Annotated in this window: 48 protein-coding genes and 1 tRNA gene; 17 read left to right on the top strand and 32 right to left on the bottom strand. The window is 38.5% G+C overall.

Going from position 1 to position 52,863, the window contains the following annotated elements; all coding sequences use genetic code 11:
• Nucleotides 1-265: 265 nt before the first annotated feature.
• Nucleotides 266-832 (bottom strand): D-glycero-beta-D-manno-heptose 1,7-bisphosphate 7-phosphatase, encoded by a 567-nt coding sequence (gene gmhB, locus ABN217_RS13400; protein WP_196554680.1) that lies wholly within the window; start codon nucleotides 830-832, stop codon nucleotides 266-268.
• Between the two features lie 194 nt (nucleotides 833-1,026).
• Here gmhB and metN point away from each other — a divergent pair, with 194 nt between their 5' ends.
• The 6 genes from metN to proS all read left to right on the top strand — a co-directional run bounded on the left by metN (nucleotide 1,027) and on the right by proS (nucleotide 7,028).
• Nucleotides 1,027-2,058, top strand: a complete 1,032-nt coding sequence (gene metN / locus ABN217_RS13395) for a methionine ABC transporter ATP-binding protein MetN (RefSeq protein WP_196554681.1) — start codon at nucleotides 1,027-1,029, stop codon at nucleotides 2,056-2,058.
• Nucleotides 2,051-2,704: a methionine ABC transporter permease MetI gene (locus tag ABN217_RS13390; RefSeq protein WP_036933988.1), complete on the top strand. Its 654-nt coding sequence runs from the start codon at nucleotides 2,051-2,053 to the stop codon at nucleotides 2,702-2,704. The genes metN and ABN217_RS13390 overlap by 8 nt, the downstream gene beginning before the upstream one ends.
• Nucleotides 2,705-2,771: 67 nt before the next feature.
• On the top strand, nucleotides 2,772-3,587 hold the full coding sequence (locus ABN217_RS13385; protein WP_036933990.1) for a MetQ/NlpA family lipoprotein: 816 nt from the start codon (nucleotides 2,772-2,774) through the stop codon (nucleotides 3,585-3,587).
• 130 nt (nucleotides 3,588-3,717) lie between these two features.
• Nucleotides 3,718-4,128 (top strand): envelope stress sensor lipoprotein RcsF, encoded by a 411-nt coding sequence (gene rcsF, locus ABN217_RS13380; RefSeq protein ID WP_082151821.1) that lies wholly within the window; start codon nucleotides 3,718-3,720, stop codon nucleotides 4,126-4,128.
• Complete coding sequence (gene tsaA, locus ABN217_RS13375; protein ID WP_072069994.1) at nucleotides 4,125-4,832, top strand: tRNA (N6-threonylcarbamoyladenosine(37)-N6)-methyltransferase TrmO; 708 nt, start codon at nucleotides 4,125-4,127, stop codon at nucleotides 4,830-4,832. Before rcsF ends, tsaA begins: the two co-directional genes overlap by 4 nt.
• Nucleotides 4,833-5,312: 480 nt before the next feature.
• A complete protein-coding gene (gene proS / locus ABN217_RS13370; protein ID WP_196554683.1) occupies nucleotides 5,313-7,028 on the top strand; it encodes a proline--tRNA ligase in 1,716 nt (571 codons plus the stop codon).
• Between the two features lie 92 nt (nucleotides 7,029-7,120).
• On the opposite strand, the gene nlpE is transcribed toward proS, so the two are convergent.
• Entirely contained in the window at nucleotides 7,121-7,801 is a 681-nt protein-coding gene (nlpE, locus tag ABN217_RS13365; RefSeq protein WP_196554684.1) for an envelope stress response activation lipoprotein NlpE, read from the bottom strand.
• Nucleotides 7,802-8,063: 262 nt separating this feature from the next.
• On the opposite strand from nlpE, the gene rof reads away from it, so the two are divergent.
• On the top strand, nucleotides 8,064-8,324 hold the full coding sequence (gene rof / locus ABN217_RS13360) for a Rho-binding antiterminator (protein WP_072069997.1): 261 nt from the start codon (nucleotides 8,064-8,066) through the stop codon (nucleotides 8,322-8,324).
• Nucleotides 8,325-8,360: 36 nt separating this feature from the next.
• On the opposite strand, the gene tilS is transcribed toward rof, so the two are convergent.
• The 19 genes from tilS to rpsB form a co-directional block, all read right to left on the bottom strand.
• Nucleotides 8,361-9,689: a tRNA lysidine(34) synthetase TilS gene (tilS, locus tag ABN217_RS13355; protein WP_072069998.1), complete on the bottom strand. Its 1,329-nt coding sequence runs from the start codon at nucleotides 9,687-9,689 to the stop codon at nucleotides 8,361-8,363.
• 212 nt (nucleotides 9,690-9,901) lie between these two features.
• Nucleotides 9,902-10,645, bottom strand: coding sequence for an SDR family NAD(P)-dependent oxidoreductase (locus ABN217_RS13350; protein WP_349459510.1), 744 nt, complete (start codon nucleotides 10,643-10,645; stop codon nucleotides 9,902-9,904).
• A 234-nt stretch (nucleotides 10,646-10,879) separates the two neighbouring features.
• Nucleotides 10,880-11,839, bottom strand: a complete 960-nt coding sequence (accA, locus tag ABN217_RS13345) for an acetyl-CoA carboxylase carboxyl transferase subunit alpha (protein ID WP_196554685.1) — start codon at nucleotides 11,837-11,839, stop codon at nucleotides 10,880-10,882.
• A 12-nt stretch (nucleotides 11,840-11,851) separates the two neighbouring features.
• Nucleotides 11,852-15,334 carry a DNA polymerase III subunit alpha gene (gene dnaE, locus ABN217_RS13340; RefSeq protein ID WP_197269922.1) on the bottom strand — a complete coding sequence of 1,161 codons (3,483 nt, stop codon included), beginning with the start codon at nucleotides 15,332-15,334 and terminating at the stop codon, nucleotides 11,852-11,854.
• 21 nt (nucleotides 15,335-15,355) lie between these two features.
• Entirely contained in the window at nucleotides 15,356-15,946 is a 591-nt protein-coding gene (gene rnhB / locus ABN217_RS13335) for a ribonuclease HII (RefSeq protein ID WP_006535883.1), read from the bottom strand.
• Nucleotides 15,946-17,118, bottom strand: a complete 1,173-nt coding sequence (lpxB, locus tag ABN217_RS13330; protein ID WP_196554687.1) for a lipid-A-disaccharide synthase — start codon at nucleotides 17,116-17,118, stop codon at nucleotides 15,946-15,948. Before lpxB ends, rnhB begins: the two co-directional genes overlap by 1 nt.
• Before the next feature lie 7 nt (nucleotides 17,119-17,125).
• The gene (gene lpxA, locus ABN217_RS13325; RefSeq protein WP_072070003.1) at nucleotides 17,126-17,929 is read right to left on the bottom strand and encodes an acyl-ACP--UDP-N-acetylglucosamine O-acyltransferase; all 804 of its coding nucleotides are present in this window, start codon (nucleotides 17,927-17,929) and stop codon (nucleotides 17,126-17,128) included.
• Between the two features lie 3 nt (nucleotides 17,930-17,932).
• Nucleotides 17,933-18,385 carry a 3-hydroxyacyl-ACP dehydratase FabZ gene (gene fabZ, locus ABN217_RS13320; protein WP_006535887.1) on the bottom strand — a complete coding sequence of 151 codons (453 nt, stop codon included), beginning with the start codon at nucleotides 18,383-18,385 and terminating at the stop codon, nucleotides 17,933-17,935.
• A 124-nt stretch (nucleotides 18,386-18,509) separates the two neighbouring features.
• The gene (lpxD, locus tag ABN217_RS13315) at nucleotides 18,510-19,538 is read right to left on the bottom strand and encodes a UDP-3-O-(3-hydroxymyristoyl)glucosamine N-acyltransferase (protein WP_196554688.1); all 1,029 of its coding nucleotides are present in this window, start codon (nucleotides 19,536-19,538) and stop codon (nucleotides 18,510-18,512) included.
• Nucleotides 19,539-19,541: 3 nt separating this feature from the next.
• On the bottom strand, nucleotides 19,542-20,039 hold the full coding sequence (locus ABN217_RS13310) for an OmpH family outer membrane protein (protein WP_036934019.1): 498 nt from the start codon (nucleotides 20,037-20,039) through the stop codon (nucleotides 19,542-19,544).
• A 90-nt stretch (nucleotides 20,040-20,129) separates the two neighbouring features.
• Entirely contained in the window at nucleotides 20,130-22,523 is a 2,394-nt protein-coding gene (bamA, locus tag ABN217_RS13305) for an outer membrane protein assembly factor BamA (RefSeq protein ID WP_072070005.1), read from the bottom strand.
• A gap of 39 nt (nucleotides 22,524-22,562) precedes the next feature.
• On the bottom strand, nucleotides 22,563-23,915 hold the full coding sequence (gene rseP / locus ABN217_RS13300) for a sigma E protease regulator RseP (protein ID WP_349459507.1): 1,353 nt from the start codon (nucleotides 23,913-23,915) through the stop codon (nucleotides 22,563-22,565).
• A gap of 9 nt (nucleotides 23,916-23,924) precedes the next feature.
• The gene (cdsA, locus tag ABN217_RS13295) at nucleotides 23,925-24,788 is read right to left on the bottom strand and encodes a phosphatidate cytidylyltransferase (protein ID WP_349439624.1); all 864 of its coding nucleotides are present in this window, start codon (nucleotides 24,786-24,788) and stop codon (nucleotides 23,925-23,927) included.
• Nucleotide 24,789: 1 nt separating this feature from the next.
• Entirely contained in the window at nucleotides 24,790-25,491 is a 702-nt protein-coding gene (gene uppS / locus ABN217_RS13290; RefSeq protein WP_208105101.1) for a polyprenyl diphosphate synthase, read from the bottom strand.
• Between the two features lie 281 nt (nucleotides 25,492-25,772).
• A complete protein-coding gene (gene ispC, locus ABN217_RS13285; protein ID WP_196554691.1) occupies nucleotides 25,773-26,966 on the bottom strand; it encodes a 1-deoxy-D-xylulose-5-phosphate reductoisomerase in 1,194 nt (397 codons plus the stop codon).
• Between the two features lie 191 nt (nucleotides 26,967-27,157).
• A complete protein-coding gene (gene frr, locus ABN217_RS13280) occupies nucleotides 27,158-27,715 on the bottom strand; it encodes a ribosome recycling factor (protein ID WP_072070010.1) in 558 nt (185 codons plus the stop codon).
• Between the two features lie 112 nt (nucleotides 27,716-27,827).
• The gene (pyrH, locus tag ABN217_RS13275; protein ID WP_023582710.1) at nucleotides 27,828-28,556 is read right to left on the bottom strand and encodes a UMP kinase; all 729 of its coding nucleotides are present in this window, start codon (nucleotides 28,554-28,556) and stop codon (nucleotides 27,828-27,830) included.
• A 134-nt stretch (nucleotides 28,557-28,690) separates the two neighbouring features.
• Nucleotides 28,691-29,542 (bottom strand): translation elongation factor Ts, encoded by an 852-nt coding sequence (gene tsf / locus ABN217_RS13270; RefSeq protein ID WP_023582711.1) that lies wholly within the window; start codon nucleotides 29,540-29,542, stop codon nucleotides 28,691-28,693.
• Nucleotides 29,543-29,677: 135 nt separating this feature from the next.
• A complete protein-coding gene (gene rpsB, locus ABN217_RS13265; protein WP_036934040.1) occupies nucleotides 29,678-30,403 on the bottom strand; it encodes a 30S ribosomal protein S2 in 726 nt (241 codons plus the stop codon).
• A gap of 597 nt (nucleotides 30,404-31,000) precedes the next feature.
• Between rpsB and map the strand changes: the two genes are divergently transcribed.
• From map to ABN217_RS13245, 4 genes are all read left to right on the top strand, one after another.
• Nucleotides 31,001-31,798 carry a type I methionyl aminopeptidase gene (gene map, locus ABN217_RS13260; RefSeq protein ID WP_196554692.1) on the top strand — a complete coding sequence of 266 codons (798 nt, stop codon included), beginning with the start codon at nucleotides 31,001-31,003 and terminating at the stop codon, nucleotides 31,796-31,798.
• A 154-nt stretch (nucleotides 31,799-31,952) separates the two neighbouring features.
• A complete protein-coding gene (glnD, locus tag ABN217_RS13255; protein WP_196554756.1) occupies nucleotides 31,953-34,598 on the top strand; it encodes a bifunctional uridylyltransferase/uridylyl-removing protein GlnD in 2,646 nt (881 codons plus the stop codon).
• Nucleotides 34,599-34,632: 34 nt separating this feature from the next.
• Nucleotides 34,633-35,457, top strand: coding sequence for a 2,3,4,5-tetrahydropyridine-2,6-dicarboxylate N-succinyltransferase (dapD, locus tag ABN217_RS13250; protein WP_072070013.1), 825 nt, complete (start codon nucleotides 34,633-34,635; stop codon nucleotides 35,455-35,457).
• A 70-nt stretch (nucleotides 35,458-35,527) separates the two neighbouring features.
• Complete coding sequence (locus ABN217_RS13245; RefSeq protein ID WP_006535910.1) at nucleotides 35,528-35,914, top strand: DUF3461 family protein; 387 nt, start codon at nucleotides 35,528-35,530, stop codon at nucleotides 35,912-35,914.
• A 161-nt stretch (nucleotides 35,915-36,075) separates the two neighbouring features.
• Here ABN217_RS13245 and ABN217_RS13240 read toward each other — a convergent pair whose 3' ends face one another.
• The 6 genes from ABN217_RS13240 to syd form a co-directional block, all read right to left on the bottom strand.
• Nucleotides 36,076-36,519 (bottom strand): flavodoxin, encoded by a 444-nt coding sequence (locus ABN217_RS13240; protein ID WP_196554694.1) that lies wholly within the window; start codon nucleotides 36,517-36,519, stop codon nucleotides 36,076-36,078.
• Nucleotides 36,520-36,593: 74 nt separating this feature from the next.
• Nucleotides 36,594-38,105 carry a hypothetical protein gene (locus ABN217_RS13235; RefSeq protein WP_349459506.1) on the bottom strand — a complete coding sequence of 504 codons (1,512 nt, stop codon included), beginning with the start codon at nucleotides 38,103-38,105 and terminating at the stop codon, nucleotides 36,594-36,596.
• 122 nt (nucleotides 38,106-38,227) lie between these two features.
• Complete coding sequence (ptsG, locus tag ABN217_RS13230) at nucleotides 38,228-39,679, bottom strand: PTS glucose transporter subunit IIBC (RefSeq protein WP_197269920.1); 1,452 nt, start codon at nucleotides 39,677-39,679, stop codon at nucleotides 38,228-38,230.
• Nucleotides 39,680-39,981: 302 nt separating this feature from the next.
• Nucleotides 39,982-40,746 carry a tRNA pseudouridine(65) synthase TruC gene (gene truC / locus ABN217_RS13225; protein WP_072070019.1) on the bottom strand — a complete coding sequence of 255 codons (765 nt, stop codon included), beginning with the start codon at nucleotides 40,744-40,746 and terminating at the stop codon, nucleotides 39,982-39,984.
• Between the two features lie 8 nt (nucleotides 40,747-40,754).
• Nucleotides 40,755-41,078, bottom strand: coding sequence for a YqcC family protein (locus ABN217_RS13220; protein ID WP_072070020.1), 324 nt, complete (start codon nucleotides 41,076-41,078; stop codon nucleotides 40,755-40,757).
• 466 nt (nucleotides 41,079-41,544) lie between these two features.
• The gene (gene syd, locus ABN217_RS13215) at nucleotides 41,545-42,096 is read right to left on the bottom strand and encodes a SecY-interacting protein (RefSeq protein WP_340893699.1); all 552 of its coding nucleotides are present in this window, start codon (nucleotides 42,094-42,096) and stop codon (nucleotides 41,545-41,547) included.
• Between the two features lie 156 nt (nucleotides 42,097-42,252).
• On the opposite strand from syd, the gene queF reads away from it, so the two are divergent.
• From queF to xni, 3 genes are all read left to right on the top strand, one after another.
• Nucleotides 42,253-43,098 (top strand): NADPH-dependent 7-cyano-7-deazaguanine reductase QueF, encoded by an 846-nt coding sequence (gene queF / locus ABN217_RS13210; protein ID WP_349439625.1) that lies wholly within the window; start codon nucleotides 42,253-42,255, stop codon nucleotides 43,096-43,098.
• 91 nt (nucleotides 43,099-43,189) lie between these two features.
• Entirely contained in the window at nucleotides 43,190-44,557 is a 1,368-nt protein-coding gene (gene ppnN / locus ABN217_RS13205) for a nucleotide 5'-monophosphate nucleosidase PpnN (protein WP_036913815.1), read from the top strand.
• 6 nt (nucleotides 44,558-44,563) lie between these two features.
• Nucleotides 44,564-45,316 carry a flap endonuclease Xni gene (xni, locus tag ABN217_RS13200; RefSeq protein ID WP_072070024.1) on the top strand — a complete coding sequence of 251 codons (753 nt, stop codon included), beginning with the start codon at nucleotides 44,564-44,566 and terminating at the stop codon, nucleotides 45,314-45,316.
• A gap of 131 nt (nucleotides 45,317-45,447) precedes the next feature.
• Here the strand turns inward: xni and rlmM are convergent, their stop codons facing one another.
• The 3 genes from rlmM to ABN217_RS13185 are packed head-to-tail and all read right to left on the bottom strand — an operon-like array spanning nucleotide 45,448 to nucleotide 47,899.
• Nucleotides 45,448-46,545, bottom strand: coding sequence for a 23S rRNA (cytidine(2498)-2'-O)-methyltransferase RlmM (gene rlmM / locus ABN217_RS13195; RefSeq protein ID WP_197269919.1), 1,098 nt, complete (start codon nucleotides 46,543-46,545; stop codon nucleotides 45,448-45,450).
• A complete protein-coding gene (locus tag ABN217_RS13190) occupies nucleotides 46,538-46,933 on the bottom strand; it encodes a DUF423 domain-containing protein (protein ID WP_087803510.1) in 396 nt (131 codons plus the stop codon). Before ABN217_RS13190 ends, rlmM begins: the two co-directional genes overlap by 8 nt.
• A 45-nt stretch (nucleotides 46,934-46,978) precedes the next feature.
• Nucleotides 46,979-47,899, bottom strand: coding sequence for a transcriptional regulator GcvA (locus tag ABN217_RS13185; RefSeq protein ID WP_072070027.1), 921 nt, complete (start codon nucleotides 47,897-47,899; stop codon nucleotides 46,979-46,981).
• Nucleotides 47,900-48,560: 661 nt separating this feature from the next.
• On the opposite strand from ABN217_RS13185, the gene csdA reads away from it, so the two are divergent.
• The gene (gene csdA, locus ABN217_RS13180; protein ID WP_349439630.1) at nucleotides 48,561-49,772 is read left to right on the top strand and encodes a cysteine desulfurase CsdA; all 1,212 of its coding nucleotides are present in this window, start codon (nucleotides 48,561-48,563) and stop codon (nucleotides 49,770-49,772) included.
• 5 nt (nucleotides 49,773-49,777) lie between these two features.
• Nucleotides 49,778-50,218 (top strand): cysteine desulfurase sulfur acceptor subunit CsdE, encoded by a 441-nt coding sequence (gene csdE, locus ABN217_RS13175; RefSeq protein WP_349439631.1) that lies wholly within the window; start codon nucleotides 49,778-49,780, stop codon nucleotides 50,216-50,218.
• A 116-nt stretch (nucleotides 50,219-50,334) separates the two neighbouring features.
• On the opposite strand, the gene tcdA is transcribed toward csdE, so the two are convergent.
• Both tcdA and mltA read right to left on the bottom strand, forming a co-directional pair.
• Nucleotides 50,335-51,192: a tRNA cyclic N6-threonylcarbamoyladenosine(37) synthase TcdA gene (gene tcdA / locus ABN217_RS13170; protein WP_349459509.1), complete on the bottom strand. Its 858-nt coding sequence runs from the start codon at nucleotides 51,190-51,192 to the stop codon at nucleotides 50,335-50,337.
• Between the two features lie 108 nt (nucleotides 51,193-51,300).
• Nucleotides 51,301-52,395 carry a murein transglycosylase A gene (gene mltA, locus ABN217_RS13165; protein WP_115350135.1) on the bottom strand — a complete coding sequence of 365 codons (1,095 nt, stop codon included), beginning with the start codon at nucleotides 52,393-52,395 and terminating at the stop codon, nucleotides 51,301-51,303.
• A 358-nt stretch (nucleotides 52,396-52,753) separates the two neighbouring features.
• Here mltA and ABN217_RS13160 point away from each other — a divergent pair.
• Nucleotides 52,754-52,830: transfer RNA gene (locus ABN217_RS13160), tRNA-Met, on the top strand.
• The last annotated feature ends 33 nt before the right edge of the window (nucleotides 52,831-52,863 follow it).

Genomic DNA, 52,863 nt, shown 5'->3' with positions numbered 1-52,863 from the left:
TGTCTGATAATTTGTTAAAGAGCAGTGCAACATTCGCTGCCGTTTCCGGTCTTCTGCGTTGTTGCGAGGAGGCGTATTCTACATCTTCCTCATTCAGTGTCAAGCGTTTATTTTCAAGGCTTTTCACTTTTTTTCTTTGTTTTCTCAGTCAGTTCGCTTAGCGCCCTGTTCCGTGACAACGAGGACGCATTATAGGGAGTTTTCTGAGGCTGGCAATAGTTTTTTTAAAAAAAATGATTGTTTGTTGGTAAATTAAACGAAGTGCTTATTTTTTGTGGCTTTTTAACCATTTTGGCAAGTCTGCAAGGCTATCAAGAACAAAATCCGCACACTTTTGTGCCTCTTCTGTTATCTCTTTTCCTGTACGAACTAGAATTTTATGACCAACACCTGCATTTTTTGCTGCCAACATATCTTCTTTTTTATCACCAACCATATAAGAAGAAGCCATATCGATGTTTAATTGTGCTTTTGCATCCATAAACATTCCTGCTGCTGGTTTACGACAGTCACATGCTTTTCTATATTCTTCTATATTAGCGTCAGGATGATGAGGACAATAATAGATACCGTCTAAATCAACACCTCGATCCGCTAAAGACCAATCCATCCACTCAGTTAAGTGTAAAAATTGATCTTCACTATAGTAACCTCGGCCAATACCGGATTGGTTAGTCACAAGAACTAAGGCATAGCCCATTGCTTTTAATTCAGCCATTGCCTCAATGACGCCATCAATAAACTCAAAGTTATCAATTTCAGATACATACCCGTGGTCTATATTAATAGTTCCATCGCGATCTAAGAAAATCGCTGAAATCCCCTTACTCACAGCACATTACTCCATTTAGATATTTTTATTAGTATCGCATGTTTTTTCTTATATAGAGAATGATATCCACGGCTTTCTTTCTTTATTAGCCTTCTACTCTTTTTTATTGACTTAGCCGTCTAGACGCCTTAACATCTATTTTAACTCGGGCAGAATAGTCTCTATGTCCCATATCTACTTATATAAAGAAAAACATGATTAAACTGACGAATATAAACAAAGTATTTAAGCAGGGAGAGCGTTCTATACAAGCGCTATCAAATATAAACCTGCATGTGCCACAAGGACAGATTTTTGGTGTTATCGGATCGTCAGGAGCGGGTAAAAGTACACTTATACGTTGCGTAAATATGTTAGAGAAACCAACTTCAGGTGAAGTATTGGTTGATGGACGAGATCTCACAAAATTATCAGATAAAGAATTAACAAAAGCACGCCGCGGTATTGGCATGATTTTCCAGCATTTCAACTTACTGTCCTCTCGTACCGTATTTGATAATGTCGCATTGCCATTAGAACTTGATAATACGCCACGAACTGAAATTAATAAGCGTGTTAATGAATTACTAGAATTAGTTGGTCTGTCTGATAAGAAAGAGTACTACCCAGCTAACTTATCTGGTGGACAAAAACAACGTGTTGCAATTGCACGCGCATTAGCAAATTCACCTAATGTTTTATTGTGTGATGAAGCCACCAGCGCACTAGATCCAGCAACAACACGTTCTATTTTAGAATTACTGAAAGATATTAATCGTCGCTTAGGCCTCACCATTTTATTAATTACTCATGAAATGGACGTTGTAAAACGTATTTGTGACCAAGTTGCGGTTATTAGTGGTGGTGAGTTAGTTGAAAGTGATGCCGTCAGTGAGGTTTTCTCTCACCCTAAAACGCCTGTTTCTCAAGCTTTTATTCAATCAACACTGCAATTAGATATCCCTGAAGACTATAAAGAACACATGAAACCAGAGTGGGAGGAAGGTTTATTCCCATTATTGAGACTTGAATTTAACGGCCAATCTGTAGATGCACCATTAATGTCTATCGTTGCACGTCGTTTTGACGCTGATATTAATATTTTAAGTTCTCAAATAGACTATGCCGGTGGTGTGAAATTTGGTGTGATGTTAGCTGAACTACACGGTAAGAATGGTAACACTGAAAAGTCGATTGCGTTTTTAGAAGAGCATCATGTAAAGGTAGAGGTTCTCGGTTATGTCTGAAGGTATGATTTATTTATTAATTAGTGGGATCTGGGAAACCTTAGTCATGACCTTTGTTTCAGGCTTCTTTGGTTTTGTTATCGGATTACCTCTGGGTGTTTTACTTTATGTTACGCGTCCTGAACAAATCATGGCAAATCCACCTGCCTACCGCATTATTTCAGCACTCGTTAATATTTTTAGGGCAATCCCTTTTATTATCTTATTAGTATGGATGATCCCTTTTACACGTATGGTCGTAGGGACTTCAATTGGCTTGCAAGCAGCCATCGTGCCATTAACTGTTGGAGCGGCACCATTTATTGCTCGTATGGTAGAAAATACACTATTAGAAATCCCTCAAGGATTGATTGAAGCATCCCGCTCTATGGGTGCAACGCCAATGCAAATTATTAAGAAGATTTTATTACCCGAATCTTTACCTGGCTTGATTAATGCGGCAACCATTACTTTAATTACATTAGTCGGTTATTCCGCAATGGGAGGTGCTGTTGGTGCCGGTGGTTTAGGTCAAATTGGCTACCAATATGGTTACGTTGGCTATAATGCAACAGTAATGAATACAGTCATTGTTCTACTCGTTATTCTTGTTTTTATCATTCAGTTTTTCGGCGATCGCTTAGTGAAGCTGACAACACATAAATAAATAGATTGAAGGTTTCTATTATTAATAAGGAAACCTTTTAATTAACAGATCAAATAAGGGTAAATGTATGTCATTGAAATTTAAATCGCTCGCAGTTGTAAGTGCTTTAGTTGGTGCATTGGCATTAGCTGGTTGTGGTGAAAAAGAAAAAGATCCAAACCATATTCGTGTCGGTGTTATTTCAGGCTCTGAACAACAAGTCGCTGAAGTAGCGAAACAAGTTGCTAAAGATAAATATGGTCTTGATGTAGAACTCGTTACTTTCAATGACTTCGTTATGCCTAATGAATCATTAAGTCGTGGTGATATCGATATTAATGCATTCCAACATAAACCTTATTTAGACCAACAAATTAAAGATCGCAATTACAAAATAACAGCTGTAGGAAATACTTTTATTTATCCTATCGCGGGTTATTCTAAAAAGATTACTGATTTAGCCGATTTACCTGATGAAGCACAAGTAGCTATTCCTAATGATCCAACAAACTTAGGCCGCTCACTGCTGTTATTAGAAAAAGTTGGGTTAATTAAATTAAAAGATGGCGTAGGTCTGTTACCTACCAAGCTTGATATTATTGAAAACCCTAAAAAATTACAATTAGTTGAATTAGAAGCACCACAGTTACCTCGCTCATTAGATGATCAAAAAATCTACTTAGCAGTAATTAATACTACTTATGCAAGCCAAGTCAATTTAACACCAGCAAAAGACGGTATCTTTGTTGAAGATAAAGACTCACCATACGTAAACATCATTGTTGCTCGTGAAGATAATAAAGACAGTGAGAATGTGAAGAAATTTATTCAAGCCTATCAAACTGATGAAGTGGATAGTGCTGCCAATAAAATTTTTAACGGTGGTGCAGTAAAAGGCTGGTAATACATTAATATTTAACTTAATTATAAAAAAGGCGGACATTTGTTCGCCTTTCTCTTTTTTACTTGGCTAAATTGCATTAAATTAGAGCCGTTTAATTTTTGTATAGATAATAATAAAGAGGATATTACCCATGCACATGCGCTTGCTACTTCTTGGCATCATGGCGCTGTTTATGACAGGCTGTTCAATGCAAAAATCATCTGATGTTGATCAGTCTAAATTTACGGATATGCGTTTAAATAAACCAGGACAACCACAAAAACCAAAATCACAGACGTTACCTTCTGTGCGTATTGTTGAGAAAACAGAAGACCTTTTAGGTGCTCCGTTTAAAGATCTCGGCATTGTTGCCGGTGAATCTTGCCGTCAAACATTACAAGATCCACCAGCAAGTTTACCTATCGCAAAAAAAAGAATGGCTACAAAAGCAGCTTACAAAAATGCCAATGCTGTTTTATTGCATGAATGCCAAATTGTCACTGGTTTAGGTTGCTACCAATCTGCTATTTGTGAAGGTACAGCATTACTCATTACAAAATGAATACCTATCAAATGAATCCTATAGGGCATATATCAAGTCCTTATAAAGAAAAATTTGCCGTTCCACGCCAACCTGGGTTAATCCAGGATGGCGGCGGCCAACTTATTCTACATACACCTTACAATCACCCAGATGCAGTTCGAGGCTTAGAACAATTTAGTCACCTTTGGCTGATTTTTGTTTTTCATCAAACAGCACAACAGGGTTGGCATCCTTTAGTTCGCCCCCCAAGGCTTGGTGGGAATACCAAAATGGGTATTTTTGCAACTCGCTCAACTTTTCGTCCAAATCCCATCGGCATGTCTTTAGTCGAATTAAAAAAAGTAAACACACAAAACCAGTCCGTTGTTTTAGACTTAAGCAGCCTTGATTTAGTTGATGGAACTCCTGTTCTGGATATTAAGCCTTATTTACCCTTTGCAGAGTCTCGACCAAATGCGATTGCTGGTTTTGCACAAGAAGCACCAGATAATGAAATGTCTGTTTTCTTTTCACAACTCGCTTTAGAACAACTGCAATATTATGCGAACAAATATCCTCATCTTTCGCGTTTTATTACTCAAGTATTACAACAAGATCCTCGCCCTGCTTATAAAAAAAACGAGCAAAGTGATAGGATCTATGCGGTACATTTACTTGAATTTAATGTTCGCTGGCAAGTCAGTGGGCAACAGACACTTGTTCTTGATATAGAACCGCGGTAACTTGCTACTATCTTCATTGATATTGGTATCATGAATACTCCAATCTGAACGTCATTCTCGTTGTCTTTAAACAAATCAGATTGAAAAAAATGCTTTGCCCCTTTTGGCAGACCTAAGTCACTGGTAGACTAGAGCGTGTTGACCTTTGATGGTCGATTTTTATTCGAATTAAAAGCATTTTAGGCAAGGAGAGGGGCTCGCCGCCTAGTGAACTAGGCTAGCGCCTCTCAACGCAGAATAAAATGAGTGAAACGCCTTTTAATCGAACCCGTAGGGCTGTTTTTATTTTTAAGTGGTCATTGTTAATGTCAATCAATGCCCAAACTCAAAATAGTTGAATATGTTGCTTGTTTTATAAATTTCTTTTGCTGTAAAAATAAGCAGCAAAGATCAACACGCTCTAGAGTCTTTCTCTAATTATATTGATGTAGACTGGCGTGACAGTCAGCCTAAGTATTTTTGTTCTAATGGAACCTAATAATGCGTACTAGCCACTATTTGCTCTCTACTTTAAAAGAGACACCTGCTGATGCAGAAATTGTCAGCCATCAACTTATGCTTCGCGCAGGCATGATCCGTAAACTCGCTTCTGGTCTTTATGATTGGATGCCGACAGGGGTTCGTGTTCTGAGAAAAATTGAAAAAATTGTTCGTGAAGAGATGGACAATGCAGGATCACTTGAAATCTCAATGCCCGTTGTTCAACCTGCTGATTTATGGCTAGAAAGTGGTCGTTGGGAACAATACGGTCCTGAATTACTGCGTTTCGCAGACAGAGGCGAGCGTCCATTTGTTTTAGGCCCAACTCATGAAGAAGTTGTCACTGATATTGTTCGTAATGAAATTACCTCTTACAAACAACTTCCTCTGAATTTATATCAAATTCAAACTAAATTCCGCGATGAAGTACGCCCTCGTTTCGGCGTGATGCGTTCTCGTGAATTTATCATGAAAGATGCTTACTCTTTCCATATCTCTCAAGAGTCTTTACAAGAGACTTACGACAGAATGTATGAAGCTTATAGCAAAATATTCTCACGTATTGGTCTGGATTTCCGTCCAGTGTTGGCAGATACAGGTTCGATTGGTGGTAATGCATCTCACGAATTCCAAGTATTAGCAGACAGCGGTGAAGACGATATTGTTTTCTCTACAGGTTCTGACTATGCGGCAAACATTGAGTTAGCAGAAGCCGTAATGCCATCTACACCACGTGCAGCAGCGACTGAAGAATTACGTTTAGTGGATACACCAAACGCAAAAACCATTGCTGAGTTAGTGGAACAATTCAACCTGCCAATAGAAAAAACAGTCAAAACATTGATTGTTCATGGCACAAAAGAAAGTGGTCATAAACTCGTTGCTTTATTAATCCGTGGTGATCACGAGCTTAATGAAGTAAAAGCAGAAAAATGCGCTATTGTTGCAGCACCTTTAACTTTTGCTACAGAAGCTGAAATTCGCCAAGCAGTAAATGCAGGTCCAGGTTCATTAGGCCCAGTTAATCTGCCACTTCCAGTTATTATGGATCGCTCTGTTTCTGTGATGAGTGATTTTGGTGCAGGTGCAAACGTTGATGGTAAGCACTATTTTGGTATTAACTGGGAACGTGATTTACCGGTTGCTGAAATTGCTGATATCCGTAATGTGGTCGAAGGCGACCCAAGTCCTGATGGAAAAGGCACATTACTTATCAAACGAGGTATTGAAGTTGGTCATATTTTCCAGCTTGGTACAAAATATTCAGAAGCATTAAAAGCAACGGTACAAAACGAAGAAGGTCATAACCAAATCGTTACTATGGGTTGTTATGGTATCGGTGTAACTCGTATTGTTGCTGCGGCTATTGAACAAAATCACGATGCACGTGGTATTATTTGGCCTGATGCAATAGCACCTTTCCAGGTTGCAATCTTACCAATGAACATGCACCGTTCTTATCGTGTTAAAGAAGTTGCTGACAGACTTTATGACGAATTACGAGCCCAAGGCATTGATGTTCTTTTTGATGATCGTAAAGAGCGTCCGGGTGTGATGTTTGCTGATATGGAATTAATTGGTATTCCACACACTATCGTTATTGGCGATCGTAACCTCGATAACAACCAAATCGAATATAAAGCACGTCGTAGTGATGATAAATCACTGATTAATGTTGATGACGTTGTTGCCTTTATCAAAGAGCAGTTAGCTTAATTCTTAAGCCTCTTGACGATAAGAGAGGCTTCATTGAGCAATAAAAAACCCGCAAAAGCGGGTTTTTTTATTAGGAATAGAATAACTAAAACTTAGCTTCTGCTACCGCGATGGTTTCCACAAGAGCCATGACGATTAAAACGCGGTTTTTCATCAGTAACAACTAATGCTCTATCATATTTACCATCTTCCATTGAAGGGCGAATACTGTAATAACCATTCACTTCAAGGTAAACCGGTGTTCCACCATCAACACCTGTTGAGAAATAACCTTTTTCTAATTCAATACCATTTGCTGCGTAAATACGTCCTGATTGACAATCTTTAAATGTTCCAGCATCAGCAAAATAGGTAAACTCGCCAGCAAGCAGCTTAGGCTGAACTTTAGCTAAAGTATAATTTAGCTCTGAATTAATGACGTTACCGTCAATATCAAGCATAACTAATTTATCTTCACGAGGTAAATAATAGCTTTTCTCACCATAACTATTAGTCAGTGTCAGCTTATCTTTACCTAATACCCAAGTTCCTGATTCAAAGAAACTACGTTTATCATCAGGTGAACCTTGGTAGCTTTGCTCCATTACATAAGAGCCATCTTGATTGACAAGAATTGTGGTGTCGATACCAGAACAATCGGCACACGGCAGAATACTGTTGTAAGTTTGGTCTACAATTTTTCCATCAAGTGATAAGCCAATATTATTTTGGCAACCTGATAGTACAAATAACCCGGCAGCAACGGCTGCAAATAAAATTTTTTTCCCCATCATCGACTCCCTACATTCTGGGTACTTTTTAATAAATCATTCTCAATATGATTCTAACATTTTTTAAAATAAAAGGGGGGTAATAAATACGCTTTAAGATAAATGCACCCATAATTGTCAGTTATTTCTCAAATCACTTCGAATAAAGAACTATTTAAGAAAATTATTATAATAACTATTGTGCTCACATCGAATAACAGCATAATGATTTTATTCTGAATTATTCACTGGCGGCTATACCGCCACGAAAAAGTGGTGAGGGAATATGTCAACAAATACAGAATATCAACCAATTAACTGTGATGATTACGAGTATCTGGAGTTAGCATGCCAACGTGGTTTAGCGCTCCATATTGAATTACATAATGGTGAGCTGATTGAAGGCATTGCTGATGATCTTTTCTTAAGCAAAAAGGTTGAATACCTAAAGATCAAGACGTCTGAAGGTTCTAAAGATTTACGACTGGATATCATTGCCAGTTTTTCTAATCCCGAACTTGGGACTATTGTTATAAAATCGGAATAACCGAATAAAGAACAGCCGCCAGCAGGCGGTTGTTCATTAATGAGCCTCTTGCCACTCAATAGTAATCGCATATTCTGATGTTGCTTTTCCCTCAAAAGTCACAAATGTATTAATAGCAGCAATTAACGTATCATTATAATAAATCAAAGGAATTCGCGTCCTACGCCAAGGCGCAATGTCAAGCTCTTGCCAAATTTTTTTACTATGCCGAGCATGTTCTCGTCCAACAATACGCAAAGACGCTTGTGTCAAACCAAAACGAACGGTGACCTTTTCATCCTTTGAAGGTGCTCTAACGGTATTTTTTCCTGTTGCCGTTGTTAGAGATAAAACACCTAATCCACTAGGTAAAGACAGTGATTGAGTAAGTGGCCATTCAATAATTTTATTAACAGGATCATCAATCATTGGTACAAGATAAAGGCGTTGTTTATAACGCCTCACTTCATCTTGATAAAATTGTAACTTAGGCTCAGCATCGGCTTTAGCTAAAGCAACTTCCTGCCATAATCGTAAAATTTGTTGTCTAGAGGGCATAATTTTATTATGTTGAGCAAACCAACGCCTTAATAGCGCATTACGCTTTATCACACTACAAAGAGCAAGTTGCTTGATGTCTAAACTGTGCTCTCTATCCATTAAAGCATTAAGTTCTGGCTCCAACAGCTCATCCAATAGTGCCTCTTGTTCACCACACAGTGCTGCACTACGAGTTACCGATTGTGAAAAATGGGGCCATCGCTGCGTTAATAATGGCATAACTCGTAAACGTAAAAAATTGCGATCATAGCTATCGTCTTGATTACTATCGTCTTCAATCCATGTTAGCCCTTGCTCAGTAGCATAAGATTCAATCTCTTCACGAGTAATATTAAGTAATGGTCGAAGCAAATAGCTATGCTCAAATACCATTTTAGCTGGCATTGAAGAAAGCCCTGACGGGCCACTACCTCGCTTTAACGCCAGTAAAAAAGTTTCAGCTTGATCATCTTGATGTTGAGCCGTCACTAACACTTGTTGTGGTTGTAAATTCCGACGAAAAGCTTGATAACGCGCTTCTCTAGCACCATTCTCAAGCCCTCCATCTTTAGGATCGACACGAACTTTTTCACTAATAAAATTTACCTGCCATTGCTGACAGCATTGTTCACAATGAGTAAGCCAATCATCTGCTTTGATATTTAATCCATGATGAATATAGATGGCAGTTAATTCTAAAGGTAATTGGAATTCATCACGTAAACGCACAAGCCCCTGCAGTAAAACGGTGGAATCTACTCCGCCACTAAAGCCCACCAAAATTTTGATGTGAGGATCAATGCGCTGTTTGATTTCTTTAAGAAGTGAGCCGTATTCCTGTTTCATCGCTTTGTCATTTATCAGTGAATTCAGGTGATTATGTTAATCTTTTCTCGCTGATTTTGCACGAGTACAAAGTATTCCTATAAATAAAACAAAGTGTAACGCTATTACACAAACATTAAGAGAAATAGAAATAAGATAAATACGAGGTTATAAAGAAATTAAAGAAGTAAAAAGCAGAATAACGATTATTCTGCTTTCTATTGAAAACAGAATTAAGCTGTAAAACCGCCATCAACCAAATAAGAAGCTCCAGTAACAAACGAAGCCGCATCGCTGGCCAAAAATGCGACAACATTAGCCACTTCCTCTGGTGTGCCGAGGCGCCCAATAGGATGCAATGTCGCTAACTTTTGTTTATCTAATTCACGGCCATCCAGCAAAGGTGTATCAATATAACCAGGGCAAACCGCATTAATACGAATACCTTTGTTTGCGTAATCAATAGCCAGTGTTTGTGTCAGTAATTTAACTCCGCCTTTTGATGCACAATAGGCAGGAAATTCATGCTGCCCAACAAAAGAACAAATTGAACTGCAATTCACAATCGCACCTGACATTTTGTTTTTTAGCCAATATTGAATTGCTGCTCGATTAATCAAAAAGAGTCCATTTAGATTAACATCTAAAACACCCTTCCATTTTTCATACTCTAATTTATCAGCAATGTTATCTGTTAAAACACCCGCATTAGCAAACAAGAAATCCATTCTTCCATACTTATTTACAACATAATCAACAAGTTGTTCATTTTCTTTTTCACTCTTCACATCCATTTGCACGAATTCACCGACAAATCCCTTCTCTTTTAGGTATTTTTCTGCTTTTTGTCCTCGTGCTAAATTACTACCAGTAATAACCACTGATGCACCTAGGGATAAAAATTTTTCCGCAGAGGCTAAACCAATACCGCTATTACCACCTGTAATAATTCCCACTTTGCCACTAAATGTAATCATCACCGATCCCTCATTTAATAAATCTTATAAAATGATAGGCGGGCATTATTATTTTTTTAGAAAAAATATGAATTAATATTAATTTTGAGATCAAGTTAACATATTGATATATAATATATTATAGTTAATATCACAGATTCTAATTGTTTCGATAGAGATAGTTTAAAATGGATCAATAAAAAGCCCCATGTCATCAACATGAGGCTTATCTGAATTTATTCAAATATCTCGAGATCAGCAGTAGCCGTATTCCATTAAACGTTGGTAACGACGATTAGTTAGCTCTTCTGAATCAAATGCATCTAATTCTTCTAAATCAGATTGGATTTGTGCTTTTAATGAAGCAGCAATTTCGTCATAGTGACGATGAGCGCCACCTAAAGGCTCAGAAATAACGTTATCAATCAGTTTAAGCTCTTTTAAGCGGTTTGCAGTAATTCCCATTGCCTCTGCCGCTAATGGTGCTTTGTCTGCGCTTTTCCAAAGAATAGAAGCACAACCCTCTGGTGAAATAACGGAATAGGTGCTGTATTGCAACATGTTCACTTTATCACCCACACCAATAGCTAATGCACCACCAGAACCACCTTCACCAATGACAGTACAGATGATTGGCACACCAAAACGTGACATTTCACGTAAGTTACGTGCGATCGCTTCTGATTGGCCTCGTTCTTCTGCACCAACGCCTGGATAAGCACCAGGAGTATCGATAAAGGTGATAATAGGAAGATTAAAACGTTGTGCCATTTCCATTAAACGAAGCGCTTTGCGATAGCCTTCTGGCGCTGGCATACCGAAGTTTCGGCGAATTTTCTCTTTTGTTTCACGCCCTTTTTGATGACCAATAACCATAACAGGACGGCCGTCTAAGCGCGCAATACCACCGACAATCGCTTTATCATCAGCATAAGCACGATCGCCTGCTAATTCTTGGAAATCAGTAAAGATACGATGAATATAATCCAGTGTGTAAGGTCTTAATGGATGACGTGCAAGTTGTGCAACTTGCCATGCACCAAGATCAGAAAAAATCTTACGCGTTAGCTCTAGGCTTTTTTCTCTTAAGCGTGAAACTTCTTCATCGATATTAATATCAATTTTTTCATCATGTTGGCTAACTGCGGTTAGCGAATCAATTTTCGCTTCTAACTCGGCAATTGGCTGTTCAAAATCCAGAAAATTAAGACTCATAACATTCCTATTTTAGTCAAATTCTAATTCTACCTGCTCATTACCCAGCAGAGTTCGCAGATCCGTTAAAAGCATATCTGTTGGCGTTACGCGCCAAGTCGCACCAAATCGTAAGCGTGCGCAGGCATCATGCTTTTCAAAATAAAGATGAACCGGTATCGTGCCTGAACGATGAGGTTCTAAAACGCCGCGAAGACGATTTAATAATTGCTCATTAATTTGCCTGTCTGATAACGAGATAGCAAGTCCTCGTGCATATTTTTCACGGGCTTCGTTGATATCCATAAGTTCGCGGACTGTCATTTTAAGCCCACCATTGAAATCATCAAAGCTGACCTGCCCGGTAGCAATTAAAATCTTGTCTTGTTCTAATAAATGTTGGTATTTATCCAATGCATCAGAAAATAACATAATTTCTAAGCGACCTGAACGATCATCTAAGGTACACACGCCAATTCGGTTTCCTCGTTTTGTCGTAAATACTTTAGACGCTAACACTAAACCCGCGACTTTCACCATTTGGCCACGTGGCGTTGGTACTAAATCTTTTAGACGCGTTCCTGCGGCATATCGTTCAATTTCTTTTAAATAACGAGTGATCGGATGACCTGTTAAATATAAACCTAATGTCTCTCGCTCACCTTCTAAAACAACTTGTTCCGGCCATTTAGGTATATTGGCATAAGAACGCTCAACTTGTTCAGGAGCTTCTGCTAACACGCCAAACATATCCGATTGCCCTATTGCTTCAGCTTTGGCATGTTGATCTGCCGCTTTTAATGCATCTTCTAATGAAGACATCAATGCGGCACGATGAGGCCCTAACTTATCGAATGCGCCTGACATTATCAGTTTTTCCATCACTCGGCGATTCAATTTTTTCGTTTCTGTTCTAGCACAGAGATCAAAAATATCTTTAAAGTGACCGCCTTGCTGACGCGCTTCTACTATTGCCTCAATTGGGCCTTCACCCACTCCTTTTATCGCACCAATACCGTAAACGATTTCACCTTCATCATTTACGTGAAAATGATATAAACCACTATTAATATCAGGAGGAAGAACTTTTAATCCCATTCTCCAACATTCATCAACTAACCCCACCACTTTTTCTGTGTTATCCATATCTGCCGTCATTACAGCAGCCATAAATTCAGCAGGATAGTGGGCTTTTAGCCATAACGTTTGATATGAAACTAAAGCATAAGCAGCTGAGTGCGATTTATTAAATCCATAACCGGCAAATTTCTCCACCAAGTCAAAGATCCGCATGGCAAGTTCGCCATCAACACCGTTTTTGATAGCTCCTTCTTCAAATACAGAACGCTGCTTTGCCATCTCTTCAGGTTTTTTCTTACCCATTGCGCGTCGTAACATATCCGCGCCACCCAGCGTATATCCAGCAAGAACCTGCGCGATTTGCATAACCTGTTCTTGATATAAGATAACGCCATAGGTAGGCTCTAAAACAGGCTGTAAGCTCTCATGTTGCCATTTAACATCAGGATAAGAGATCTCTTCAACACCGTGTTTACGGTCAATGAAGTTATCCACCATACCTGATTGCAATGGACCAGGGCGAAATAAGGCCACTAATGCAATCATATCTTCAAAGCAGTCAGGACGTAGACGCTTGATAAGATCTTTCATACCACGAGATTCTAACTGAAATACCGCGGTCGTTTCAGAACGCTGCAACATATCGAAACTACGCTGATCCGTTAATGGGATCGCAGAGATATCAACTGGTTCCAGTGATTTTTTTTCACGTCGGGCATTAATCATTTCTAATGCCCAGTTAATGATAGTGAGTGTTCTTAATCCTAAGAAGTCGAATTTAACAAGACCTGCATATTCAACGTCATTCTTATCAAATTGTGTAACTGGGTTATTTCCTTCTGCATCACAATAAAGCGGTGCAAAATCAGTAATTTTCGTTGGTGATATAACCACACCACCCGCATGTTTACCCGCATTACGTGTCACCCCTTCTAATTTACGAGCCATATCAATAAGAGATTTAACCTCTTCATCGGCTTCATAAATTTCAGGTAACTGAGGTTCTGCGGCAAACGCTTTTTCTAGCGTCATTCCAGGATCTGGCGGTACAAGCTTCGAAATTCTATCAACAAAACCGTAAGGATGCCCTAAAACACGCCCAACATCTCGGATAACCGCTTTTGCCGCCATCGTACCAAATGTAATAATCTGAGATACCGCATCACGACCGTACATATCAGCAACGTGATCAATTACCCTATCGCGTTTTTCCATACAGAAATCGACGTCAAAGTCAGGCATTGAAACACGTTCTGGGTTAAGAAAACGTTCGAAAAGTAAATCAAATTCTAAAGGATCAAGGTCAGTGATTTTGAGTGAATAAGCGACTAATGATCCTGCACCCGAACCTCGCCCTGGTCCTACAGGTACACCGTTATCTTTAGACCACTGGATGAATTCCATTACGATAAGGAAGTAACCCGGGAATCCCATCTGGTTGATAACTTTCAATTCAACATCAAGGCGCTCATCATATTCAGGGCGTCTTTTTTTCCGCTCTTCGGGATCAGGGAATAAAAAAGCTAAACGTTCTTCTAGACCTTCTTGGGATTTTTTAACCAAGAAATCTTCTGTACTCATATCCCCTGTTGGGAATTGCGGAAGAAAATATTCCCCTAAACGGATCGTGACATTACAACGTTTTGCAATTTCAACGCTGTTTTCTAATGCTTCAGGTATATCAGCAAATAACTCACACATCTCTTCCTCTGTGCGCATATATTGCTGAGGACTATAATTTTTTGGACGCTTGGGATCTGAGAGTGTAAAACCATCATGGATTGCAACGCGAATTTCATGTGCATCAAAATCATCACTATCCAGAAAACAGACGTCATTCGTTGCAACAACTGGTAAGCCTTTTTCAGAAGCGAGTGCTACAGCTTCATGCAAATAGCTTTCTTCGTCAGGGCGGCCAGTTCGAATAAGTTCTAAATAATAACTATCAGGAAAGTGAGTTTGATAATACTCAAGACATTGATCAACTAAGGCACGATTTCCACGGAGCAAGAACTTACCTACATCGCCCATTCTTCCACCCGAAAGCAACAAGAGTCCTTCTTTATAGGTTGTTAGCCACTCTTGTTTAATAATCGGCCCTGCGGCGCCATAACCATGTTTGTAAGCTTCAGAAATCAGTAAGGTAAGATTTTGATAGCCTACATTATTGCGAGCAAGAATGGTGAGGTGGGCATATTCATCGCCTAATAATTCTGTTTCGAGGTAAACATCGGCACCAATTATAGGTTTAATACCCGCACTATGTGCGGCACCATAAAACTTCACTAACCCACATAAGTTAGTGAAATCAGTAATCGCAAAAGCAGGCATTCCCAGCGAAGCCACTTTCTTCACAAGAGGCCCTGTTTTTGCCAATCCATCGATCATTGAATAATCGCTGTGTACCCTAAGATGGATAAAACGAGGATCTGCCATAATATTTAATTACTCTGTGGATTACTTTAAATTTAATGCTCGTTTTACAGGCGCAAAACTTTTTCGATGATAAGGGGTTGCCCCTAATAAGGCCAGTTTTTCCATATGGAAAACTGTTGGATACCCTTTATGTTTAGCAAAACCATAATCAGGGTAAAGCTTATCTAACTCTTCCATTTCTCTATCACGAGTGACTTTAGCAAGTATAGAAGCCGCACTGATTTCTTGAACTAAACTATCACCTTTTATGACTGCTTGAGAAGCCATTGGCAATTTAGGACAGCGATTACCGTCAATCAAAACCATATCAGGCGTAATAGATAATCCTGCAACCGCGCGCTCCATTGCTTTCATCGTTGCCCAAAGAATATTTAATTCATCAATTTCTTCAGGCTCTGCACGACCGATTGCCCAACATAATGCTTTTTCTTTTATTTCGTCATACAGAGCATTACGTTTTTTTTCTGTTAGCTTTTTAGAGTCTGTTAATCCTTCAATCGGGTTTGCCGGATCAAGAATAACAGCAGCCGTCACTACAGCGCCAACCAGAGGTCCTCGGCCTACTTCATCAACTCCAGCAATAAGATTTGCTTTTGGATATACAAATTCCATTATTTCTCTGCCAATTCTAATACTGCATTTGCTGCTTGCTCATCCGCATTACAGCGAATAGCACTATGAAGTTGTAAAAATATCTCTTTTAATTGATGTGCTTTTTCTTTATCTGTTAAAAGAGGTAAAAGTTGTTCTGCCAACGCCCTTGGCTCACACTCTTCTTGTAACAACTCTTTAATTATTTCTCGACCAGCTAATAAATTGGGTAATGAAACATAAGGTGTTTTCACTAACCTTTTTGCTAACCAAAAAGTGAATGGTTTCATGCGATAGCCAACAACCATTGGGCATTTCGTAAGCATACACTCTAATGCAGCCGTACCTGATGCTAACAATGTTGCATCACTTGCTGTCATTGCTTCTCTTGCTTGCCCATCAAGTAACTGAATGTCGAGTTCAGGAGCAATATCTTGGTGGATCTGCTCGAATTGAATACGTCGTTTAGCATTCACCAATGGCACAACAATATGAAGTGTTGGTATTTGTTGTTTTAGTAACTGTGCTGTTTTTATAAAATCAGCGCTCAGCATCTCAACTTCTGCATGACGACTACCAGGAAGGAGAGCTAAACAAGAGACATTTTCAGGTATTCCGAGATGTTTACGAGCTACTTTTTTATCCGGATTTAAAGCGATTGCATCCGCCATTGTATGACCAATAAAACGACAAGGAACCTGATATTTATCATAAAACGCTTTTTCAAAAGGCAGAAAAGCTAAGACAAGATCTGTCGCTTTACCAATTTTGAAAACACGTTTTTGGCGCCAAGCCCACACAGATGGACTGACATAGTGAATAGTTTTGATCCCTTTTTGCTTTAAACGACCTTCAAGGGTGATATTAAAATCAGGTGCGTCGATCCCCACGAAAACATCAGGCTTTAATTCTGAGAATCGTCGAGTGAGATCTTTTCTGATCTTTAATAATCGCGGTAAGCGTTCAAGAACTTCAACGATCCCCATGACGGCAAGCTCTTCCATCTCATACCAAGCTTCACAACCTTCAGCTTGCATAAGAGGCCCTGCGACGCCGACAAAACGGATATTAGGATGCTTTTGTTTAAGAGCGCGGATTAATCCCGCGCCCAAGATATCACCGGACGTTTCACCAGCGACTAAGCCGATAACTAACGGACGCTGAACAGTAGATAATTGGCCTGACAAGGTCATATCCTAATTAGCGAATGATGCCACGGTTAGATTTTGCTGAGTTTTCCAGAAAATCACTGAACAACTTAACATACGGATTATTATTATCTGCAACCAGTTGTCCAATTTCTTCACGTGCTTCTTCCAGTGTTTTACCATTACGGTAAAGAACTTTATAAGCATTGCGAATTGCATGAAGATCTTCTTTAGCAAAACCTCGGCGTTTTAATCCTTCAATATTCAGCCCATAAGGGGTTGCGTGGTTTCCTTGTGCAATAACAAAAGGAGGAACATCTTGTGCCACACCTGAACATCCGCCCACCATAACGTGAGAGCCAATTTGACAAAACTGATGAACTGCACTCATACCACCGATAATCACAAAATCACCTAAAGTGACGTGACCACCAAGTGTTCCGTTATTAGCAATAATACAGCGGTCACCAATAATACAATCATGTGCGACATGCGTATTAATCATCAGTAAGTTGTCATTGCCGATTTTTGTGATATTGCCACCTTGGGTTGTTCCACGATGGATAGTCACACTTTCACGAATAAGGTTACGATCACCAATAATAACTTGTGTTGGCTCACCACGATATTTCAGATCCTGATTTGCTTCACCAATAGAGGCAAATTGATAAATCTGATTTTCTCGACCAATACGCGTATGCCCATTGATAACAACGTGAGATTTGATATCAGTACCTTCACCAATTTCAACGTTTGCACCAATAACGCAAAAAGGGCCAATGCGAACATTAGCACCAATTACTGCGCCCTCTTCAATAATCGAGGAAGGGTGAATGACTGCGGATTTATCTATCATAGGCTAGACCTCACGGCGGCGAGCACACATCATTTCAGCTTCGCAAGCAATTTCCCCATCAACTTTAGCGACGCCTTTAAAGCGAGCAACACCACGACGTTCTTTAATAAATTCTACCTCTAGGATCATTTGATCCCCAGGTAAGACAGGACGTTTAAAGCGAGCACCATCAATAGCAGCAAAATAGTAGAGCTCACCAGGTTCCAGCTTTCCTACACTTTTGAATGCTAAAATACCCGTTGCTTGTGCCATGGCTTCTAGGATCAATACGCCTGGGAAAATAGGTTTTCCTGGGAAGTGACCTTGAAAGAAAGGCTCATTAAAAGATACATTTTTTACTGCTCTTAGAAATTTCTTTTCTTCAAAATCAAGGACACGATCAACCAATAAGAATGGGTAACGGTGTGGAAGTAAATCTAAAATTTCTTCGATTTGCAGAGTATGATTCTCACTCATTGCAATACTCTTCCTGTCTAATAAAACTGCGTCTAATTAATAATAACACGACCTGCTGTGACTCAAAAAAGTGAGTTAACCCGCAGGTCGCAAAATAGGTAACAACCGTCGATGACGTACTTTGTTACTTGTCGCTACTTTCTACTTGACGTTCAAGCGACTTAAGTCTTTTTTGCATTTCATCAATTCGCAACACAAGTGCTGCGGTTTTACGCCATGCTTTGTTCGGTTGTAGCGGAATACCTGAAGAATAAACTCCCGGCTCAGTGATAGGACGCATTACCATACCCATTCCTGTTACCGTTACTTTATCACAGATTTCCATGTGACCATTGATAACACTTGCTCCACCAATCATACAGTAACGGCCTATTTTCAGGCTACCCGCCATGATGACGCCCCCCGCAACAGCGGTATTGTCACCTATAATGACGTTATGTGCGATTTGGCACTGGTTATCAATGATAACACCATTACCGATAACTGTGTTATCTAATGCGCCTCGGTCAATTGTTGTACATGCACCGATTTCTACACGATCGCCAATAACAACAGAACCTAATTGTGGAATTTTGATCCAATTACCACGTTCATTGGCATAACCAAAACCATCAGAGCCAATAACTGTTCCTGATTGAACTAAGCAATCTTTACCAATAATAACTTCATGATAAATCGATACATTTGCCCATAAACGGCTATTATCGCCGATATGCGCTTTTTTACCAACAAAACAACCTGCGCCAATCACAACATTATCACCAAGGATAACATCTGACTCGATAACGGCATTTGCACCCACTGACACATTTTTCCCTAATTTAACATCAGGAGAAATCACAGCGCTTGGGTGAATATCTTGTGCTGGTTGTGGGGTTGTATCCATAATCTGCGCCATTTGAGCATAGGCAGTATACGGATTTTTTACCACAAGTGCGGCAACCGGACAGAATGGAAGATCAGCTTCTGTTAATACAACAGCAGCTGCTTGACATTCAGTTAATTTCTCACGATAGCGACTATCAGAAAGAAATGTAATTTGTTCGCTATTTGCTAGGCTCATTGAAGCAAGACCGGCGATAGTGATATCACCATCGCCGTGTAACTGTGCATTCAATTGCTGAGCAAGATCAGCTAATCGAATTGAAAACATCTATTATTTAACCTGTTTTTGAACCTGAGCAGTAATATCTTTACCATCTGCGAAATAAGGTACAGTGTTAGCATCTAAAATAACATCATAGCCTTCTTTCTTCGCTACTGCATCAACAGCATCTAATACACGTTTCATGATTTTGTTACGTTCTTCAGCTTGACGACGGCTAAAGTCTTGCTCAAAAGCTTGTGCTTTTTGTGCATATGCTTCACGTTTAGCAACCAGATCTTTCTCTGTATTTGCACGTTGTGTTGCATTCATGGTTGGTGCATCTTTTTGATATTTCTCAACAGCGGTCTGTAATGCTTTACCTAAGTTCTGCAATTCAGTATCACGTGATTTGAATTCATTTTCCAATTGTTTCTCTACCGCATCACGGTTAGGAATTTGTTGGAGAACTTGACCGATGTTCACAACACCTACTTTATCTGCGGCTTGAACACCAGCTGACATGGTCAATGCCATTCCTAGGGCAGCGGCACATAACAATTTTTTCACGATTAAACTCCTTAAAACCAAAAATAATTTTTTGTCAGAAATCGGATGCCTAATTAAATATTAAATTAGGCATCAACTTTACTTACATCGCTACCACGTTCTACCAATATTAAACTGGAATTGCTCTGATTTATCGCCTTCATAATCTTTTATTGGTTTAGCATAAGAGAATACTAACGGACCTAAAGGTGATAACCATTGTAACGCAACACCAGTTGAAACACGTATATCACTTGCTCGGCTATAATCAGGCATACCTGCGGTCCAAGCAGAGTTTGTGCTACTCCAATTGGTATCCCACACTGTACCCGCATCAACAAACACCGATGTTCTAACTGAAGATGAATATTTATCATCGACAAATGGTGTTGGTGTGATCAGCTCAAAGCTTGCCACTGCCATGGCATTACCACCGATTGCATCACTTGATGGTTCACCTGGTTTTGGCTTGCCATTTGCATCAAGATAAATCGCTTTAGGACCGATATTATTTGAACGGAAACCACGAACAGTACCAGAACCACCGGCATAGAAGTTTTCATAGAATGGTAATTCTTTACCACCTAAACCATCACCGTAGCCTAAACGGCCTTTAAATAGCGTTACCCAAGATTCTTTTTCATTAATTGGGTAATAAGCCATACCGTCCCAAGTCACTTTATAGTACTTGTTGTCAGAGCCAGGTACAGTCACACGCCCACTTAAGTTACTTCTCACACCAGATGTTGGGAAGAAACCACGGTTTAAGTTATTGAAGGTCCAACCCAAACTGACAGTATAGTCGTCAGCATTAAAGGATTCTCGCTTATCAAAGCCTGGGTTTTCACCCATACTTTCAAGGTAACGCCACATTGCAACCTGCGGTTCCATACGTGACAGACCATTGTGAGTATAGCCTAAGCCAAGACGTGCTGAGTTATATTCATTAATTGGGAAACCTAAAGTTCCATCAACACCATAAGATTTATTGGTATAACCTGATAAATCAGCGTCATTTGCACGGAAGTCGTTATAGAAGATACGACCACCTAAGCTTACACCATTAACGGTAAAATACGGGTCAGTAACAGACAACTCAGCATAAGTTGAGTAATCATTTTTACTCGCATTAATCGCAACTGCGTTACCTGTACCTAACCAGTTATCTTGGGTAACACCCACTTGGAAACTCACACCACTTTCAGTACCGAAACCGACACCAAAGTTAAGGGAGCCTGTGTTACGCTCTTTTACGCGATAAACGATATCAACCTGATCAGGAGAACCAGGAATACGCTGAGTTTCTGTTTCAACCGTTTCGAAATACCCCAAACGATTTAAACGCTCTTTACCTTGTTCAACTAAATCGCTACCTAACCATGCACCTTCCATTTGACGCATTTCACGGCGTAAAACAGAGTCCTTCGTGATGTCATTACCTGCGAAACGCACTTGACGAACATAGAAACGGTTTCCTGCATCTACGTTTACATGCAGTTTAACGGTTTTATTTTCATCATTAATTTCAGGATTAGTCATAACACGAGGATAAGCATATCCATAACGACCTAACAGATTTTTAATATCATTTTCTGTTTTAGTCACTTGCGCGCCATTATAAAGAGAGCCGGGAGCAATTTGGATAAGCTCTTCAATATCTTTGGTATAGCCTGCCGTATTACCATTGATTTCGGTATTTTCTACCGTGTATTTATCACCTTCTTTCAGGTTAATGGTAATGTAAATTCCTTTTTTGTCTGGTGTTAAGCTGACATTAGTTGATTCAATATCAAAGCGAGCATAACCACGATCGAGATAGAAACTTCTTAATGTTTCTAAGTCACCAGCTAGTTTTTGTTTTTGATATTTTTCATCCGCAGCTAAGTTCCACCAAGGCACATCATCACGTAATTGGAAGCGGTTAACGAGCTCAGCGGTAGAAAACGCTTTATTACCAACAATGTTGATTTGCTGAATTGTTGCTGATACACCTTCTGCAAATACGAGTTTTAAATCAACACGATTACGAGGAAGAGGTGTAACAACTACTTTTACAGTTGCATTATATTTACCAACACTATAATAGAAATCTTCAAGCCCTTTTTCGATGTTCGCTAACATTGTACGGTCGAGTGTCTCGCCAATACGAATATTAGAAGCCTCAAGATTCTGTTTTAGCATATCTTCTTTGATTGCTTTGTTACCAGAGAAAGTAATGCTGGCAATTGTTGGACGCTCTTTTACTTGAACAATTAGTGTACTTCCGTCACGTAGAACACGGACATCATCAAAATTTCCTGTCGCAAATAACGAACGGATTGTTCGACTGATATCATCATTGCTAACCGAGTCTCCAACCCGGACAGGCATGTTCAGTAATGCTGCACCAACGGCGACGCGTTGAAGACCTTCAAATTGAATGTCCTGAACTACGAATCCGTCTGAACCGTATGCAGTGGCGCTGCCCAGCAGCAGCGACGCTATAAGCAACTTTTTCATCGCCATCGTTGTTTTGTGTTTTCCTAACCGGTCCCTGCTTACCAATTATAAGCGAGAGAAATCATTGAAAAGTGCAAGTCCCGTTAAAAGCATCAGTGCCATAATACCAATACGATAACAGAAGTCTTGTACACGCTCAGATACCGGCCCTCCCTTTATCTTTTCGATAACCAGGAAAAGCAGGTGCCCGCCATCTAAGACAGGCAGGGGAAACAAGTTAATGATCCCCAAATTGACACTAATAAGCGCCATAAACATCAAAAAATAAACAACCCCAAAATCAGCAGACATTCCTGCGCCTTTCGCGATAGAAACTGGTCCACTAAGGTTAGTTAATTTGACGTCACCAACCACTAACTTGCCAATCATTTTGACAGTTAAACCCATCAACTGCCATGTTTTATCAGAAGCTTCATACAGTGCTGAAAATGGGTTGTATTGTTGCATTATCAAGTATTGCTCATCAGGAGGTAATACTTGTAATTGCGCACCAACTTGCCCTACTTCAGTGCCGTCTTTCAGTGCAATAGCTGTCGGTGTAATCATTAATTCCAATGACGAGCCATTGCGTTCAACAAGAAGAGCCAATGTTTTATTTGGGCTTTGTCGAACAAAATAAGTAAATGGATGCCATGTATCTATTGGCTGACCATCAACTGTAACGATACGATCCCCTGCCTGTAAACCTGCTTTTTCAGCAACAGAGCCTACCGTTACTTCAACAATTTTCGAGTCCAATCTCGCGCCAACAGGCATAATCCCTAAAGATAAGATGGGATCTTGTTTTTCAGGTTCAAAATTCCACTGCTGTAAATTCAGTATATTCTCACTCTCAGAGAGAGAATTTGGATCTGATACAACGAATGAAACCTCTTTGGCACCAATTTTACTGACTAATGCTAAACGAACTGAATTCTGATCAGGCGTTTCGATACCTGCAACGGATTTTAGTTCCATTCCAGGCGTTAATTTTGCTTGTTCTGCGATAGAATTCGGACGAATGTCTGCAATTACAGGTTTTAATGCAGGAACACCTATCATAAAAACAATCCAATAGGCGACGATTGCTAACAAGAAGTTGGCAATAGGTCCTGCAGCAACAACGGCGGCTCGTTGCCCTACCGTTTTATTATTAAATGCTAGATGACGTCGTTCAGGTGGAACTTCACCAACACGTTCATCTAACATTTTTACATAGCCACCCAAAGGTATCCATGCGATAACAAATTCAGTGCCGTGTTTATCTACCTTTCGCCAAATAGCTTTTCCGAAACCTATAGAAAAACGCTCAACATAGATCCCACAACGCCTAGCTACCCAAAAATGCCCAAACTCATGTACCGTAATCAAAATACCTAAAACGATAATAAATGCGGCAAGATTCCACAGGATACCCATTACTTACCTTTATAGTTTAAAGCCAGAAGAAATCAGGAAGACTAATCCTGCAAAAACTGGGATAGCTGCAGTCAAACTATCAATTCTATCAAGCACACCACCATGCCCAGGTATTAATTGGCTACTGTCTTTTATGCCCGAAACACGTTTAAACATACTTTCAGCCAGATCACCAAATACCGATACAATGACAACAACACCTGATATTAATAATAAATTATCGGGAACTTCGATTACTGGTGCAAAATGGGTAAATAACCCTGAAGCTACAACAGCAGTAATCAATCCACCGACTAACCCTTCAAGGGTTTTTCCTGGAGACACTTTTGGAGCCATTTTATGTTTCCCCATTAAGCGTCCAAATGCATAAGCACCAGAGTCAGCAGCCCAAACTAATATCATGACATACAATAACCACCATGCACCTGTGTAAGTATCAGTGTTATACCCCAACATGCGCAATGCCATCATGCCACAATAAAAAGGAACAATCGTCAATATACCGAACAATAGCTTAATAAAAACTGAATTTTTCCACATATTGGCTGAATTCGGATAACTTACAACTAATAAAATTGCGGCTACCCACCAAATTAAACCAGCCCACAAACCATTTTTTATCATTGGGGTGTCGAGTAGGTGGTCAAAATTGGGTAAAGATAACTGCATAATTAATAACAATGCAGCAAAGCCTATCCCTGTTGCAATACGTTTACCTTGAGAATGCCAGCCAATAAATTGCGCCCATTCCCAACCTGCTAAGCCTGATATTGCAATAATCACTAACCCAAAACCTGCTGGAGGCAGTAGAAATAGTGCTGCAATAACAATAGGGATTAAAATTAATGCGGTGATGACACGATACTTAAGCAAGTTATCCTCCCAGATTTATAGTATCTGTTTCTGATGTAGTACCACCGAAACGTCTTTCCCGTTTAGCAAAAGCATCTAGTGCATTCTGAAAAACTTGTTCATCAAAATCAGGCCATAAAACCTGTGTAAAATAAAGCTCAGCATAAGCTATCTGCCAAATAAGAAAATTACTTATGCGATGCTCACCACCTGTACGGATCACAAGATCGACACAAGGTTGATTATGCAAGCAAAGATGTGAAGATATGGCATTTTCATTAATATCTTCGAGATTAATTTCTCCTTTTGAGAGAGAGGTCGCTAATTGTTTTACACTTTGAGTAATATCCCATCGTCCACCATAATTAGCAGCAATATTCAAATTAAGCCCTGTATTATTCGCAGTTAGTGCAACAGAATTTTTAATTCTGTCTTGTAGGCGACGGCTAAAACGACTGATATCGCCAATAACCGTAAGTTTAACATTGTGTTTATGTAGGCTTTTCACTTCGTTGTCTAAGGCGAAGACAAATAATTCCATGAGAGAACTGACTTCTTGCTCAGGCCTATTCCAGTTTTCGCTACTAAATGCGTATAACGTTAGTGATTCAATTTTGTGTTTTACGGAAAAGCTAACCGCATCCCGAACTGCTTTAATTCCCGCGCGATGCCCCGTTACTCGGAGTTTCCCTTGCTTTTTAGCCCAGCGTCCATTGCCATCCATAATGATAGCAACATGCTTTGGTTTTGATGCGGATGAATCGTCACTGGATAAGTTCACTCAATTTAACCCTTTGCTAATCTGATACTGATACAGACAGTCCTCTTCGGATAACCCATGCACAAAAAAACCGTGTCATCCACGGCCTTTGGCAAAGCCTCAAAGTTGCTAAAGCAGTAGCTTTAGTAATGAACTGTTAATTTTCATTATTGTCTTTAGTGATTCGGCAACTATACCATTAGCCAGAAAGACGAACAAACACCCTATATTAAATATAATCGCCATTATACAAATTGAGTGATTATCTGATGAGTTTCTAATCTGGCTAATTTATCAATTTCTAGAACATCATTAATACTTTGAGGCTCTGATAGGTCAAAATGTTCAACAACTTTGCGATTAATTTTAGCAATATCAGTAAATTTCACTTTTTCGTGTAAAAAAGCATCAACAACGATTTCATTAGCCGCATTTAACACTGTTGTTGCCGCTTGTCCACGCTTAGACGCTTCAATAGCAAGTGCTAAACAAGGGTAACGTTGGTAATCTGGGCGAATAAATTCTAGCGATTGAATCTCAAAAAAATCTAATGCTTTTGCACCTGATTGAGTACGATGAGGATAAGCCATTGAGTACGCAATTGGTGTTCTCATATCAGGTTCACCAATTTGAGCAATAATACTGCCATCACGGTAGCGAACCATTGAATGAATAACAGATTGAGGGTGAATAATTACTTCCATTTCCTCTTCTGAAGCATTAAAAAAATAGCAAGCTTCTATATATTCCAATCCTTTATTCATCATTGTTGCTGAATCAACTGAGATTTTACGTCCCATCGACCAATTTGGATGTGCACAAGCTTGATCTGGCGTCATTGCCTCAAGTTCTTCTAACGGGGTATAACGAAAAGGTCCACCTGATCCCGTTAGTAAAATACTGGTCACGCCTTCATCAGCTAAAGATGCGTGGCCTAAATTTTCTTGGATAGCTTTAGGTAAACTTTGATAAATCGCGTTATGTTCACTGTCAATCGGCAAGACAGTTGCGCCATATTTAGCCACCGCATCAAAAAAAAGACGCCCACTGGTTATCAGTGATTCTTTATTGGCTAATAAAATTCTTTTACCTTTCTCTATGGCTGCAAGTGTTGGTTTTAGTCCAGCAACACCAGTTATCGCAGACATAACTTGATCAGCTTCATCAAGTGCTGCTATCTCATTAATTGCATGGGAACCAGATAAAATCTCTGTTTTACAGGATGTATTGGCGAGTAACTGTCTAAGCTGATTTGCGCTTTGTTCATCAGACATCACTGCATATTTAGGTTTAAAGGTGACACATTGTTGCGCCATTTTATTTGCATTTTTTCCTGCAACTAAGGCAAGAACCTGATACTCGTCAGGATTATTTTCAATAACGGAAAGTGTGCTCGTTCCGATAGACCCTGTTGAGCCTAATATAGTTATTTGTTTCATTTATCAATCAATCAGTATGTCTACAACGTTTTAATTAAAGAGAATTATATCAGTATGACAAGGTAAATGAGGGAGAAAGATGAAAACTTTAATAAATAATGTGACAAAAAGAAGGTATTAAGCACGAAATTTCAAATAAATAACCAAAAATAATGCCGCTAAAAGCGGCATTATCAAAAAAAGATATAAAATTAGAATTCCATTAGCTCTGCTTCTTTCAGCGCTAATGCTTCATCTATTTTTTTAATGAACATATCAGTTAATTTCTGAATGTCATCTTGCGAACGGCGCTCATCATCTTCGCTGATTTCTTTATCTTTCAGTAATGCTTTTACTTTATCATTAGCATCACGGCGGATATTACGAACAGATACACGACCTTGTTCTGCATCACCACGAACAACTTTGATTAAGTCCTTACGACGTTCTTCAGTTAATGGTGGGAGGGGAACACGAATAATCGTACCAGCAGATGAAGGATTTAAACCTAAATCTGATGCCATAATCGCTTTTTCGACAGCGGGTGCTAAAGTACGGTCGAAAACCGTAATTGCCAGTGTACGGCCATCTTCTGCAACAACGTTAGCCACTTGGTTTAATGGGGTTGGCGCTCCGTAGTATTCCACTACAATACCGTCTAAAAGGCTTGGAGACGCACGACCAGTACGAACTTTATTAATCTGGCTTTTTAGTGCTTCAACGCTTTTATCCATGCGTTCTTGAGCATCTTTTTTGATTTCATTAATCACGTTATAAACCCTTGGGAACTGGTTATCTTCCAGTCGATATCAAACTCTATCGACATAAATGAATTGGCGTACTATTGATGTTAACGCCAAATTATACCGTTGTCTCTGTGTATTAAGCGTGAGAAATCAAAGTTCCTTCACTTTCACCCATTACAACCCGACGTAATGCACCTGGTTTATTCATATTGAATACGCGGATAGGCAAATTATGATCTCGGGCTAATGTGAATGCAGCAAGATCCATGACTTTCAATTCACGTTCTAATACATCCTGATAAGTCAGTGTTTCATAAAGTACTGCATCAGGATCTTTGGTTGGATCGGCTGAATACACGCCGTCCACTTTCGTTGCTTTTAGCACAACGTCAGCTTCAATTTCGATACCGCGTAAACACGCAGCAGAATCGGTAGTAAAAAATGGGTTACCTGTACCAGCCGAGAAAATAACAACTCGACCATGGCGTAATAAGCTAATTGCTTCTGCCCAACTGTAGTTATCGCAGACACCATTCAGTGGAAATGCAGACATAAGGCGTGCGTTCACATAAGCACGATGCAATGAGTCACGCATTGCTAAGCCATTCATTACTGTTGCAAGCATTCCCATGTGGTCACCGACAACACGGTTCATACCTGCTGCTGCAAGACCGGCGCCACGGAACAAGTTACCACCGCCAATTACAACACCGACTTGTATACCCAATTCAACGAGTTCTTTGATTTCCTGAGCCATGCGATCAAGTACGCTCGCATCAATACCAAAGCCTTCTGCGCCTTGCAGAGCTTCACCACTCAGTTTTAATAAAATTCGCTGATATACGGGTTTTGCATTGGTTGCCATGGTGTTCTGTCCTAAGCAGATTAGTCAATTGGAGGTTTTAGATAGCTTCTCTTTTAATAAAGAAAATAAACAGTCAGTGGAGATTGTAACAAAACAGAACCGCCATTAGGCGGCTCTGTTAACGCTAAGCGTTATTATTTGCTCATTGCAGCGACTTCTGCTGCGAAATCAGCTTCAACTTTCTCAATACCTTCACCTACTTCGAAACGAACGAAGTTGATAACATCAGCATTGTTTTCTTTCAGCAGTTCACCAACAGTTTTGCTTGGATCCATTACGAAGTGCTGACCAGTCAGAGAAATCTCACCGGTGAATTTGTTCATGCGACCAATAACCATTTTTTCTGCGATTTCGCGTGGTTTACCTGATTGCATTGCGATATCCATCTGAATTTGGTGCTCATGCTCAACAACATCAGCAGGAACATCTTCAGGACGAACATATTCTGGTTTGCTTGCAGCAACGTGCATAGCAATATGTTTGATCAGTTCTTCGTTAGCGCCTTTGGCTGAAACTAAAACACCGATACGAGCACCATGCAGGTAAGTACCTAATTCTTCAGCTTCTAATACAGCAACGCGACGAATATTGATGTTTTCACCAATTTTAGCAACTAATGCAGTACGTGCTTCTTCGAATTTAGCTTTCAGAGCTTCGATATCATCAGTTTTGTCTGCTAATACAGTAGCCATAACTTCTTTACCGAAAGCGATGAAACCAGCATCTTTAGCAACGAAGTCTGTTTCACAGTTCAGTTCAACCAGCGCACCGAATTTACCATCAGCAGCAACTTCTGCAAGGATGATACCTTCAGCTGCAACACGGCCTGCTTTTTTAGCTGCTTTTGCTTGACCTGATTTACGCATGTTGTCGATTGCTAATTCGATATCACCATTAGCTTCAACCAACGCTTTTTTACATTCCATCATGCCTGCGCCAGTACGTTCACGCAGTTCTTTTACCAATGCAGCGGTAATTCCAGACATTTGTTTCTTCCTCGACTTTTCTATGGGCTAGCCATAGATGTTCTCATAGCAGATGTGTAAAGGGGGCCTATTGAGGCCCCCTAACCAATATATAGCAATACCTGGTTAAATAAGGGCTCTTACGAGCATGCCTTATTATTCAGCTTCGACTAAGCCTTCTTCAGCCTGAACAGCCAGATCTTGAGAACGACCTTCACGAACAGCTGTAGCTGCAGCGGTCAGATATAATTTAACCGCACGGATTGCATCGTCATTACCAGGGATAATGAAGTCGATACCATCTGGATCAGAGTTAGTATCAACGATAGCAAATACTGGGATACCCAGGTTGTTTGCTTCTTTGATAGCAATGTGTTCGTGTTCAGCATCGATAACAAACAGAGCGTCAGGTAAACCGCCCATGTCTTTGATACCACCCAGGCTGTTTTCTAACTTACCAAGTTCACGAGAACGCATTAACGCTTCTTTCTTGGTCAGTTTGTCAAAAGTACCGTCCTGAGACTGAGATTCTAAATCTTTCAGGCGTTTGATTGACTGACGAACAGTTTTCCAGTTAGTCAGCATACCGCCTAACCAGCGGTGGTTTACAAAAAACTGGTCACAGCTTTCTGCTGCTTCTTTAACAGCTTCAACGGCAGAGCGCTTAGTACCAACAAACAGGATTTTGCCTTTACGAGAAGCAATTTTGTTCAGTTCAACCAGAGCTTCATTGAACATTGGAACAGTTTTTTCCAAGTTAATGATATGAACTTTGTTACGCGCACCAAAGATGAATGGTTTCATTTTTGGATTCCAGTAACGAGTTTGGTGACCGAAGTGAACACCGGCTTGCAGCATATCGCGCATTGAAACAGTTGCCATTTTAGACCTCTATAAATTTAAATTTGGGGTTATTTCGTCCACAAATCCCATACGACCGACTCATCAGCTGTAAAGGTTTAACCTTTACATAAGAGCACCCCGGCGTTATGTGCCGATTTGTGTGTGTAATTAACACAATTGAATGTTCAGATTTACTGTTACTACTCTGGATGTGATGCAATAACAGAACTCCGGCGCGCTTTATACCATAAATAACCTTAAGAAACCACTATTACTTGTATTTGATAACGGCGTATTTGACATAAAGTTGGGGATATTAAACAGTGAAAAAAGAGATTATTAAAGCGATTGCTGTGAATATTGCTCTAATATCAAATCACTATAAAAAATGCCAAAGAGAAAAGCGCAATATGTAAAGACAATCAGATTCAGAAGGCGTAATGTTCGTAATTATTCTCGATATCAGACAGATTACACACATCCTCTTTATTGGCATGCCCACTTTCTGCTGATATCATAAATGGTAATCAGAATTATTTCTCATCATCATTCATTTAACCCGCAATACAAAATATGAAACAACCAACTTGTGTTATGTCATGAGTATTGTGGCCTTAATCTAAACGAAGAACTCAAATGGCTATTGTAATCAAGACAGAAGAAGATATTCAAAAAATGCGCGTCGCAGGTCGTCTTGCGGCAGAAGTTCTTGAAATTATCGCACCTTTCGTAAAACCAGGCGTAGATACTGCTGAATTAGACCGTATTTGTCATGAACATATTGTTAATGTACAACAGGCAATCCCTGCTTGTCTGAACTACCATGGTTTCCCTAAATCAGTTTGTATTTCTGTTAACGATGTTATTTGCCACGGTATTCCTAGCGAAGAAAAAATCCTTAAAGATGGTGATATTGTTAATATTGACGTCACTGTTATTAAAGACGGTTTTCATGGCGATACCTCAAAAATGTTTATCGTAGGAAAACCAACCATTCAAGGTGAGCGTTTATGTCGTATCACCCAAGAAAGCCTATATTTAGCAATTAAAATGGTAAAACCAGGTATTCGTTTACGTGAACTGGGTAAAGCTATTCAAAAATTTGTTGAAGGGCATGATTTTTCGGTTGTTCGTGAATACTGTGGTCATGGTATCGGAGAAGGATTCCATGAAGAGCCACAAGTTCTCCACTATGATGCAGATGATAGTGGTGTTGTGTTACAAAAAGGGATGGCATTTACCATTGAACCTATGGTTAATACTGGTGATTACCGTATTCGTACAATGAAAGATGGTTGGACTGTTAAAACCAAAGACAGAGGCTGGTCTGCACAATATGAACACACCTTAGTCGTTACTGATAACGGCTGTGAAATCATGACATTACGCAAAGAAGAAGAGCCGTTTATTTCTGCTGTTTTAATTAACGAATAACACTCTTCAGTTTACCGTGTAAAGGCGACATATTTTTTCGAGATGTGTCGCTTTTTTTATTTTATTTGTAATGGAATAGCAGAATTGCTAGTCAGGTTATCGTTTTAACATTAGTCTTAATGCCATAGGCAAACATTGAGTAAGAAGACGAATGATGACCACTAAAAACGTATTTCAAACACAACCCCCTTCCCCTTTTTTGCTGACGAAAAACACACAAAATCACACTGAGCTAAAACAATCTATCGAACAATTTCAGTCTTGGTTAGCTGATGCTTTTCACCACAATGTCGATGTAACTTTATTGCTTCAAGCCCGTAGCCATTTTATTGACCAACTCTTGACACAATTATGGCGTTATACTCAATTATCTGATTATCCTGACCTTAGTATTATTGCTGTTGGTGGTTATGGTAGGCAAGAGTTACACCCTCTTTCTGATATTGACCTTCTGTTTTTAAGTGATTCACCTTTATCACCAGAAATAGCCGACAAAATCAGTAAATTAATTACCTTACTTTGGGATGTTCGTCTTGAAATCGGTGTCAGCGTTAGAACAATGGAAGAGTGTCTTTTAGAAGGTCTCTCTGATTTAACGGTAGCGACAAATTTACTAGAAGCTCGCCTTGTTTGTGGTAATCAATCACTTTATCAACAGTTAATTAATCATATTTTCAGCCAAGGATTTTGGCCATCACCTGATTTTTTTGCAGCAAAAATAGAAGAACAAAAACAAAGACATAACCGATTTCATAGTACCAGTTATAACCTAGAACCAGATATTAAAAGTAGTCCCGGCGGTCTTCGTGATATTCACACGCTAATTTGGGTTGCTCATCGACATTTTGGTGCAACCTCTATCTCAGAAATGGTGAACTTTGGCTTTTTAACTCCCGCCGAAGGACAAGAACTACTAGAATGCCAATACACTTTGTGGAAAATTCGCTTTGCATTACACCTGGTACTTTCTCGCTACGACAATCGCCTACTATTTGATAGACAACTTAACGTTGCTCAATACTTAAATTATCAAGGAGAAGGCAATCAGCCGGTTGAAAAAATGATGAAGGATTATTATCGCGTTACTCGCCGTGTTAGTGAGTTAAACGATATGTTACTTCAGTTATTTGATGAAGCCATCCTTGCTTTACAACCCAATGTAAAACCACGACCATTAGATAATGAATTCCAGCTAAGGGGCTCTCTCATTGATGTTATCGATGATAGCTGTTTTCTTGATGATCCTATCGCCATTATGCGTCTATTTTTGCGTATGGCAGAACATAAAGAGATCACGGGAATTTATTCTACAACACTACGCCATTTACGTTATGCGCGTCGTCATTTAGTCCAACCTTTATGTGAGTACCCACTAGCACGCCAAGTTTTTATGCAGATCTTGCGTCATCCTCATGCCGTTTCTGGCGCATTTGTACCTATGCACAAACACAGTGTACTCGCAGCTTACTTTCCACAATGGAATAACATTGTAGGGCAAATGCAGTTTGATTTATTCCATGCCTATACTGTTGATGAACACACGATCCGTGTTTTACAAAAACTCGAAAGCTTTGGTTCTCTAGAAAACCATGAAAAGCACCCACTCTGTGTTGATATTTACCCACAACTTCCACAACTTGAATTGCTCCGTTTAGCTGCACTTTTTCATGATATAGCTAAAGGCCGACATGGTGATCACTCTGTGCTAGGTGCTCAAGATGTTGCCCACTTTGCCCAACAACATGGCCTAAATCAAAGGGAATCAGCATTAGTTGAATGGTTAGTTAGTCATCACTTACTTATGTCTGTCACAGCACAAAGACGTGATATTCAAGATCCTGACATCATTTTTCAGTTTGCATCAGAAGTAAAAAATGAAAGTCGATTACGTTACCTTTTATGTTTAACTGTTGCTGATATCTGCGCGACCAACAGTAGCTTATGGAATAGTTGGAAACAGAGCTTATTACGTGAGCTTTTTCTATCGACAGAAGCGCAATTACGCCAAGGTATGCATTCTATTCCTGATTTACGTGAACGTATCCGTCATCATCGTTTGCAAGCACTAACTATTTTACGTACAGAGCATGTTGATGAAGAAAAATTACAAGCAATTTGGGGGCGTTGTCACGCCGATTATTTTTTACGGCACACACCAGAACAGATTGCTTGGCATGCCCTTGCTTTAATTGAACATAATAGTGCTACTCCCATGGTATTAATTAGCCAGCAAACAGAACATGGTGGCACGGAAATATTTATTTGGTGCGCAGATAGAGCCTCTCTTTTTGCCTCCGTTGCAGGTGAACTTGATAGACGTAATTTAAACATCCATAACGCACAAATATTTACTAACCGCGATAATATGGCTATGGATACCTTTATTGTGTTAGAGCCTAATGGTAAGCCTCTTGCCATTGATAGATATAATGCTATCCGCAACGCTTTGATCCAAGTTGTATCAGCTCCTTATAACACCAATGCGAAAACACGTTCACTACCTGCAAAATTACGCCATTTTGATGTTCCAACAAAAATTAATTTTGTCGAGTCTAATCATAATAAACGCACTTATATGGAATTATTTGCACGAGATCGCCCTGGTTTATTAGCAATTATTGGTAAAGTTTTTGCTGATCTTTCATTGTCCTTACATGGCGCAAGGATCACCACAATAGGTGAACGTGTTGAGGATTTCTTCGTATTAACCGATAGTGAAAATAAAGCGTTAAACCAAAAAATGAAGAATGAAGTCGTAGAAAGGTTGACAAAAGCACTAGTTTCAAAGGATAAAATATAGGAACCCACGACAATACATATAGGAAATACTATTGATGCAAGCATTACAATCTATTATTGATAACGCCTTTGAACATCGTGCAGATATCACTCCAAACAACGTTGAGCCTCATATTCGTGATGCAATTAATAACGTTATTACACAGTTAGACAGCGGAAAACTGCGAGTGGCGGAAAAAATTGACGGTCAGTGGGTGACTCATCAATGGTTAAAAAAAGCGGTTCTACTCTCTTTTCGTATTAATCACAACCAAGTGATAGACGGCAGTGAAAGTCGCTATTTTGACAAAGTACCTATGAAATTTGCTAATTATGACCAAGCACGTTTTGAAAAAGAAGGTTTTCGTGTTGTCCCTCCTGCAGCCGTTAGACAAGGTGCTTATATCGCTCGCAATACTGTTTTAATGCCTTCTTACGTTAATATTGGTGCTTACGTTGATGAAGGTAGCATGGTTGATACATGGGCTACAGTAGGTTCATGTGCCCAAATTGGTAAAAATGTTCACCTTTCTGGCGGTGTAGGAATTGGCGGTGTCTTAGAGCCACTACAAGCAAATCCAACCATTATTGAAGATAATTGTTTTATTGGCGCACGTTCTGAAATTGTTGAAGGCGTTATTGTTGAAGAAGGCGCGGTTATTTCAATGGGCGTTTATATTGGTCAAAGTACCAAGATTTATGACAGAGAAACGGGCGAAGTACATTATGGCCGAGTACCTGCCGGCTCTGTCGTCGTTTCAGGCAATTTACCATCTAAAGATGGCAGCTATAGCCTTTATTGCGCGGTTATTGTGAAAAAAGTGGATGCTAAAACGCGTGGAAAAGTTGGTATTAATGAATTGTTAAGAACTATCGACTAATATAAGAACAGCGGATAGAATTAATTCTGTTCGCTATTCTTTCACCCATTTTTCTATCAGGTGCCAATATATGTACGATAATTTAAAAAATTTAGGGATCCCGCATCCTGAAGATATTGACCGCTATACCCTACGCCAAGAAGCTAACAACGATATTTTAAAAATCTATTTTCGCAAAGACAAAGGTGAATTCTTTGCAAAAAGCGTAAAATTTAAATATCCGCGTCAACGTAAAACGATTTCTGATGGTCAATCAGGGCAAGGTTTTAAAGAAGTAAATGAAATCAATACTAACTTACGTTATGTTATTGAAGAATTAGATCAAATTTGCCAACAAGACCAAGTAGAAGTCGATTTAAAACATAAAATTCTGGATGATTTACGCCATCTTGAGCATGTTGTCGCAAATAAAATTGCTGAAATTGAAGCTGATTTAGAAAAACTAACCCGTCGTTGATAATATAATACAAAGACTAATTAATTTTAGTTGATTTAAGACATTAGTTTTACATAGAGTACCGCTTATTTGCTGATAAAATGGAAATAAGCGGTATTTAAAATATAACACGTTACTCACTTCTGTATTGACCAATGAGATTTACCAAATTATTTTCTCATTTAACCTAATTGACTAACCCAGTTCTCTATCCAATCTATTGCAAATATTTCTGGTTCGGCAACATCCATACCATCTATTTTCAGCATGTCACCAATACGCGTTGCTTGATGCTCTTGTAATAGTTCTTCAAACTGTATCCCTGCACCACAAAAATGGTCATAACTACTGTCACCTAAAGCAATCAAGCCATAGCGTAGATTCGGCTGATATCCTACATTATCACGCAGTTCATGAAATAAAGGTGCGATAGTATCAGGTAAATCCCCTTGCCCTGTGCTCGATGTTATCACTAACACGGTTGAATATTTTTGCCAATCCGCAAGAGTTCCTTCTTCATAAACATTAGCTTGGTGTTTATGCTCAAGTAAAATACGTTGAGCCTCTTCAGCAACCGCTAATGCATTACCATAAACAGTACCTACAAAAATACCGATTTTAGCCATAATATCCTCTATTTCATCTATCAATAAACATAGAAAGCCATATCCTACCGTTATCAATATACAAATTATGCACCTTATTTCTCAAGAATAAATTCTTTATAAATTTTATTCCATTCGGTGCGCTCTTTAGAAAATCGCCAAAAAATATCGTTCATAGGCAAAGATTCATTTATTGTTTTAGCCACTAATTTACATGCCCATTTAGGTACTGAATTATTTTTAAAATCTTTAGATTGCAGCAAAAGGAATAAATTTTCATATAACATATTTAATTTATTAAAGGCATCATTACTTTTCTTTTGTTTTTCTAGATACTTACTCGGAAAAAAATACTTATACATTCTAAAGAAGAGCCTCTTAGGATTTTCTAATGATTCATGATAAAGGCATAATTGAGAAGAAGCATCTCTTATTTTATTAAAAAAACACTTTTTAAAATCAGCATCATCCTTATAAATTGTAAAGAGTTTATATGAATCAACTTCCTCATAAATAGCATTTAATTCACGAACTTTAAATCCAGCCATTTTTTTTATATTTATATCGAGATCACTAATAATCAAATTTACTTCATTTAACCTCTCATTCAAATCTACAACACTTAATTTAAAAAAATCACTATTTAAATTAATATTATTTACTCTATCTCTTAATTTATCAACATCAATGCTAAGTTCATTAATAAATTTATTATCAATATTTTTATTATTACAATTAATAAGATGAGATATATGAATTATAGGTCTAATAACATTAAGATAACTTTCATTTAAGGCCTCTAAAAACTCATTTAATCTTTCTTTTCTTTCATTAATTTTCTTTATTTTTTTTAAGTTTTCATTATTTTTTTCTCCTGTTAATTCGTTAATTTTCTTTGAGATTTCATTGTTTTTTTCTCTTGTTAATTTTAAATAATCACTCTGTTCTTCTTTTTTAGAATGCTTTATGTTGTTGTGAGATCCCGCTTCTATTGGTTTATTATCACAATCATTCTCGGTTCGCACAACTTCAGGCTTTATTGATTGAACCTCCAACATTACTGACATTTTTTTATCATATATTTCTAATTGTTTTCTATTTTTAATTAATGATAAAACCCCATTGTTATTTATTTTATTTGCAATTTTACCAATATTATGAAAAATTTCTTTTTTATCTTTAGATATGAATTTATTAATTAATACATTTTTATCACTAAATAACATTTTAAAAAGTGTGCTATGTTTATTTTTATTCTTTAACAATGAAGAAAACAAACGATTAAGATCATCACCACTATTTAAATTTAAAACACCCACTTTTCCATCAGTGATTATTATATTATTAACCAACCCTTCTTTAAGAATGATTTTATTTAACTTATCCAATCTATCTTTTTTATTTAAAATATATTTATCGAGTGTGTTTTTTAATTCATAATTAAAATTTGAAAAAATAAACATCTTATCTTTGTTGAAAACCTTTAGCTCTTCATCTTTATATTTTATAAATGTAAATAGATCATTCTCATCAAAAGAGACCTTTTTGCTATCTTCCAGTAAGAGTATAAATCTTTTATTATTTACTATTGGTAATGTTGAATTCATACTTACTCCTAGGTTCAGGTTAATACCTAAGAGAATTACATATTTTTCATCTATATTATTTCAATAAAAAAACACTCCCTGTTTACACATAAGAGTGTTTTTATAATTCAATCAAAAGTAATTTATTCTTTTTCTGTCGTCTCCAAAGACCGGATATATTCATCCATTTCAGTTTTTAAATTATCTGACTTAGGACCAAAAATTGCTTGAATACCAGAACCGACAACGACTACACCTGCAGCCCCCAATCTTTTCAATTCATCACGATCAACCTTATCGATCTCTTTTACACCAATGCGTAAGCGTGTGATACATGCATCTAAACTACTGATATTATCTTTACCACCAAAAGCAGTAACTAAAGATTGTCCCATCGCGCTTTTATCCGCTTGTTTTGCGTTTTTATCTTCAACTTCTCGACCTGGTGTTTTCAGGTTTAGTTTCACGATTAAGAAACGGAAAATAGAGTAATAAGTTATGGCATAAAGTATGCCAATAATTGGGAACAGATACAGCTTGCTACTATTACCACTTAATACAATAAAGTCGATCAAGCCATGAGAGAAACTAGTACCATCACGCATACCTAACAAGATACAAATAACAAACGCTAAACCAGCCAAAATAGCATGAATAACATAAAGGATTGGAGCGACGAACATAAATGAGAATTCAATAGGCTCAGTGATCCCTGTCAAGAAGGCGGTTAATGCCGCAGAAATCATGATACCACCAACTTTCACACGATTCTCAGGGCGTGCTGAATGCCAAATCGCAATAGCAGCAGCAGGTAAACCAAACATCTTAAATAAGAAGCCACCTGACAACATACCGGCAGTTGGGTCACCGGCCATATAACGAGGAATATCACCGTGGAATACTTGTCCTGCACTATTTACATATTCACCCACTTGCATTTGGAACGGTACATTCCAGATGTGGTGTAAACCAAATGGCACTAATCCACGCTCTACAACACCATAAATACCAAAAGCAACAGCCGGATTTTGATAGGCTGCCCATTCAGAGAAACGTTGGATAGCTGTACCGATAGGAGGCCAAATAAAAGCTAAGATAATCCCAACAAAAATAGCAATTAATCCTGAAATAATAGGAACAAAACGCTTACCTGCAAAAAATCCTAAATACTCAGGTAATTTGATGCGATAAAAGCGGTTAAACATGGAGGCGGCAATAATACCTGCAATAATGCCCCCTAACACACCAGTATCAGTAAGATGCTGAGCCTCAATTTCAGCTGAAGAAAGCCCTAAAACCCAAGGAGCAACCACTATCATGGTTTTAGACATAATGCCGTAAGCTACCACAGAAGCTAGCGCTGATACCCCGTCATTATTGGTAAAGCCTAACGCAACACCAATGGCAAATATAAGTGGCATATTAGAGAAAACTGAACCACCCGCTTCTGCCATAACTTGAGAAACAGAAGAAGGTATCCATGATAGATCTGCGGAACCAACTCCTAATAAAATACCGGCAATAGGCAGTACAGATACCGGTAACATCAAGGACTTTCCGATTTTTTGTAAAACAACAAATAGGTTTTTAAACATCAAGCAGACTCCCGGAATGTGGGTTTTATATGTTGTAAGTTTTTTATTTGTTTAAAGTAGTGTGGGTTCTATTTCATAAACTTATCTAATGATAAGCCTTATTTATTTCACATCATAAAATAAATCGCTTAATGAATACATGATAGCTGTCACGTTTCAATACATGTGATCATAACTATTTGTAGAATTACATATTTTACAAATAGTTAATAGAGCTTGTGAATTTGCGCAAACTATCAAGACTTAAGTAAAAAAGCCTTGATAGTAACGCAATGAAATAAATATTGGGGATAAGAAAGGTATTAGAAGTGATGAGCTAAATCTTCACCATACTGCTCTAATTCAGGTCTTAATCCACGCCAACCAAATTGATTAATAAGGTGTTGCCAAGGGAGATCCCATTTCGCCGTTAAATTTAGTGGTTGCAATGTGATTGGATGAATTAAGTTTAGATGGCTTGCATGTAACATCAAGCGATGAGATTGAAAATGATTTACAACACCACGGTTTTGACGTAAATCACCATGAGCCGTATCGCCGATGATTGGGTGGCGAATGTGAGACATATGGCGACGTAGTTGATGCTTACGGCCTGTTTCAGGACACAATTCTAATAAACTAAATCGAGACGTAGGATAGCGCCCAAGCGCAACCTCTTTTTCAACGGTTGCTAATGGCTGGCAATGTGTTACACATTCTTGAATTTGTGGTGGTTGAGTTGCAAATTTGTCTGCAATTTTATCTAACTCCTCCACTAAAGGGCTATCAATGACTAACGCCTCTTCAACATATCCTCTGACAACAGCATGGTAAATTTTTTCTGTTTTATGTTGTTCAAAAGATTGAGAAAGAGCCCTAGCAACCTCAGAAGAAAGCGCCATTAATAGAACACCAGATGTAGGTCTATCTAAGCGGTGTACAGGAAAAACATGTTGCCCGATTTGATCTCTCAATGTTTGCATCACAAACACAGTTTCATGTCTATCTAGCCAACTGCGGTGAACAAGCCAACCAGCAGGTTTATTCACCGCAACAAGATATTCATCTTGATAAATAATATCTAACATTGTTGGCCTTATGATTTAAACATTGCGTCGAGTTCACGCAAATGATTGAGTAAATCCGTAAAGTCGCGACTTTCATCATCTTTAAATGCTTCTTCGTAATACGGTGCTATTGCAAATGAATTAGGTAATGGCATCTCATTTTCAATCATTGATGACAATCGCGGAATCAATACCCACTGTAACCATTCGTGAGCACTCATTGTATCAATACAAAAAGGTTCAATACTTTCAAATGCTTGCTCAGCAGGTGATCCTAATTGCCATAGCTCAATGTTCTTCATCTCTTCTTCGATTAAGAGCAATTTCGCTAAGATGCGTTGTTCTGGAGTCATCATGTGTTCCTTATATAAAACTTACGAATAAGGATAACATTGGGATGGAATAGCAGAAAACAAATAAAAAAATAAAAGGAGCCGAAACTCCTTTTAGACAAGAAAAATAACTGTCTGTACAACACATGCATCCAAGCAAGACCGTTTTATCTATCCCTGTGATTAAGTCTGTATCCACATTAATGGAAATATCCTATTTCCTGTGCCCTTGATTACTTAACATTATTTCGGCCACCAAGCAGTCCTTTAGTTGGTGAACGTAGAATGCCAATAATTGATTAGTTAAACAACCCACAAAAAAAAAGCAATTAAATAAAAATAACCATAAATAAAAACAATAAGTTATTAAGTTATTGCTCCACTTAAATAAATCAAATCTACTCTTATACAAGAGCCCATTATCTAGAAAAAACAGACTCTTTTTTTGTAAGATATATCTCACACAGAGAATAGTTTTAGGACTACATCATTCACTATATACCACGACTAATTCTGATAAAAAAACAGATAAATTTTCTGCTAGAACTTCTCTTTTCTTTTGACCAAAAGTTTCAAGAATGACTTCACCAGAAACATTACATACAGAAATTATGTCGTTTTCTGAATCTGTTGTGCCAATAAATAAAGTTGGTGCTAATTTCAGCCGCTTTTGTGTTACCAAATGCCCAATAATATTTTCTTGTAGGCGGATAAAATCTTCTTCACTCCAAACTTGGATTAAGCTCAAGTGTGTATCTCTAAAGCGAACTTGCATATCTCCTGCATACTGAGTGGTAAAGTAATTATGCAATTCAGGGCGGATAATGATCCCCATCGCTTTTTCAACTTTTTCTAGTTTATCCGTTCCCACAAAAGGCTGAGGTAGCCAATAAACGACTTCATCACCGGTTCTTGATATACAAACAGAAGGAACACCGTAGAGATCTGCACTCGCAGGAGGTAAACCTGATTTTTCTTGCCATAACTCAACATATTTTTGGGTGAAGGCTTTTAATTCAGAGGAAATGTTTTCAATCATGGTTATCAGCTTTATCTGTTAAATAAAAATTAGCCTTTATGTTACCTGATTATGTTGTTAATTCAGAGCATCAAAAATAAAGCATTCGTATACTATTGATGTTTCAATAGTATAATTAGTCTTCTTTTATTTTCAGTTAAAGTTAGGATGTAAATTATGTCTTTATATCAAGGAGATAAATCTCTTGAAACATTATCTTTAGGCAAAAAGACTCAATATCATGATCACTATAATGCCGAATTATTACAAGGCGTTCCTCGTAGCCTAAACCGAGACTCACTTTCTTTAACTACTGAAAATTTGCCATTTCATGGTGGTGATATTTGGACTATGTATGAACTCTCTTGGCTTAATAGCAAAGGGTTGCCACAAGTTGCAATTGGTCATGTTGAATTAGATGCAAAGACTGAAAACCTCATTGAGTCTAAAAGCTTTAAGCTATATCTCAACAGTTTTAACCAAACTCGCTTTGAAAGCTGGGATATCGTTGAAAAAACCTTACTTAAAGATTTAACCTCTTGTGCTAAAGGTAAAGTGAGTCTGGCTATTTACCCACTTTCGCATTTTACATCACAACCTATTGTTGATTTTGCTGGAGAGTGTATTGATGAACAAGACATTGAAATCGATAATTATCAGTTTGATGCACAATGGTTAAACGGATCGACAACCGATACATTGGTTGAGGAAACTCTAGTCAGTCATCTGTTAAAATCAAACTGCCTTATTACCAATCAACCAGATTGGGGATCGGTCGCTATCCAATATAAAGGCAAAAAAATTGATCGTGAAAAATTGCTACGCTATTTAGTCTCATTTAGACAACATAATGAATTTCATGAACAATGTGTTGAGCGAATTTTTCACGACATCATGCAATTTTGTGCACCAGAAACATTAACTGTATACGCAAGATATACACGACGTGGTGGATTAGATATCAATCCTTGGCGTAGTAATTGTGAGTTTGTTCCAAAAATCAGTCGATTAGCCAGACAATAACAGGAATAATGCCTGTATGTTAATATGATCTGTGTTATACCAAGATCAGTTGCACTTCAGTTTGTTATTTCAGGAGAAAAAGGAGTCCTACGTGATAACTCATGTCAGCCCATTAGGTTCCATGGATCTGCTTTCACAGCTAGAAGTTGATATGCTAAAGAGAACCGCAAGCAGTGATCTTTACCAACTGTTTCGTAATTGTTCTCTTGCTGTCCTCAACTCTGGTAGCCTTACTGATAGTAGTAAAGAGCTGTTATCTAAATACCAAGATTTTGATATTAACGTACTGCGCCGTGAACGTGGCGTGAAATTAGAGTTAGTCAATCCTCCTGAAGACGCCTTTGTTGATGGAAAAATTATTCGTTCACTGCAAGCTAACTTATTTGCTGTACTTCGTGACATTTTGTTTGTTCATGGACAAATCACAACAGCCAAACGTGATCTGCACCTTAATTTAGAAAATAGCACTCACATCACTAACACTATTTTCTCTATTTTGCGTAATGCTAGGGCTCTTCATATTGATGAAGATCCTAATATGATTGTGTGCTGGGGTGGTCACTCTATCAATGAAACTGAGTACCTTTATGGCCGAAAAGTGGGTAACGAATTAGGTCTACGAGAACTTAATATTTGTACAGGTTGTGGCCCAGGAGCGATGGAAGCACCAATGAAAGGTGCCGCGGTCGGCCATGCTCAACAACGTTATAAAAATAGCCGTTTCATTGGTATGACAGAACCTTCTATCATTGCGGCTGAGCCACCAAATCCATTAGTTAACGAACTCATTATCATGCCAGATATTGAAAAACGCCTGGAATCTTTTGTTCGTATTGGACATGGTATTATTATTTTTCCTGGTGGCGTGGGAACAGCCGAAGAATTACTGTATCTACTTGGTATTCTTATGTCTCCAGAAAACCAAGATCAAGTATTGCCACTGATTTTAACTGGCCCAAAAGAGAGTGCCGATTACTTTAATGTACTCGACGATTTTATCGCAAATACATTAGGTGACGAGGCTCGACGCCATTACCAAATCATTATTGATGATGCACCAGAAGTGGCTCGCATTATGAAAAAATATATGCCTTTGGTAAAAGATAATCGTCGTAGTACAGGGGATGCTTATAGCTTTAACTGGTCAATGAAGATCAATGCTGATTTACAGCTTCCTTTTGAACCAACACATGAAAATATGGCATCACTTAACCTAAGTACCGATCAATCACCTGAAAAATTAGCAGCTGACTTACGTCGCGCATTCTCTGGTATTGTGGCGGGTAACGTAAAAGAAGTGGGTATGAAAGCAATTGAAGCTTACGGCCCTTATAAAATCCATGGTGATCGTGAAATCATGCGTCGCATGGATATTTTATTAGCAGGCTTTGTTGAGCAACATCGTATGAAACTTCCGGGTGGTACAGCTTACCAACCATGTTACGAGATTATCAGCTAATTTATTATGATACATTTGCTGATTATTGATGCTTTAAATCTGATCCGCCGCATTCATGCGGCGTCAGGTTCTTCTTGTCTAACTGTGTGTGAACAGAGTGTCAACCAACTGCTTGGTCACACACAACCTACTCATGCCGTAGCAGTCTTTGATGAAGATGATAGAGATGGTAGTTGGCGACATCAACTCCTCCCTGATTATAAAGCTGGACGGACACCGATGCCTGATGAGTTGCGGCAACAATTGCCAGAAATTAAAGCAATGTTACTCAATTTAGGAATACAAAGCTGGCATTCTGGTGGAGATGAAGCAGATGACGTTGCCGCAACATTAGCAACGAAAGTGGCAAATGCTGGTTTTCGTGTCACCATTATTTCAACCGATAAAGGTTATTGCCAATTACTTTCTCCCTCTATTCGTATACGCGATTATTTTCAACGACGCTGGTTAGATTTAGAATTTATCAAAGCAGAATTTGGTGTCGAGCCATCTCAGCTTACTGATTATTGGGGATTAACAGGAGTCAGTAGCAGCAAAGTTGCCGGAGTTCCCGGCATTGGTCCTAAAAGCGCTACAGAGCTTTTGCAAATTCATCCTAATTTAGAGTCACTTTATCAGCATATTGATGACATCCCTACAAAATGGCAGAACAAGCTTATTACTCACAAAGAGTCTGCATTTATTAGTCGGAAAATCACAACATTACGCACTGATATTCAATTAAACGGTAATCTACAACAATTACGTTTAAATAGTTAAACTCTAAGCAATTAAGACTCAGTCAGCTGATAATTTTAATATAATGATATAAAGTAAAAAAGCTAAGCCTATAAATAGAAGCTTAGCTTTTTTATTGTCATCAATAATATATTGATGGATCCTTATCATATTTAAAATTCACGGTCGGGTCGATAAGCGGCCCAAATATTTTGTATATGAACAGTTATTTCTTCTCTATCATGATAAAGATGTTTTGCTTGGATTTTAACGTTAATCCCTTTTTCAGCTAACTCCGTCTTTATTTTTTCAAGAATATGAGAAACTTCCTCATAACGCTTTTTCATTGGTAGTTTTAGGTTAAAAATAGCCTCACGACACCATTCATTAGCTATCCATGTTGTCATCAACGCAGCCACTTTGGCAGGTTTTTCAACCATATCGCAGACAAGCCATGTGATATTTTTAGAGGTAGGTTCGAATTTAAAACCATCAACTTGGTGATGACGAACTTGTCCTGTATCCATTAAAGATTGTGCCATTGGACCATTATCGACTGCATGTACCATCATACTGCGTTTCACTAATTGATAAGTCCAACCACCGGGGCATGCACCTAAATCGACCGCTTTCATTCCACTTGCTAAACGCTCTTCCCACTCCTCATAAGGAATGAAAATATGAAATGCTTCTTCAAGTTTTAATGTCGAACGACTTGGCGCATCTGATGGGAATTTTAATCGAGGAATACCCATATAAAATGGGGAATTATTAAAACTATAGGAATAGCCAACATAACAACATCCCGGCGCAATAAAAAACACATGAACAACAGGACGGCTAAAGTTCTCTACTTTCAACAATATTTTCTCATTACGTAAATGATTACGTAATGGCACCGTAAATTTACGGCAGAATTTTAATAATTCTTTGCTTTCGTTAGTGTCTGCAACTTCAACTCGAAGTTCACCTGCTTTTTCAACAGCACCTTTTAGCATTCCAACAATCGGTGTAATTCTATCTTCTGGCGGTAAATCTTTAAGTAATTCACCTGTCACAAACATCTGACGAGCAAAAATTAATTCACGGAAACTCACATCACGCGCAATCTTATCTGCATCACCTTCTTGGTAACATTCAAAGATCACATAACCACTTCCTTCTTTAACACGAGGAAAGCCATAAACGCCGATTTGACCTGCTTTATCCGTAATCTCAGCCGCGCACTCTTTTTCAAAACCTTGGCGACAATATAATGCAACTTTATTCATGGCGAGACGCCGGTGCCCTTAGACGCAAAGCGCCAATAAAAATTAAAGTCCAACCAATAAGAAAGCTAAAACCACCAATTGGCGTAAAATAAGATAACAATCTAACTTGTGTTAGCGCCATACAATAAAGGCTACCACTGAAAAGTAGAATACCAACACTAAAGAAAATACCAGCCCAATAAAACCATAAAATAGTTTTTCGCATTAATATTGTTGCGATCCCGACAAGTATCAAGGTATGTACAATCTGGTAGCGCATCGCTAACTGGATGTATTCCCAATGTTGTGGCGATAAATGAGGTGCTAGCTTATGTGTTGCAAATGCACCAAAAGCGACATAAAAAAAGCCACTAATCGCGGAAAACATAAGCAATGTACGACTATTCACTGTTTATTCCTTCCTAATTTAGGAGATATTTTGCCAATCATAATATTAAGATGATGTCAGTAAACCCAGCTTTTCTTGTTCGTTCGCTGCTTGTGATAAAATCCATTGGCGAAAAGCCGCAATTTTACCCAATTCAGCCTGACTATCTTGGCAAACTAAATAAAATGCATTTTTACTGACAAGGACATCTGGGAAAGGTCTAACTAATCGACCTGATTCTATTTCACTACGTGCCATAACATTATTCACTAATGCAACGCCTTGTCCGTGTACAGCAGCCTGTATCACCATTGAGCTATGGCTAAAAATAGGTCCTTGTTGCACATTTATCTGATTTTGTATCTCTAACTGGCGAACATAAGCTTGCCAGTCTCGGCGAGATGTATCATGTAGCAGTGTATGATAAATCAGATCGGATGAGGTTTTTAGTGGTTTTTCACCTGTAAGTAAAGATGGTGCACAAACAGGGATCAAATATTCCGCATAGAGGCGATCTGTACGTAGCCCCGTCCAATTACCTCGACCATAAAAAATAGCCACATCAACATCATCAGCAAGCTTATCTTCTTCTCTATCAACCGCCTGAATTCTTACATCTATTCCCGGATAAGCCTGATTAAATCCTGATAATCTTGGCACTAACCATTGAATAGCAAAACTTGGAGATAAGCTAACTGTTAGTGCACCTTTCGCGCTTCTTGCTAATAATTTGCGAGTTGCCTCGTTAATTGATGAAAAAATCTCCTTGATATCGAGGTAATAACTCTGCCCTTCTTCTGTTAACAAAAGAGATCGATTGCGCCTTCTAAATAATTTTAGTCCAAGGAATTCTTCTAATGTTTTTATTTGATGGCTGACTGCTGCTTGTGTCACAAATAATTCTTCAGCGGCTTTAGTAAAACTTAAATGACGAGCCGCTGAATCAAAAACCCTAAGTGCATTTAATGGCGGTAAACGTTTAGACATAATCGGTTCTCAAACCCCTATTTTGGCTATTAGTAGATCCTAACTTTCATCATTAGTTTTTTTTATGCGAAGCATTATAAATTGTCCCTTGATGATTAGCCAGTAAATACCTATAGTAGGCGCACTTCCTAAGCCGGAACGAAAAGTTGTGTAGTAGCAATACTGCAAAACTTTTGGCTTTGTGGTTGTGATGTTGTGTTTGCAAGTTGTCTGGAAATTCCAGACTTAGTAGCTTATGCTACTGTTTTTTTTCACTTCCTGTACATTTACCCTGTCTGTCCATAGTGATTTTATAGTGCACCGCCAAGGCGGTGCTTTTTTTATCCCCTATTTTTCTCTCTTTTTTCTCCACTCACCTATTCAGTTTTGATGTTTTCATCCATTTCTTACGCTAAATTTATTGTCATTATGCTGAAAAAATACATCTGATCTTTTTTCAAATAATTTTTAATCAGCAAAAACAGGATATCAATCTAATGTGAGTGATTTTTATTGAGTGAACTTTCATCCTATTTATCGTGTTACTATAGCGTTAATAGCCTACAACAAACGGGTATTTTTAGTTTTCCGTTATAAATAAATATAATTAACCGTATAATCAATACGCCCTATTTTTAACGATTATCATCAAACATTATTCGTCTACTAATACAGCCTAATTATGAACGCATTTTCATCTGATTTATTTCGACAACAATTTCCTGCACTTGAAGAAAAAACGATTTATCTTGATAGTGCAGCGACTGCATTGAAGCCTCTTGCAATGATAGAAGCCTCTGATGCATTTTATCGACATAACCTTGCGACTGTGCATCGTAGCCAATATCAACAGGCGAAAGAAACCACACAACAGTTTGAAATGACTCGCCAACAAGTTGCTGGATTAATCAATAGTGCTGATAGTGACACCATTATTTGGACAAAGGGCACGACAGAATCGATTAATCTTATTGCTCAAGGTTATTTTCGCCCACGCTTACAAGCAGGTGATGAAATAATAGTGAGTGAGCAAGAACATCATGCCAACCTTATTCCTTGGTTAATGCTGGCACAACAGACAGGTGCACAAGTGATCCCTTGGGCTATTGAAGGTGATTTTTTGCCTTCAATTGAGAACCTAAATCACTTGCTCAGTGAGCGAACTCGTGTTGTGGCAATTAGCCAAATGTCGAATGTAACAGGTGCTCAAATCGCATTAGATAAAGTGTCTCAATGTGTACGCCAATATCATAATTGCTTATTGGTTGTTGATGGTGCGCAAGGTATTGCACACCACTCAACGGATGTGAGCGCACTTGATATTGATTTTTATGTTTTCTCCGCACACAAGCTTTATGGTCCTAATGGATTAGGTGTTTGTTATGGTAAACGTGAGCTTTTAGACGAGATGGCACCTTGGCATGGTGGTGGGAAAATGCTAACTAATGCAACCTTTAACAGTTTTACACCTGCAACTATTCCTCACTGTTTTGAAGCGGGAACACCTAATGTCGCTGGTGTTATCGCTTTCTCAGCGACATTAGCATGGTTAGAAACACAAGATATGTATCAGGCTAATCAATATACATTAGAGCTTGCAGATGAAGCTGAAAGACGCCTACGTGAGTTAGATGGATTTATCAGCTATCGCGCACCAAACTCATCCGTCATCTCTTTTAATTTTGCAGGCATCCACCATAGTGATTTAGCAACATTAATCACAGAGAAAGGTATAGCATTACGTTCAGGGCAACATTGTGCACAGCCTCTTATTGATTCATTGAATATATCAGGCTGCCTACGTATCTCTTTTATGCCTTATAATCAGCGTGCAGATATTGATGCTTTAATTGATGCGGTTAATTTTGCGCTAACACTTTTAAAAGACGAATAATCATCATGACTAATATCACAACACAACACCCTTTTGGCAATGAAATTACCCTAGACGTTTTGCTTAATGATTTTCAAAAATCAAAAGCATGGGAAGATAAATATCGTCAATTAATTCAACTCTCACGAAAATTGCCAACATTACCTGATGCATTAAAAACAACAGAAAAAGAGATCAAGGGTTGTGAAAATCGAGTCTGGTTAGGAGTTGAATTAAACAATGATGGTAAATATCACGTCTATGGTGATAGTGATGGACGGATCGTAAAAGGCTTACTCACTATTATCTTAACGGTAGTTGAAAATAAAACGGGACAGGAAATAGCTGATATCGATATATTAGCGATTTTTGATCAATTAGGATTGGCTAATCAAATTAGCCAATCTCGCACTGACGGAGTGAATGCGATTATCGCACGATTAAAATCACTCACTTCTCAATCTTAGCCTCAACTTAAGCTCAAAATCTCAATATATAATGCTACAAATATATACTCTAAATAATTCAAGTCACAGCTAGGCGACAAGTGAATAAGCCGCTAGGAGCATACATAAGTATGTGACTAGTGTGAATGAACACAGTCAACAACGCTGTGGTTTGAAGTATGACGAGTATCACGAGCACGCTGTGCTTTCGCTAGCATTTTCTTCAATGCATGAGACACCGCAATAAAGCCAAAAGAAGCTGTTACCATCGTTACTGCGCCAAATCCCGCAGAACAATCCATTCGCTTTACACCATCAGCAGTACTTTTCGCTGCACAAACTGTACCATCACTCTGTGGGTAAACCAGTTGTTCAGTAGAAAAAACACAGTCTATACCTAGCTTACCTTTGCTATTTTTCACAACATTAAAATCAGATTTTAAACGTTCTCTTAATTTTGCGGCTAAAGGATCTTGAATTGTTTTTGCTAAATCAACCACTTGGATTTGAGTTGGATCAATTTGCCCACCAGCCCCTCCAGTTGTGATCACAGGAATTTTATAACGGCGACAATAGGCTAATAATGCTGCTTTTGGTCTAACACTATCAATCGCATCAATCACATAATCAAAATTGTTATTCATCATCTCAGCGACATTATCAACCGTGACAAAATCATCAATACTAGTGACATTACATTCTGGGTTGATTTCCAAAATACGCTGTTTCATGGCGTCACATTTAGGCTGACCCACATTTTCTTTTAATGCATGTATTTGCCTATTCGTATTAGTTACGCAAACATCATCCATATCAATTAAGGTGATCGCACCAATGCCACTGCGTGCCAGTGCTTCTGCAGCCCAACTGCCTACCCCACCTATACCCACGACACAAATATGAGCCTGAGCAAAATAAGACAACGCTTTTTGCCCATAAAGTCGTCCTATTCCAGAAAAGCGTTGTAAATATGAATCTGATAATGAATTTTGCATGATGCGATAACAACCTAAATAACAGAAATAATTATGGCTATTGATATCAATAGCCATGTCGTTTACTTGATTTTACCGTTAATAATAACCTGATAAATAGTAAATCGTTTACGACGAAGGATTTAGCAAGTTAAGCTGTGATTTTTTTAATACCCAAACACGCCCATAATGATTATAAAAACCTGCCATATGACCCGCATCTTTACCAATCCCATGATAAATATCGAAATGATGCCCTTTAATTGCGCCACCTACATCTAATGCCACCATTAAACGCATTTGATATTCACCTGTAAACTTACCTGAATTATCAAGCACTGGAATTTCAGCCAGTAGTACGGTTCCCGCGGGGATAATACTTCTATCAGAAGCCACTGATGCTAGTGCAATTAATGGAATAGCGCTAGCACCTCTTACTGGTGTAAAGGGCTCCGGTTTAAAAAAAACAAATGAAGGATTTTCTTCTAATAATTTTCTCACTTCAGCATCGCTATGTTTATCAGCCCATTCTCTGATAGCGAGCATCGACATATCTTTTCTTTCTACTTCACCATTATCGATTAGCACTTTACCTATACTTCGATAAGCATGCCCATTTTTCCCTGCATAACCGAAAAATGTAAGCGGTTTTCCATCACCAAAATCAACGTAACCACTTCCCTGAACTTCCATCATAAAATTATCCATAATGGAATTGCTGTAAGCCGCAATTAAAGATTGGCTTAATGCACCATTATAGATAGCTGCACGTGAAGGGAGTTTCGAGCGACTATTGGCAGGCATTTTATAAAGAGGATATTGGAATTCACCTTGTCGTGTTAAACGAGCTTCAAGAACTGGCGTATAATAACCAGTAAATTGAACGTTACCGTAGTTATCAACACCTTCCATTTGAAATGCAGAAAGATTAAATTGACGTAATTGGCGCGTATCAGCCCCTGAACGTAGCCAGTTTTCAACTGCTTGATAAGTCTCTTTGTTACTATTATACAAACGAGATGATGTTTGATTGATCTGATTAACTTGTTGCAGATAATCTGGGCCATTAATCGGTGTGCCTTGTGTATTTGGCGAGCTGACTTCGATCAAGTCCTGTTTAAGCTTTCCATCTTTATATTGCTGACCTTGCTCTGTTGGACGATGACATCCTGTCAAGGCAAGCGCTAACATGCCTAAAATTAACGATTTTCGCCAAGTAACCATTTTTTGCCCGCTTAATGACTAAATTTGAGTGTTGATTTTGAATTAGAAAGATACCAAAGCCAAATCAATAAAGATATGAATATGGATATACCGATAGTTAAGGTTTTTCTATTATCCCCTAATCAATATAACTTTTAAACATTAAGTCACAACAAGTGAAAATAGATAGGGAAACATAGATAAACGATGGGACTCCACTGAGCATAATTAGCTTCTACAACCTTAAGCATAACGAGTATAACTGCCTAAAATTGCATCCTCATGTATTATTTCTGACCGTTTTTAAAAGAAAACGATAAAAATTTCATAAAAAACTTGCAACTCAGCAGATCCTGAGTATAGTGCCCCTCTGTGGAGACGCGGGGTGGAGCAGCTTGGTAGCTCGTCGGGCTCATAACCCGAAGGTCGTCAGTTCAAATCTGGCCCCCGCAACCAATTCACAAAGCAGTAAGTTATAGTATCAGTCGC

The sequence above is a fragment of the Proteus sp. fly-1067 genome (assembly GCF_040139345.1).
Taxonomy (GTDB): Bacteria; Pseudomonadota; Gammaproteobacteria; order Enterobacterales; family Enterobacteriaceae; genus Proteus; species Proteus vulgaris_B.
The sequence above is the reverse complement of the archived record's forward strand: the minus strand, read 5'-3'. Positions and strand labels throughout refer to the sequence as shown.

Coding starts and splice junctions, on each gene's coding strand:
- metN (WP_196554681.1), top strand. CDS start 1,027: ATGATTAAACTGACGAATATAAACAAAGTATTTAAGCAGGGAGAGCGT.
- ABN217_RS13390 (WP_036933988.1), top strand. CDS start 2,051: ATGTCTGAAGGTATGATTTATTTATTAATTAGTGGGATCTGGGAAACC.
- ABN217_RS13385 (WP_036933990.1), top strand. CDS start 2,772: ATGTCATTGAAATTTAAATCGCTCGCAGTTGTAAGTGCTTTAGTTGGT.
- rcsF (WP_082151821.1), top strand. CDS start 3,718: ATGCACATGCGCTTGCTACTTCTTGGCATCATGGCGCTGTTTATGACA.
- tsaA (WP_072069994.1), top strand. CDS start 4,125: ATGAATACCTATCAAATGAATCCTATAGGGCATATATCAAGTCCTTAT.
- proS (WP_196554683.1), top strand. CDS start 5,313: ATGCGTACTAGCCACTATTTGCTCTCTACTTTAAAAGAGACACCTGCT.
- nlpE (WP_196554684.1), bottom strand. CDS start 7,801: ATGATGGGGAAAAAAATTTTATTTGCAGCCGTTGCTGCCGGGTTATTT.
- rof (WP_072069997.1), top strand. CDS start 8,064: ATGTCAACAAATACAGAATATCAACCAATTAACTGTGATGATTACGAG.
- tilS (WP_072069998.1), bottom strand. CDS start 9,689: ATGAAACAGGAATACGGCTCACTTCTTAAAGAAATCAAACAGCGCATT.
- ABN217_RS13350 (WP_349459510.1), bottom strand. CDS start 10,645: ATGATTACATTTAGTGGCAAAGTGGGAATTATTACAGGTGGTAATAGC.
- accA (WP_196554685.1), bottom strand. CDS start 11,839: ATGAGTCTTAATTTTCTGGATTTTGAACAGCCAATTGCCGAGTTAGAA.
- dnaE (WP_197269922.1), bottom strand. CDS start 15,334: ATGGCAGATCCTCGTTTTATCCATCTTAGGGTACACAGCGATTATTCA.
- rnhB (WP_006535883.1), bottom strand. CDS start 15,946: ATGGAATTTGTATATCCAAAAGCAAATCTTATTGCTGGAGTTGATGAA.
- lpxB (WP_196554687.1), bottom strand. CDS start 17,118: ATGACCTTGTCAGGCCAATTATCTACTGTTCAGCGTCCGTTAGTTATC.
- lpxA (WP_072070003.1), bottom strand. CDS start 17,929: ATGATAGATAAATCCGCAGTCATTCACCCTTCCTCGATTATTGAAGAG.
- fabZ (WP_006535887.1), bottom strand. CDS start 18,385: ATGAGTGAGAATCATACTCTGCAAATCGAAGAAATTTTAGATTTACTT.
- lpxD (WP_196554688.1), bottom strand. CDS start 19,538: ATGTTTTCAATTCGATTAGCTGATCTTGCTCAGCAATTGAATGCACAG.
- bamA (WP_072070005.1), bottom strand. CDS start 22,523: ATGGCGATGAAAAAGTTGCTTATAGCGTCGCTGCTGCTGGGCAGCGCC.
- rseP (WP_349459507.1), bottom strand. CDS start 23,915: ATGGGTATCCTGTGGAATCTTGCCGCATTTATTATCGTTTTAGGTATT.
- uppS (WP_208105101.1), bottom strand. CDS start 25,491: ATGGATGGCAATGGACGCTGGGCTAAAAAGCAAGGGAAACTCCGAGTA.
- ispC (WP_196554691.1), bottom strand. CDS start 26,966: ATGAAACAAATAACTATATTAGGCTCAACAGGGTCTATCGGAACGAGC.
- pyrH (WP_023582710.1), bottom strand. CDS start 28,556: ATGGCAACCAATGCAAAACCCGTATATCAGCGAATTTTATTAAAACTG.
- tsf (WP_023582711.1), bottom strand. CDS start 29,542: ATGTCTGGAATTACCGCTGCATTGGTAAAAGAACTGCGTGAACGTACT.
- rpsB (WP_036934040.1), bottom strand. CDS start 30,403: ATGGCAACTGTTTCAATGCGCGATATGCTGCAAGCCGGTGTTCACTTC.
- map (WP_196554692.1), top strand. CDS start 31,001: ATGGCTATTGTAATCAAGACAGAAGAAGATATTCAAAAAATGCGCGTC.
- glnD (WP_196554756.1), top strand. CDS start 31,953: ATGACCACTAAAAACGTATTTCAAACACAACCCCCTTCCCCTTTTTTG.
- dapD (WP_072070013.1), top strand. CDS start 34,633: ATGCAAGCATTACAATCTATTATTGATAACGCCTTTGAACATCGTGCA.
- ABN217_RS13245 (WP_006535910.1), top strand. CDS start 35,528: ATGTACGATAATTTAAAAAATTTAGGGATCCCGCATCCTGAAGATATT.
- ABN217_RS13240 (WP_196554694.1), bottom strand. CDS start 36,519: ATGGCTAAAATCGGTATTTTTGTAGGTACTGTTTATGGTAATGCATTA.
- ABN217_RS13235 (WP_349459506.1), bottom strand. CDS start 38,105: ATGAATTCAACATTACCAATAGTAAATAATAAAAGATTTATACTCTTA.
- ptsG (WP_197269920.1), bottom strand. CDS start 39,679: ATGTTTAAAAACCTATTTGTTGTTTTACAAAAAATCGGAAAGTCCTTG.
- truC (WP_072070019.1), bottom strand. CDS start 40,746: ATGTTAGATATTATTTATCAAGATGAATATCTTGTTGCGGTGAATAAA.
- ABN217_RS13220 (WP_072070020.1), bottom strand. CDS start 41,078: ATGACTCCAGAACAACGCATCTTAGCGAAATTGCTCTTAATCGAAGAA.
- syd (WP_340893699.1), bottom strand. CDS start 42,096: ATGATTGAAAACATTTCCTCTGAATTAAAAGCCTTCACCCAAAAATAT.
- queF (WP_349439625.1), top strand. CDS start 42,253: ATGTCTTTATATCAAGGAGATAAATCTCTTGAAACATTATCTTTAGGC.
- xni (WP_072070024.1), top strand. CDS start 44,564: ATGATACATTTGCTGATTATTGATGCTTTAAATCTGATCCGCCGCATT.
- rlmM (WP_197269919.1), bottom strand. CDS start 46,545: ATGAATAAAGTTGCATTATATTGTCGCCAAGGTTTTGAAAAAGAGTGC.
- ABN217_RS13185 (WP_072070027.1), bottom strand. CDS start 47,899: ATGTCTAAACGTTTACCGCCATTAAATGCACTTAGGGTTTTTGATTCA.
- csdA (WP_349439630.1), top strand. CDS start 48,561: ATGAACGCATTTTCATCTGATTTATTTCGACAACAATTTCCTGCACTT.
- csdE (WP_349439631.1), top strand. CDS start 49,778: ATGACTAATATCACAACACAACACCCTTTTGGCAATGAAATTACCCTA.
- tcdA (WP_349459509.1), bottom strand. CDS start 51,192: ATGCAAAATTCATTATCAGATTCATATTTACAACGCTTTTCTGGAATA.
- mltA (WP_115350135.1), bottom strand. CDS start 52,395: ATGGTTACTTGGCGAAAATCGTTAATTTTAGGCATGTTAGCGCTTGCC.